Below are 57,671 nucleotides of genomic sequence, written 5' to 3' on the forward strand. Positions count from 1 at the left end.
CAGCCGAACAGCAGCCCGGCCACCAACGTCGACAACCGCAACCCACGAAGGGACTAGCGCCATGGCAGGCTTCTCCGTCCAGCGCTACGCCCCCAAGGAGCGCGGCGCCTTCGCCAAGCTGACGGCACGCGACTCGGTGCTGCGCAGACTCGACTGGCCGCTGCTGCTCTCGGCCCTCGCGCTGTGCCTGATCGGCTCGCTCCTCGTGTGGTCGGCGACCCGCAACCGCACCAGCATCAACCAGGGTGACCCGTACTTCTTCCTGATCCGGCACATCATGAACGCCGGCATCGGGCTCTGTTTGATGATCGGCACCATCTGGCTGGGCCACCGCACCCTGCGCGGCGCCGTGCCCATCCTGTACGGGCTGTCCATCCTGCTGCTGCTCGCGGTGCTCTCGCCGCTCGGCGCCACCGTCAACGGCGCGCACTCCTGGATCGTGCTCGGCGGCGGGTTCTCCCTCCAGCCCTCCGAGTTCGCCAAGATCGCGATCATCCTGTGCATGGCGATGCTGCTCGCGGCCCGGGTGGACGCGGGCGACCAACCGCACCCCGACCACCGCACGGTGATGAAGGCCCTCGGCCTCGCGCTGATCCCGATCGGCTGCATCATGCTGATGCCCGACCTCGGCTCGACCATGGTCATCGTGGTGCTCATCCTCGGCGTGCTGCTGGCCTCCGGGGCCTCCAACCGCTGGGTCTTCGGGCTGCTCGGCGCCGGTGTGGTCGGCTCGGTCCTGGTCGCCGCGCTCGGGATACTGGACAAGTACCAGATCAACCGCTTCGCCGCGTTCGCCAACCCCAACCTCGACCCGGCCGGCGTCGGCTACAACACCAGCCAGGCGAGGATCGCGATCGGCTCGGGCGGCCTGACCGGCACCGGGCTCTTCAAGGGCTCGCAGACCACCGGCCAGTTCGTCCCCGAACAGCAGACGGACTTCGTCTTCACGGTCGCCGGAGAGGAACTCGGCTTCGTCGGCGCGGGCCTGATCATCGTGCTGATCGGCGTCGTCCTGTGGCGCGCCTGCCGCATCGCCCGCGAGACCACGGAGCTGTACGGCACCATCGTCGCGGCCGGAATCATCGCCTGGTTCGCCTTCCAGTCCTTCGAGAACATCGGCATGACGCTCGGCATCATGCCGGTGGCGGGCATCCCGCTGCCCTTCGTCTCCTACGGAGGCTCGTCCATGTTCGCGGTGTGGGTCGCCATAGGGCTGCTCCAGTCGATCCGGGTGCAGCGGCCGATAACGGCCTAGCGGGCAGCGGCCCGGACCGGCCCCGCGAGGATGGCCGGTCCGTGGCCCTGCCGCCGCCCGCCGATCGCGTCTAGATTCTGGTCATGGCGGACACGAAGCGCGAGATCGAGCGGAAATTCGAGTTCACACCGTCCGACGGGGACCGGGCGCCCCTTCCGGACCTGACCCGGATCCCCGGCGTCGCCGACGTCGTCGACCAGGGAGTCGTCGACCTCGACGCCGTCTACTACGACACTGCTGACCTGCGCCTGGACGCCGACTCGCTCACCCTGCGCCGCAGAACGGGCGGTGCCGACGCCGGCTGGCACCTGAAGTTCCCGGTCGCCGCGGGCGTCCGCGACGAGGTGCGGGCCCCGCTCTCCGACCGTCTCCCGGCCTCGCTGTCCGCGCTGCTGCGCTCCCGCGTCCGCGACGGCGAGCTCCTTCCCGTCGTACGCCTGCTGTCCTCCCGCGACGTACGCCACCTGCTCGCCGACGACCGCACCCTGCTCGCCGAGCTCAGCATCGACACCGTCCGCGCCGAGGGGCTGCGCGACGGCTCCACGACGGCAGCCTGGACCGAGATCGAGGTCGAACTCGCCGACGGCGTCGACGACGAGAGCATCCTGGACAATGTGGAGAAACGGCTGCGCAAGGCGGGCATCCGGCCCTCGACGAGCCCGTCCAAGGTCGCAAGGGCGCTGCGCGAGACGGCCCCGAACCCGCCCGGCGAGACCGGGCGGACACCGCGGACCGGGCCCGCCGACGGCACCGCGGGCGCCCACGTCCTCGGCTACCTGCGCGCCCAGCGCGACGCGCTCGTGGCCCTCGACCCGGCCGTCCGCCGCGAGCTGCCCGACTCCGTCCACCAGATGAGGGTCGCCACCCGTCGCCTGCGCAGCGCGTTCAAGTCGTACGGCAAGGTCCTCGACCGGGGTGCCACCGACCCCGTCGGCGCCGAGCTCAAATGGCTCGCGGCCGAGCTCGGCGTCGACCGCGACCAGGAGGTGCTCGCCGAACGCCTGCGGGACCGCATCGCCGCCGTGCCCCGCACCCTGCTCCTCGGGCCGGTGCGCGGCCGGCTCCGCCTCTGGTCGGTGGCCCGCCGCGCGGGCTCCCGGCGCCGCACCGTCGCCGTGCTCGACAGCGAGCGCCACCTCGCCCTGCTCGGCTCCCTCGACGCGCTGCTCGCGGCCCCGCCGCTGCTCCCCGGCGCCGAGAAGCCCGTCGCCGACGTCCTGCCCAAGGCCGTCCTCAAGGACTACGACCGGCTCGCGGGCCGGGTCCGCACCGCGCTCGACCTGGCCCCCGGCCACCAGCGCGACCTCGCCATGCACGAGGCCCGCAAGGCAGCCAAGCGCGCCCGGTACGCCGCCGAGGCCGCCGCCCCCGCGCTCGGCAAGCCCGCCACCAAGTTCGCCAAGCGTATGAAGGCCGTGCAGAACGTGCTCGGCGACCACCAGGACAGCGTGGTCGCCCGCGACGCCCTGCGGCTCCTGGCCATCCAGGCCCACGCGGCCGGCGAGTCCGCGTTCACCTGGGGGCTCCTGTACGGCCAGGAGGAGGCCACCGCGGCGCTGCGGGAGAGCGAGCTGCCCGGCGTCTGGGCCCGCGCGAGCGCGCCGAAACTGCGCAGGCGCCTGACGGCCGGATGATCGCCGGGTGAGGGGGCGACCCGGCTCGCGTTACGCTAGAGAGTCGCCCCCTGCCAGCCCACGAAGGTCGAGATGTCTGCCGAGTCCGTCTTCCCACAGCTCGAAGCGCTGCTCCCGCATGTGCAGAAGCCGATCCAGTACGTCGGCGGTGAGCTCAACTCCACCGTCAAGGCCTGGGACGAGTGTGACGTCCGCTGGGCGCTCATGTACCCGGACGCGTACGAGGTCGGGCTGCCCAACCAGGGCGTCATGATCCTCTACGAGGTACTGAACGAGCGGCAGGGCGTCCTGGCCGAGCGCACGTACAGCGTGTGGCCGGACATGGAAGAGCTCATGCGCGAGCACGCGGTGCCCCAGTTCACGGTGGACTCGCACCGCCCGGTGCGCGCCTTCGACGTGTTCGGGCTCAGCTTCTCCACCGAGCTCGGCTACACCAACATGCTCACCGCCCTCGACCTCGCGGGCATCCCGCTGGAGTCCAAGGACCGCACGATCGACGACCCGATCGTCCTCGCGGGCGGCCACGCGGCCTTCAACCCGGAACCGATCGCGGACTTCATCGACTGCGCGGTCATCGGCGACGGCGAGCAGGCCGTCCTCGACATGACCGAGATCATCCGGGCGTGGAAGGCCGAGGGCCGCCCCGGCGGCCGCGAGGAGGTCCTGTTCCGCCTCGCGAGGACGGGCGGGGTCTACGTCCCGGGCTTCTACGACGTGGAGTACCTGCCGGACGGCCGCATCGCCCGGGTCGTGCCGAACCGGTCGGGCGTGCCGTGGCGGGTGTCCAAGCACACCGTCATGGACCTCGACGAGTGGCCCTACCCCAAGCAGCCCCTGGTCCCGCTCGCCGAGACCGTCCACGAGCGCATGTCCGTGGAGATCTTCCGCGGCTGCACCCGCGGCTGCCGCTTCTGCCAGGCCGGCATGATCACGCGCCCCGTGCGGGAGCGAAGCATCACCGGCATCGGCGAGATGGTGGAGAAGGGCCTCAAGGCGACCGGCTTCGAAGAGGTGGGCCTGCTCTCCCTCTCCTCCGCGGACCACACCGAGATCGGTGACATCGCCAAGGGCCTCGCGGACCGCTACACCGACGACAAGATCGGCCTCTCGCTGCCCTCGACCCGCGTGGACGCGTTCAACGTCGACCTCGCCAACGAGCTGACCCGCAACGGCCGCCGCTCGGGTCTGACGTTCGCCCCCGAGGGCGGCTCCGAGCGCATGCGCAAGGTCATCAACAAGATGGTCTCGGAAGAGGACCTCATCCGGACCGTCGCGACGGCCTACGGCAACGGCTGGCGTCAGGTGAAGCTGTACTTCATGTGCGGCCTGCCGACCGAGACCGACGAGGACGTCCTCCAGATCGGCGACATGGCGGTCAACGTGATCGCCAAGGGCCGCGAGGTCTCCGGCCAGAACGACATCCGCTGCACCGTGTCCATCGGCGGCTTCGTCCCCAAGCCGCACACCCCGTTCCAGTGGGCGCCGCAGCTCAGCGCCGAGGAGACGGACGCCCGCCTGGAGAAGCTCCGCGACAAGATCCGCGGCGACAAGAAGTACGGCCGCTCCATCGGCTTCCGCTACCACGACGGCAAGCCCGGCATCGTCGAGGGCCTGCTCTCGCGCGGCGACCGCCGCGTGGGCGCCGTCATCCGCGCCGTCTACGAGGACGGCGGCCGCTTCGACGGCTGGCGCGAGCACTTCAGCTACGACCGCTGGATGGCCTGCGCCGACAAGACGCTGCCCTCTTTCGGCGTCGACGTCGACTGGTACACCACCCGCGAGCGCACCTACGAGGAGGTCCTCCCCTGGGACCATCTCGACTCGGGCCTCGACAAGGACTGGCTCTGGGAGGACTGGCAGGACTCGCTCGACGAGACCGAGGTCGAGGACTGCCGCTGGACCCCGTGCTTCGACTGCGGCGTCTGCCCGCAGATGGACACGAGCATCCAGATCGGGCCGACGGGGAAGAAGCTGCTGCCGCTGACGGTCGTCAAGTAGCGCTGCGCGAAGAGGGAGGAGCTGCCGTGTCCATCTGTGCCCAGGTGGACACGGCAGCTTCGTGTTCCGGGGCCTAGGTACGGATACTCAGTCGATTTGAGTGATCGCGCAGGCAGTTTGAGAAACAGCTGTTTTATAGCGTGTGCGACAGCAAGGTCGAAGAGTGCACGGGCCGACCGGGGCGTCCCCGACGCGGGCCCCGGGGCCACGGGGGAGGAAGCTGCGCATGGCGTGGGACGAGTGGGAACAGCTCAAGGCCGATGCCGCGGCACGCGGTGGTGCAACCCGCATGCAGATCAACGGTGTTCCACCGGCCGGTCCGGACGCGCCGGCGGGGAGCGAAGTCACCGGGGGGCTCAAGACGACCAAGGCCGCGTGGGTGAAGGCCGGAGCCGGCGTGGGTGACCAGCGTGAAGGTCTCGGGAAGGGGCTGACGGCGCTGAGTGAGGGACAGAAGGGCCTCGGCTCGGCGGAGGGCTGTCTGACGGCCGTGGCGCAGGTCAGGGTGCACGCGTCGTGGGCGCGCTATGTGCGGGACCTCAGCGAGAAGTGTGGGGCGCTCCAAGGGGTTCTGGAGCAGACGGGTCACGATCTGCTGCGGACCGACAAGACGGTCACGGCCGCGTTGGAGCAAGTGCGGATCAAGTATCAGGACACGCCCGCTGTCGGCGGCGACCCGCGGAACCGGTGATCGGCGGCCATGGACCTGGCAACATTGCGCAAGCTCAAGCCGTCCGAATTCGTGGAGGCCGCGGAGGGGTACCGAGCCATCAGCGACCGGGCAGGCCCTTCCAAGGACGATTTGACCAATCGAGTCGTCCCCGGAATGCACAAGGCCCTTTTCGGTGCCGCCGCGACCGCAGCGATCGGTCAGATTCAGCAGTTGGTGGACAACTTTCAGTACACGCAGGTTGAATGCGGGCTGATCAGTGCGGCTCTGAATGGTTTTTCGCATGACATCGCGGCCGCGAAGAACAAGCTGGACGCCGCGATTGCCGATGCTGAAGCCAACAAACTCACAGTGAACCCGGACGGTTCCGTGAGCTACCCGGCCGGCGGCAGACCGGATGCCCTCACGCCTTCTCCCGGCGGCAGGACGACTGGACAGACAGACCCCACCGCCCAGGCGATCAGCCGCCAAGCGGCCCACTTCGATCCCAACCCCGGCTTCCGCCTCGCCCAGGAGTGCGCGGACCGTATTGCCGAGGCGTTGAAGGAGGCGACGGAAGCCGATGAGAAGTGGGCTCCGAAAGTCCAAGCGCTGGTGGCGGATGACGACTTGACGGTCTCCGCACGCGATTGGGCTGACGTCGAGTCCGACACGCGAGGGGTCGCCGAGGCCGCGGACGAGTACCTCCACTCCCTTGCTGCTCCGCCGCATCACGGGACGCCGAAACAGAACGCGGAGTGGTGGAAGTCCCTCAGCGCCGAGGAGCGCTCCGCTTATCTGTCGGTCCACCCCGACACGATCGGCGCCCTGAACGGGTTGCCCGCGGACGTTCGCGATGAGGCCAATCGCTCGATCTTCACGGAAAAGCGCGCTCAGGATCAGCTGGAGCTGGCTTCGATTCCCCCAGAGCCCACGAACAAGTACACCTACACGACGGCCGGTGGCTTCGCTGCGCGGGCTTATACCGATGAGTGGGTGGCGTGGAACAACAGGTACGGGGATCGTAGGGCCCAGTTGACCAGTGCCGTCGAGGCCATGGGGCAGATCCAGAGGCGATACGACAACTACAACGGGGACTCGACGACGCGTCCCTACCTGCTGGGCTTCGACGACAAGAAGCTGGGCCACGTCATCATGTCCATCGGCAATCCGGATACGGCTGACAACGTGACGACGTATGTCCCGGGCACGGGCGCGAAGCTCACGGAGATCGACGGAGCGATCCAGCACACCGAGAAGCTGCAGGCCCAGGCGGCGACCATCGACCCCACGCACACCACCGCGTCCATCGTGTGGCTCGGCTATGACGCTCCCCAGGACGTCATGGGCGACGCGAGGGACCCCAAGTTCGCCGACGCCGCGAAGGAGCCGCTGAGCGACTTCCTCATGGGGGTGGACGCCGCCCATGGGGGCCACGTGAACTCGACCGTCCTCGGCCACAGTTACGGCTCCCTCGTAGTGGGTGAGGCCTTGCGTGACCACCCCGGTATCCCGGTCGACAACGCGATCCTGGTGGGCAGCCCGGGCGCGGGGGTGAACCATGCGAAGGACCTGAACATCCCCGCCGACCACGTGTGGGCCGCCACCGCGAAGAACGACCTCATCAATCTCGCTCCGCCGCCTTCGGGCCCGCTGGCCCCGCTCAATCCGAAGGAGTACATGCGCCTCTTCGACGATCACTCCATCCTGTACGGCTACGACCCCACGTCCGACGCTTTCGGAGGGCAGACGTTCCATGTTGCGGACGGAAAACCCCCGGGATCGGATGGGTTCATGCCTGCCCACTCGCAGTACTGGGAGAACGAGTCCCTCGTGAACATGGCGACGATCGCGACCGGAGGGAAGCCGTGAGGCGTCGCCCGGCCGCCCTGACGGCCCTGTTCTTGATCATGGCGGTGGGGGGAGCGGCGTGCGGAAACGGAGACGGTGGCCGCAGCGGCCAGAGTGACAAGACCACACAGAAGCGGACCGCCACCATGGACGAGCAGCAAGCGACCCGACGGGCAGATGAGATCATCCGCCAAGCCACGGACGGGATGGTGCCCAAGCCGACCTTGAAGCGGGTCGGCCCCGCGCCCGTGGGCCCGTGCCTGGCTGATGACGACGCCTCGGCGAGCGGACGCATGCAGGTAGGTCTCACGTACCAGTTGACCGATGTGCCGGGAAGCGAAGCCAAGCGGTTGCTCCGTCATGTTCGCGACGCCTGGGTCAAGGAGGGGTACACGTTCACCTCTCCCGACGCCGACTGGAGCGTTCCGTTCCCCAAGTTCTTCATGCGCACGCCCACCGACGACTTCTGGATGAACGGCCTCATCGGCCCGACCAACAAGGAGACCGGCGAGGGCATCGCGGCGATTTCCGTCACGTCTCCCTGCTTCGTCGGCGGCGCAGGGACGCCGCCGGAGGCGAAACCGGCCGCTTACCGGACGCCACCTGCGACGTCGGACGCGGAGCGTCGCGTACTGCAGCACTCCAGCCGGATCTACGAAGCCATTCAGGTCCGTGATCAACCGCAAGCCGGCGACGGGGTGAGCCGCGTCGAGGATGGCGCGGACGTGCTGACGCATCACACATGGTCGACCGTGCCCCTTGGCCGGGAGGCGCTCAAGGACGCGCTTCGTCGCGGGCGCGACAGCCTTGGCGCGGCGGGGTGGACTGTGCGCTCCCTGCCTCTGGGCAACGACCAGGACATGATCGTGGCACGTCACCCCGCGGATGGCAGCCTCGCCCGCGTTGTGCCGTCGACCGATGGCACGGTACGAGTCGCCGTGACGACGGTCGATCATGAGGGCACCTGGTCCGCTTGACGCCGGGACGACGTCGAGGGCGGAGTGTCGAGGGGTGGAAGCGCCTGCCCGGCCCTTGTGGTGGGTGCGTCGTCAGCCGCTGAGCGCGGCGCTGGGTGCTTCGCCGCGACCCGGTGGCGACGGGCGTGCCGAAGGCGGGCACCGGGCCAGTGCAACGTCCGGTGGGCCTGCGCGCGTCCGCGTACACGTGGAGAACCGACCGGCCTCACAGGCCCCCGAAGGCTGTCTCACCGTCGCCGTCCGGCTGCCCGTGCGGGTTGTGGTGCTTGTTCTCGTCGTGCCCGTGCGGATGGTCTGGGGCCTTCTCGGGGGTGGCGCGAAGGCGCTGTGGCGGGTGTGGGGCGTGGTCCCGTTCGGGTGGTTGTGCGGACGGGTGCTGACGCCGCTCGGGCAGGCAACCGCCCGGCTGGCGCGGGTGGTTGGGCGCGGGGTGGCCCGGGTGTACCGGGTGGTGCTCACGCCGGTGGGGCGCGGGGGCGCGTGGCTCGCGTGGGCGGTGTTCGTGTGGCCGTGGGTCACGCTGTGGCGGTACGTCGCCGCTCCGGTGCTGCGGTACGGCCTCGTGGTGCCCGCCGTCCGGCTGTACCGGCACGTGCTCGTCGGGCTGGCGATGCTCGCGGTCCCGGCGGTGTGGTTCTGCCGCACCGTGCTCGGGCCGATCGGGCGGGCGGTTCTCGTCGTCCTGCGCGAGATCGGCGCCGCGTTCGGTCACGCCTGGCGGATCGCCGGGTTCCTTTCGCGCGCGGTCGGCCGGGGCCTCGGGTGGCTCGCCCGGAACCTCGCCGGGCGTCCCCTGCGCTGGACGTACGCGACTCTGCTCACGCCCGTGGGGCGCTGGGTGCGGGACGCCGTGCTGCGACCCGCGGCCCGAGCCGTGCGCGAGACCGTGCGATCGGCCGGGCGCGACGCGTGGCGGGCGCTGGTCGGGGGGCCGCCCCGGGAACGGGGTGAGCACCGGGCGCGTACTCTGGGTAGTACAACTACTGCCTCCGGCGCGGTGCCCGCCCCCGAGATCTCCCTCCGCGAGACGGAGGGATGAGCCGGGTGGCGGACGGGCCGTGACCGGAGGGACCCCCACAGGACGGTGGGCGGCGCTCACCGCGCCCGCCCCGCACCGAGGAGAAGAACCACTGGGCAAGCGACAGCCCGAAGGCCCGCCGCCCGCACCTGCGGTGCAGCGCATCCGACTGCGCTACACCAAGCGCGGCCGCCTCCGGTTCACCAGCCACCGCGACTTCCAGCGTGCCTTCGAGCGGGCCCTGCGCCGCGCCGAGGTACCCATGGCGTACTCGGCGGGCTTCACCCCGCACCCCAAGGTGTCGTACGCGAACGCCGCGCCCACCGGCGTCGGCTCCGAGGCCGAATACCTGGAGATCGCCCTCACCGCAGAGCGCGACCCCGAGAAACTGCGCGTTCTGCTCGACGAGTCGCTGCCCACCGGGCTCGATATCGTCGACGCCGTCGAGGTCCGCACCTCGGGCCTCGCCGACCGGCTGACCGCATCCGTATGGGAGCTGCGGCTCGACGGCGTCACCGTCGAGGCGGCCGAGAAGGCCGTCGCCGCGTTCCTGGCCGCCGAGACCGTCGAGGTCCAGCGCAAGACCAAGAACGGCATGCGCACCTTCGACACCCGGGGCGCGGTCGCCGAGCTCCAGGCGCTTCCTCCGCAGGCCGATAGGCCTCTCGGCGAGGCCTGTGCGATACTGCGGCTGGTAGTGCGGCACCTGACACCTGCCGTACGACCCGACGACGTCCTGTCCGGTCTCCGAGCTGTGGCCGACCTGGCGCCGCCGGTCCCCGCAGCGGTGACCAGGCTGGCGCAGGGGCTCTTCGACGAGGAGTCCGGCACGGTGACCGACCCGCTCGCGCCCGACCGCGAGGCAGCCCCGGCCGCTCCACAAACAGCCGCCGGGACCGTCTCAGCGACGGCGCCGGAAGGTCCCGCCGCGTAAGGGCGGTCGTTGTAGCGCAGCCCTGGCACTCGGGAGCCACCTGGGTCGGGCCGCGCACTGACCTAAAAGACTTTCGCCAGGCCGTGCGTACAGAGCGCAGGGAACCGGCGAGCCAGACATAACAGCTCCCGTGCGGCGCCCGCGCCCCGGACGGCGGCACCCGCGCACATCACGCGGTCGTGCCGCCGGACCGGAACAGGCGCGGCGCCCGGGAGCGTGACGGGAGCTACGCCCGCATGCTTGAGCAGAACGAACCCGGCACCGCCGGGGACAACAACGAACAGAACAGCCCCAGCGACACGCTGCCGCCGCGCCGCAGGCGCCGCGCGGCGTCGCGGCCCGCGGGTCCGCCGGTGGGCGCCCAGACCGCGGAGCCCACGGCGCAGACCGCCGAGCCGGTCACGCCGGTCGCCGCGGCCGAGGAGGCCGACGCCGCTCCGGCGCCGCGCACCCGTCGCCGCGCCACGCGCAAGGCGACGGCCCCCTCCGGTGCGCCGCAGAGCGCCGAGGCATCCGCCCCGGTCGACACGCCCGCCGAGGCTCCCGCCCTGGCAGAGGAGGCCGCCGAGGCTTCCGCGCCGCGTACGCGTCGTCGTGCGACGCGTAAGGCGACGGCTCCGGCTGGTGCGCCGCAGGTGGCGGAGGAGATCGTCGAGCCCGTCGCGGCTCCGGTCGACACGCCCGCCGAGGCTCCCGCCCCGGCAGAGGAAGTCGCCGAGGCTTCCGCGCCGCGTACTCGTCGTCGTGCGACGCGTAAGGCGACGGCTCCGGCTGGTGCGCCGCAGGTGGCGGAGGAGATCGTCGAGTCCGTCGCGGCTCCGGTCGACACGCCCGCCGAGGCCCCCGCCCCGGCCGAGGAGGCCGCCGAGGCTCCGGCGCCGCGTGCCCGTCGCCGCGCGACGCGTAAGGCGACCGCACCGCAGACCACCGTCGCGGCCCCGGAGATCGCCGAGGTCGTCGAGGACGAAGAGGCCGAAGACGCCGAGGAGACCGAGGAGCTCGCCGCCGCCGAGACCGCCCCGGTCGTGGCCGACGAGGCGCCGCGCGGCCGTACCCGCCGCCGGGCCACCCGTCAGGCGACCGCCCCCGCCGCCGAGGAGCCCGCCCGGGCCGAGGCCCCGGCCGCCGCCGAGGCCCCCGCGGCCGAGGACGAGGCACCCCGTGGTGGCCGCACCCGCCGCCGCGCCGCCCGGCCCGTGTCCACCCCGCAGTTCACCCCGGTCGAGCCGGAGCCGAAGGCCGAGACCCCGGCCGAGGAGCCCGCCACCGGACGGTCCCGCCGCCGCGCCACGCGTCCCGCCGTGGCCGTGTTCCAGGCGCCGGTCTTCACCGAGCCGATGTTCCAGACCCCGGAGACGGCCGCGGCCGCCGCCGCTGCCGCCCGCGTCGAGGAGCCGGAGTCCGCCGAGGCCGAGGAGACCGCTGACGAGGCGGCCGAGCCCGCCGCCGAGCCGCAGGGCCGCTCGCGCCGTCGCCGCCGCCGTGGCGAGCCCGCCGAGCCGGTCCTGGACAAGCCCGCCGACGAGCCGGTCGACGAGCACGCCGAGGAGCCCGCCGAGGCCGAGGCCGAGGCCGAAACCGAGGACACCGACGACGACCGGCCCTCGCGCCGCCGGCGCCGCGGTGGCCGTCGCCGCCGCCGCGGTGAGAGTGCCGAGTCCGAGGACGCCGCCGAGGAGCAGGCGTACGAGCCGGCCGAGCAGTCCGGCGAGAGCGCCGAGTCCGAGGAAGAGGACGAGGAGCACGAGGACGAGGACGCCGACGGCACCCCGTCCGCTGCCGGTACCAGCAGCAGCCGTCGCCGCCGCCGGCGCCGCCGTCGCTCCGGCGACGCGGGCCCCGAGAGCGAGCAGGGCTCCGACGACCCCGAGCGCACCGTCGTCAAGGTCCGCGAGCCGCGCCCGGCCCGCGAGCGCGCCGAGTCCCTCTCGTCGGGCTCCACCTCCTCCGACGAGGTCCAGTCCATCAAGGGCTCGACGCGTCTGGAGGCCAAGAAGCAGCGCCGCCGCGAGGGCCGCGAGCAGGGCCGCCGCCGCGTCCCGATCATCACCGAGGCCGAGTTCCTGGCCCGCCGCGAGGCCGTCGAGCGCGTCATGGTCGTCCGCCAGAGCGGCGAGCGCACCCAGATCGGCGTCCTGGAAGACAACGTGCTCGTCGAGCACTACGTCAACAAGGAGCAGGCCACCTCGTACGTCGGCAACGTCTACCTGGGCAAGGTCCAGAACGTGCTGCCGTCCATGGAGGCCGCGTTCGTCGACATCGGCAAGGGCCGCAACGCCGTCCTGTACGCCGGTGAGGTCAACTTCGAGTCGCTCGGCATGGGCAACGGCCCGCGCCGCATCGAGGCCGCCCTCAAGTCCGGGCAGTCGGTGCTCGTCCAGGTGACGAAGGACCCGATCGGCCACAAGGGCGCCCGCCTGACCAGCCAGGTCTCGTTGCCCGGCCGCTACCTGGTCTACGTGCCCGAGGGCTCGATGACCGGCATCAGCCGCAAGCTGCCCGACACCGAGCGCGCGCGCCTGAAGACCATCCTCAAGAAGATCGTCCCCGAGGACGCGGGCGTCATCGTGCGCACCGCCGCCGAGGGCGCGAGCGAGGACGAGCTGCGCCGCGACGTCGAGCGCCTCCAGGCGCAGTGGGCCGACATCCAGAAGAAGGCCAACCAGATCTCGACGTCCTCGCCGTCGCTGCTCTACGGCGAGCCGGACATGACCGTCCGGGTCGTCCGCGACATCTTCAACGAGGACTTCTCCAAGGTCATCGTCAGCGGTGACGAGGCCTGGGAGACCATCCACGGCTACGTCGCGCACGTCGCGCCGGACCTGACCGAGCGGCTCTCGCGCTGGACCAGCGAGGTCGACGTCTTCGCGACGTACCGGATCGACGAGCAGCTCGCCAAGGCCCTGGACCGCAAGGTCTGGCTGCCGTCCGGCGGCTCGCTGGTGATCGACAAGACCGAGGCGATGATCGTCGTCGACGTCAACACCGGCAAGTTCACCGGCCAGGGCGGCAACCTCGAAGAGACCGTCACGAGGAACAACCTCGAGGCGGCCGAGGAGATCGTGCGCCAGCTGCGCCTGCGCGACCTGGGCGGCATCGTCGTCATCGACTTCATCGACATGGTCCTGGAGTCCAACCGCGACCTGGTCCTGCGTCGCCTGCTCGAATGCCTGGGCCGGGACCGGACCAAGCACCAGGTGGCCGAGGTCACCTCGCTCGGCCTGGTGCAGATGACCCGCAAGCGGGTCGGCCAGGGCCTGTTGGAGTCGTTCTCCGAGACCTGCGTCCACTGCAACGGGCGCGGCGTGATCGTGCACATGGAGCAGCCGACCGCGGTCGGTGGCGGTGCGGGCAAGCGCGCGAAGAAGCGCGGCCGCGGCGGCGCCGAGCACGACCAGCACACCCACGAGCACGAGGCTCACGAGGCCGCGTACGTCGAGGCCGCCGAGTCCGTCGACGCCGTAGAGTCCGAGGCCGAGGTCGCCGCGGAGATCGCGGCACCGGTCGCGCTCGCCGAGCCCGAGTTCGTGCCCGACGAGGAGCTGTACAGCAGCGTCGCCGAGGCGGAGGCCGCGGCGCGCGGACGTTCGCGTCGCCGCGCCACCCGCAAGGCCTCGGCCCCGGCCGGCGCGCCCCGTACGGCCGCCGTCGAGGCGCCGGCCGTGCCGGTCGAGGAGCCGGAGGCCGCGCAGGCCCCCGCCGCGGTGACCGTCGCCTCGTTCATCGAGGACGACGCGCCGCGCGGCCGCACCCGTCGCCGCGCCACCCGCAAGGCGACCGCCCCGGCGGGCGCGCCGACGGCGTCCGTCGCCGAGCCGGTGGTGGTCGTCACGGAGTCCGAGCCGAAGGCCGCGGAGCCGGTTGCTGAACCGGCCGCCCCCGCCGCCGAGCCGGTCGTCGCGTCCGTGGCGGAGCCCGTCGCCGAGGAGGCGCCCGTCGCCGCCCCGCCGCGGGCCCGCCGCCGGGTGACCCGCAAGGCCACGGCCCCGGCCGGATCGCCCGCGGGCGCCGAGGAAGCCGCGGTCGTCGTGGTGGCCGCCACCCCGGCCGCCGAACCGACCGAGGCCGCCGAGCCCGCCGAGGAGGCCGCACCGGCCAAGAAGGCGGCGCGCAAGACGGCGAAGAAGGCCACGGCGAAGAAGGCCGCCACGAAGAAGACGGCGGCCAAGAAGACCGCGGCGAAGAAGACGACCGCCAAGAAGGCCACCGCCAAGAAGACGGCGGCGGCCGAGAAGCAGCAGTCCTCGGTCTCGGCGTCCACGGACAGCTGAGACCGGCCGGTCGACGGCCGACGGGTTCCGCCCGTCGGCCGACGGGCGGTGAGCGTCACGGGCCGACTGGAGCCCGCCCCGGGACCACCGGGGCGCGGGTCCGGTCGGCCGATGGACGAACGGCCCTCGGGCCCGGCTTTCCGGGCGCGGACCGGTGGTTTCGTTGCCGAGCGGTGCGGGTAACGACCCTGGTTTGACCCACCACGTCCGGCCCCGTAGCCTTGACCCTCGGCGTGTTTATATACGCGCCTGCCCCTGAGCACCTCACCTCCCGGTCCGCCGGGGGAGGCCCCCTGCTTTTCTGCGGGAGGGCTGGCTTCAAGGGTTCCGTATCGAGCGAGAGAGAGATCCGCGTGTACGCCATCGTGCGCAGCGGTGGTCGCCAGCACAAGGTTGCTGTCGGCGACATCGTTGAGGTTGACAAGATTTCCACTGCCAAGGTTGGCGACACGGTCGAGCTCTCGACCCTGCTCGTTGTCGACGGCGACGCTGTGACCAGCGACCCGTGGGTGCTGGCCGGTATCAAGGTCACCGCCGAGGTCGTGGACCACCACAAGGGTGCCAAGATCGACATCCTTCGGTACAAGAACAAGACCGGCTACCGCCGTCGCCAGGGCCACCGCCAGCAGTACACGGCGATCAAGGTCACCGGTATCCCCACGGCTGCGAAGTAAGGGACTGAGGAGACATGGCACACAAGAAGGGCGCATCGTCCACTCGGAACGGTCGCGACTCCAACGCTCAGCGGCTCGGTGTGAAGCGCTTCGGCGGTCAGACCGTGCTCGCCGGTGAGATCCTGGTCCGCCAGCGCGGCACCCACTTCCACCCGGGTGCGGGCGTCGGTCGCGGTGGCGACGACACCCTGTTCGCGCTGCAGGCCGGTGCGGTGCAGTTCGGCACCCACCGTGGCCGCAAGGTCGTGAACATCGTTCCGGTTGCCTGATCACTTAGGCACCCGTAGAGCGGTTTCAGCGGAGGCGGACCTCACTTCCCCCACGGGAAGCGGGTCCGCCTTTCGCGTGTTACTAGATAGACATTCCCGTACTCTCCCGACTTCCCGTCGGGGGGACCCCCAGGAGGCACACCCATGACCACCTTCGTGGACCGCGTCGAGCTGCACGTCGCCGCGGGTAACGGAGGCCACGGCTGCGCCTCCGTTCACCGTGAGAAGTTCAAGCCGCTCGGCGGCCCGGACGGCGGCAACGGCGGCCGTGGCGGCGACGTCACCCTGGTCGTCGACCAGTCCGTGACCACGCTGCTCGAATACCACCACTCGCCGCACCGCAAGGCCACCAACGGCCAGCCCGGCGCCGGTGACAACCGCTCCGGCAAGGACGGCCAGGACCTGATCCTGCCCGTGCCGGACGGCACCGTCGTGCTCGACAAGCAGGGCAACGTGCTGGCCGACCTGGTCGGCGAGGGCACCACCTACATCGCGGGCCAGGGCGGCCGCGGCGGCCTCGGCAACGCGGCGCTCGCCTCCGCCCGCCGCAAGGCGCCCGGCTTCGCGCTGCTCGGCGAGCCGGGCGAGGCCACGGACATCGTCCTGGAGCTCAAGACCGTCGCCGACGTGGCCCTGGTGGGCTACCCGAGCGCCGGAAAGTCCTCGCTGATCTCCGTCCTCTCGGCGGCCAAGCCGAAGATCGCGGACTACCCGTTCACGACGCTGGTCCCCAACCTCGGCGTGGTGACGGCCGGTTCGACCGTCTACACCATCGCGGACGTCCCCGGCCTGATCCCTGGCGCCAGCCAGGGCAAGGGGCTGGGCCTGGAGTTCCTGCGGCACGTCGAGCGCTGCTCGGTCCTCGTGCACGTCCTGGACACCGCGACGCTGGAGTCCGAGCGCGACCCGGTCTCCGACCTCGACATCATCGAGGAGGAGCTCAAGCAGTACGGCGGCCTCGACGACCGGCCCCGCATCGTCGTCCTCAACAAGATCGACATCCCGGACGGCAAGGACCTCGCGGACATGATCCGCCCCGAGCTCGAAGAGCGCGGCTACCAGGTCTTCGAGGCCTCCGCCGTCGCCCGTACGGGCCTGAAGGAGCTGTCCTTCGCGCTCGCCGGGATCGTCGCCGAGGCGCGTGCCGCCAAGCCCAAGGAGGAGGCGACCCGCATCGTCATCCGCCCGAAGGCCGTCGACGACGCGGGCTTCACCGTCGCCTTCGACGAGGCCAACGACGTCTACCGGGTGCGTGGCGAGAAGCCGGAGCGCTGGATCCGCCAGACCGACTTCAACAACGACGAGGCCGTCGGCTACCTCGCGGACCGCCTCAACCGCCTCGGCGTCGAGGAGGCCCTGATGAAGGCCGGTGCGCGCTCCGGCGACGGCGTGGCCATCGGGCCCGAGGAGAACGCGGTCGTCTTCGACTGGGAGCCGACGATGATGGCGGGCGCCGAGATGCTGGGCCGCCGTGGTGAGGACCACCGTCTCGAGGCGCCCCGGCCTGCCGCCCAGCGGCGCCGGGACCGGGACGCGGAGCGGGACGAGGCGGATCGCGAGTTCAAGGAGTTCGGCCCCTTCTGAGGCCCGCTCCCCAACCCGGCCCCGGCCGGGGCCCCGCCCCGGATGCCCCGGCTGCCGCCGCCGGGTACCGGTGGTTCGGTGGCTGCTCGCGCCCCTGGCAGGCTCAGTGCTGGCCAGCACGGGTGGGGCAGAGCCCCAGGGTCTCTGCGGACCGTGCTGGGTTGCTCGCGCAGTTCCTCGCGCCCCTTGGCGGCGTGGTGCTGGCCCGCATGGGCAACCTCAGCCCGTCCGGCGTTTGAGGGCGAGCGCCGTTCAGGCGCGATCCGGGGTCTGGGGCGGAGCCCCAGGGCCTCTGCGGACCGTGCTGGGTCGCTCGCGCAGTTCCCCGCGCCCCTGGCGGGGTCGTGCTGGCCCGCACGCATTCGTCGGGTGTGATCGGGACCCGGGGGGTCGGTCGTAGGATTCTCGGGTGAGTCAGAGTTCCGCCGTCCCGGACGGCCCCGCGGGCGTCAGCGTCGTCGTCATCGCCTACAACGACGCCGGGCTGGTCGCCGACGCCGTCCGGTCGGCCCTCGCACAGGGGCCGGCCGTCGCCGAGGTCGTGGCCGTCGACGACTGCTCCCAGGACGGCACCGCCGCCGTCCTGGACCAGCTGGCCACCACCGAACCCCGGCTGCGCGTGGTGCGCCGCACGGAGAACAGCGGGGGCTGCGGAACGCCCCGCAACGACGGAATCGCCGCCGCCACCTCCCCGTACGTCATGTTCCTCGACAGCGACGACGTGCTGCCCCCCGGAGCCGTCGCCGCCCTCCTGGCCGCGGCGGAGGAGCACGGCACCGAGGTCACCGTGGGCCGGGCCGTGCGCCGCGAGCTGCCCGCAGGCCGCGACGTGCGCTGGCAGCCCGGCCTGTACCGGGAAGCTGCCGTGCACGAGTCGCCCGAGGCCGAGCCGAAGCTGCTCCACGACACGCTCTGCGTCAACAAGCTCTACCGCCGCGACTTCCTGAATGAGCGTCAACTCCGGTTCCCCGACGGCAAGTTCGTCTACGAGGACTTCGTCTTCACGGCGCGCGTGTACGCCGCGGCGCCCCGCATCGCCGTCGTGCCCGAGCTCGTCTACGTCTGGCACGTGCGGCGCGCCGCCGCCCAGGTCTCCATCTCGCTGGCCCGCAAGGACGTCGGCAACTGGCAGGCGCGGATCGCCGCCCACACCCAGGCCGTCGAGGCGTTCCGGGCGGCCGACCGCAAGGCGCTCGCCGCCGCCTGCCGCACCAAGTTCCTCGACTACGACCTGTGCCTGTACCTGCGCGAGCTGCGCGTGCGCGACGCCGGGTACCAGGCCGACTGGTGGCGGCTGACCCGTACCCACCTCGCCGGGTTCGAGCCCGCCGAGGTGGCCGCGGCCGCCGCCCCGGCCCGCTGGCTCGCCCAGGTGGTGCTCGCCTGCGACACCCCCCGTGACCTGGACCGGCTCTCCCAGCTCGCCGCCGAGCACCCCCGCCTCACCCCGCCGTACGCCACCGCGGAGTTGGGCCCGGTGTGGGCGGACGACCTGACCGTGCCGCTGGACGGGCTCGACGCGCTGCCCGCCGACCGGCTGCCCCTCGCCGTGGACGCGACGCTGCTGGCCGGCCGGCGCGGCATCCTCAAGCTCCACGTGCACGAGCTGTACGGACGGCTCGCCGCGAGCGGTGCCCCGTCCGGCGCCGACGTCGAGTTCGTGTCCCGGGACGGCGGCGAGAGCGCCCTGACCGTCACCGCGCCGCTGCGCGCCACCGAGGGCGGCTGGAGCGGGCAGGTGCCCGTACCGCTGGCGCGCCTGGCTGCGGCGGGCGGCCGCGGCACCCAGATCTGGGACCTGCGGGTCCGGGTGAACACCGGCCGCGCGCCGGGCCCGTACACCACGCTGCGGGCCCGGGCGGCCGGGCTGCGGCGCACGGCGGTCCCCGGCAGCCGGTACGGTGTTCTGCTGGTGCAGCCGTACCGGACGTCGAGCGGGTCGCTCGCGGTGCGGCTCGCGCCGGGAGTGCAGGGGGCCCTCGGGGTGGTCGGCGGCAAGCTGCGCAGGCTGGCCCGGAAAGCCCGGTAGAACGCGATGACGACGAGGACGCGCATATGACTTTTCTGATCACTGGCGGCGCCGGATACATCGGTTCCCATGTCGTGCGGGCCATGACGGCGGCGGGGGAGCGCGTCGTCGTCCTCGACGACCTCTCCACCGGTGACGCGGCCCGTCTGCCGCAGGGTGTGCCTCTGGTGGTCGGCTCCGTCCTGGACCGCGCGCTCCTGGACCGCACCCTCGCCGAGCACGCGGTCACCGGGGTGGTGCACCTCGCGGGCAAGAAGCAGGTCGGCGAGTCCGTCGAGATCCCGCTGCACTACTACCGGGAGAACGTGTTCGGTCTGACCGTGCTCCTGGAGGCCGTCGCCGAGGCGGGCGTGCGCACCTTCCTGTTCTCCTCGTCCGCCTCCGTGTACGGCATGCCCGACGTCGACCTCGTCACCGAGGCCACCCCCTGCCTGCCGATGAGCCCGTACGGCGAGACCAAGCTGGCCGGCGAGTGGCTGGTCCGCGCGGCCGGCAAGGCCCACGGCATCGCCACCGGCTGCCTGCGCTACTTCAACGTGGCCGGCACCGCCACCCCCGAACTCGCCGACACCGGCGTCTTCAACCTCGTACCGATGGTGTTCGAGAAGCTGGAGGACGGCGAGCCGCCGCGCATCTTCGGCGACGACTACGAGACCCCCGACGGCACCTGTGTGCGCGACTACATCCACGTCGAGGACCTCGCGGACGCGCACCTGGTCGCCGCCCGCAAGCTCGCCGAGTCCGCGAAGGCGGGCGACTTCCGCGACCTGACCGTCAACATCGGCCGCGGCGAAGGCGTTTCGGTGCGCGAGATGGTCGACCTCATCAACGAGATCAGCGGCCGCGGCATCGCCCCCGAGGTCCACCCGCGCCGCGCGGGCGACCCGGCGCGCGTCGTCGCCTCCGCCGACCGCATCGCCGAGGAACTGGACTGGAAGGCCCACCACGACGTGCGCTCCATGATCTCCTCGGCGTGGGCGGGCTGGCGCCACCACCGCGACGCCGTCTGAGACCCCGACACGGAGAAGGGGCGCCCTGGATTTCCTCCGGGGCGCCCCTTCTTCCTGTCTACGTCACGGCTTGTGGATGCGGTCCACTCCGTAGAACTTCGAGGTGCACTGCGCGACCCAGTCGCGCTTGTAGTTCTTGGTGAAGAACGGCTCGGCGAGCGAACCGATGTACATCGGCTTGTACGCCACGTCCGTCTCGCCCTTGGCGATCTCCGAGCGGATCTTCGCGTTCTGCTTGTCCCAGGCGATGCTGCGGTACACCGTCGAGACGGCGAGCTTCTGCACCGACGGCACCAGCGCCGCGGTCGCCGACAGCGCGAACGCGCCGACCAGGACCGTCGCCACGATCGGCACCAGACGCGGCGCGCGGCGCTCGACGATGCGCCGGCCGGCCCAGTGGCCGAGCAGCACGCCGTACCCGCACAGCGCGATCACCAGCGGGATCATGAAGTTCATCCAGGTACGGGCGTACGTCCAGCCCGTCGGCCCGTAGCCGCTGCGCAGCGCGTACGCCACGAGCAGCGTGCACAGCGCCATCAGCGGCACCGGAAGCACCGCGATCACACGCAGCATCACGACCGGCGGACGGTGGGCGGCCGGGGCCTCGCGGCGCGGCGCCAGCAGGGCCACGGCGAGGCCGAGGAGCAGACCCGCGGCGACGGCACCCAGGTAGATCCACTGGTGCAGGATCGTGTCCCAGATGTGGAAGTAGTCCTTGAACACGTCGCCGACGCTCATCTTCGTCGGCGGGGTCTGCGCCCGGCGCCAGCGGGCACCCGGCGAGGTGTACAGGAAGGTGAGGCCGATCACGGCCGCCACGCAGTACACCGCGGACCAGGTGAACGGGTACCAGCTCTTGGCGACCTTCAGCCGCGGCAGGCACACCAGCGCGGCCGTGCCCACCAGCACGCAGCTGACCACCGTGAACGGCTCGCTGAGCGTGCCGATCGCGAAGCCCACCACCGCGGTCACCACCAGGGCGGTGTTGCGCAGCGCCTTGCGGCCGGTGCGGAACGCCCAGATGCCGAACAGGAGCGCCCACAGGGCGATGATGAACGGCATCGTGTGCGAGATCGTCGCCGGGGTCCACAGGAGCACCTGGTAGGAGCGGGTGCCCGCGAAGAACAGCAGCGCCTCCAGGACCATCGCCACCGCGACGAGCAGCAGCAGCGGCGCCCGGGTGCCGAACGCCCGCAGGATCTCACGGCCCAGCAGCACCAGGCCGACGCCCATGGTGACCACGAGGATCACCGGAAGCACCTTGATGCCGGCCAGGCCGTCCGAGTAGATGATCCCGCTCAGGAAGGCGTTGGTGACCCGCCCGTTCTGGGTGTTGTAGAAGTCGGAGGTGATCCCGAAGACGCCCATGTCCCGGGACTTCCAGGCGGCGCACCAGTCGTCGGACGTGGGGCGCACGTACAGGCCGAGGAAGGACCCGACGGACAGCAGGATGCCGGAGACGGCGGTGATTATGCCCGCGGTCCACAGCAGAGCTCTACGGGCCCCCGACCGCTCGGGGCGGTCCGCGGCGGCGCTCGGCGCCGGGGCCGCGCTGTCGTCGGCGGCCACAGTGGTCGATGAGTTCATGATTCCAGGGGGTCTCGGGGACGGTCAGCGCTGGAGCAGGTCGAAAAGCGACTCCCAGCGCCGGACGATCTCCTCGGTCCGGTAGCGCTGGATGTTCTCACGGGCCGCCTCGCCGAGGCGGTCGCGCAGCTCCTGGTCGGCCAGGAGGCTGCCGAGGCGGCGGGCGAAGACGTGCGTGTTGCCGGGCGGGGCGAGCAGACCGTCCTCACCGTCGCGGATGATCTCGTGGATGCCGGGCGCGACGTCGAAGGCGACACACGGCACGGCGGTCGCCATCGACTCCATCAGCGACAGCGGGAAGCCCTCGCCGCGCGAGGCGAGCGTGAAGACCGAGCCGTCGCGCAGCGCGCCCGCGGGGTCGTCGGTGCGGCCCATCCACTCCACCGAGCCGTCCAGGCCGAGCTCGGTGCACTGACGGCGCAGCGCCTCCTCGTCGGAGCCCGAGCCGTAGATCCGCAGCGTCCAATCAGGGTGCACCGGAGCCACCTCGGACCAGGCGTCCAGGAGCAGGTCGGTGCCCTTCTCCTCGTGCAGCCGGCCGATGCTGACCACGTGCTTCTCGGTGCGCGGCGAGGGCACCTCGGGGAAGAACGGCAGCGGGTTGGGCATGAAGCCCACGTTGTCCAGGCGCTGAAGCGCCCACAGGTCGGCGTCCTCGCGGGTCAGCGCGAGCATCCGGTCGACGTCCTTGTAGAACTTCTTGACCCGGCCGAAGCGCGAGGACTTGCGGCACGTCTCGTACGACTCGTGGGTCATGCCGATGACGGTCAGGCCCGAGGTGTCGGCGAGCGCCACCCACTCCATCGCCCACACCTGGGTGACGATCACGATGGCGCCGGGCCGGGCCTGCTGGAACAGCCGGGTCATCTTCGCGGCCTGGGCGTGCATGCCCGCGGTGCGGGCGGCGCGGCGCCGGTGCTCGGCGACGTTCAGCTTGCCCTTGATGCCGCGCGAGCGGCCGGCCGACGGCGGGTGCGCGTCGTACAGCGTCGTCGTCGCGTACGGCAGGTCGTCGTCCAGCTCGAACGGGACCGACGGCGGGGTGATGCCGATGACGTGGACCCGGTTGCCGCGCTCCACGAACAGGCGGGCCATCTGGTGCGACCAGGTGGTCACGCCGCCCAGCTCGTTGACGGCGTTGGAGACGAGGAAGATGTCACGGCCGCCGTCCGTGGCGGTCACTTCAGTCACTTACCGCTCCCGGGAGTGAAGAACTTGGAGACGATCTGCTGGGCCGCGGTGCCCTTGTCGTACTCGCCGAACTCGGTGGCGAACCGCTCGCGGGCCCCGGCGAAGTCGGTGTCCGCGGCCTTGAGGCCGTCCACCGTCGCGAACAGCTCGCTCTCGGTGGCCACGACCGGGCCGGGCGCCTTGTCCCGCAGATCGAAGTAGGTGCCGCGGGTCTCGTTCGCGTACTCCTCGTAGTCGTACGCGAAGAAGATCATGGGACGGTCGAGCAGAGCATAGTCGAACATCAGGGACGAATAGTCGGTGATGAGACCGTCGGCCAGGGCCAGCAGCGGCGTGATGTCGTGGCCCTGCGAGACGTCGATGACCTTGCCGCGCACCGAGGGCGGCAGGACCACCTGGTTCAGGTAGTGCGAGCGGATCAGAAGGGTGTACCGGTCGCCGAAGCGCTCCGCGAACTCCTCGACGTCAAAGGGCAGTTCGAACTTCTTGACGGCGCCCGACTCCGAGGCCCGGAACGTCGGCGCGTACAGCAGCACCGTCTTGTCGGCGGCGATGCCGAGCTGCTCGGCGATCGGGCCGCGCACCCGCTCGCCGCTCTCCCTCTCCTGCTCGCGCGCCGCCACCAGGGCGTCGTTGCGCGGGTAGCCGACGCGCAGCAGCACCTCGTCGCGCAGCCGGAAGCCGCTGGCCAGGGTGCGCACATCGTGCTCGGAGCGGATCAGGAAGTGGTCGAAGCGGTCCAGGACCTTCTGGTGGTGGGCCTGGCCCGCCCGGTTCAGCAGCTTCATCTGCGGCACGTCGAAGCCCATCCGCTTGAGCGCGCTGCCGTGCCAGGTCTGGATGTACGTGGTGCCGGGCCGCTTGGTCAGCTTCATCGGGAAGCCCTGGTTGTCGACCCAGAACTCGGCCTGCGCCAGCGCCCGCAGATACGGGTAGCTCCACCGCTTGACCAGGGTCGCGTCCTTGGGGAAGCCGGTCGGCTTGGCGCCGTCGTAGGACCACACCGCCTCGAACTGCACGCCCCGGCGGCGCATCTCCTCGTAGATCGCCTTCGGGCTGTCGCTGTACTGCTTGCCCATGTGGCTCTCGAAGACCACCAGACCCTTGCGGATCGGCAGCTTGGAGAACACCTCGTGGTAGACGCGGATCTTGGTTTCGCCCGAGTTGAGGTCCTTCTTGGCCTTGCGGGCCTTGCGCAGGCCCTTCTTGGCCAGCGAGGCGGCCTTGCTCTGGAGCGCCTCGCCGATCAGCTCCTGGGTGCGGACGGAGGCCTGGCCCTCGGCCGTCAGCAGGTAGGACAGGTTGCCCTTGGCGGAGATCTCCGGCACCAGGCGGTCGGCGACCAGACGGGTCAGCCGCGGCCGGATGCGCAGCGGGCGCGCGTTCTCCAGCTCGATGCGGCCGGCGCCGAGCCGCGTCGGCACGCTCTCGCCGTCGACGCTCAGGTTGACCCACACGTCCCAGACCACGTCGATGATGCCGAGCGGCCGCAGCTTGCGGGCCAGGTCGGCCTCGGCCGTCCAGTCGAGCGTCTGGCCCGCGTGCTTCAGCGACGACAGCGGGAACCTGAAGGACTGGAGACTGGCGCGGCGGGCCCGGAACTCCAGGGTGCCGCTCAGCTTGGCGTCGGGCCGGACGCGGCCCAGCGGATTGACGACCGAGCCGCCGAGCCGCACCTTGCCGCGCCCGTCGTCCGCGTACGAGGTCAGACGGTTGCCGAGCGCCAGCTGGGTCAGCGGGCGGGTGTGGTAGCCGAGCTCCGTCACGTCCAGGAACTTGCGGCCGTCGGCGGTGTCGAGGTGCTCGCCGCACCAGTAGATCCGGCCGTCGCGCTCGATCAGCGGCGACGTCACGGTGTTGCGGCGGATCAGCGCGTCCACGGCGGGCAGCAGGTTGGCCCAGTCGCCCCGCTGGAGCAGGTAGGAGCAGATCGCCTGGATGGGCAGCACGCTGTCGTACGCCTCGGGCGAGAGGTCCGCCAGGTACTCGCGCGACAGCTCGGCGAACTCCGCCCGGTACTCCTCGTCACGGTGCGGCAGGTCCCGCAGGTGCAGGACCAGGTCGTGCTTGAGGAACTTGACGTCCTTGGCGAGCCGCAGCCCGTGCAGGTCGTTGTCCTCCAGGAGCGCCTCGATCCGGCGGTGGATCTCCAGCCGGTGCTCGTAGTTGGTCATCTCGTGGCGCCGGTTGGTGACCGACTTCACGGCCGCCTTCTCGTGCACGTTCCAGAAGTAGACCTGGTTGGGGATGAGGGTGATGCGGTTCGCGGCGAGGTAGGCCTCGGCGATGAACATCAGGTCCTCGTAGAACATGCCCTTGGGGAAGCGCAGGTCGTTGTCGAGGAGGAAGTCGCGGCGGTAGCACTTGTTGGTGGAGAGGGTGTCCCACACGAACAGGTCGGGGAGCTCGGTGATCGAGTCCAGGGTGCGCGTGGTCCGGTAGAGCCACGGGTACCACTCGGTGCGCTTCGTGGTGCGGGTGCCCTGCGTGAGGCGTACACAAAGGCCGGAAACGATGTCTGCCTGCGTCTGTTCCGCGGCCTCGAGGAGGTTCCGGCAGGCGTTGTGCTCCAGCACGTCGTCGCTGTCCAGGAACATGATGTAGCGGCCCGTGGCGTGGCCGATGCCCACGTTGCGCGGCTCGCCGCCGGCGCCGCTGTTCTCGGGCAGCTGGAAGGCGCGCACCCGGCCGGCGTGGGAGGCTTCCAGGGCCCGTGCGACCTCGAAGGAGCTGTCGGTGCTGCAGTCGTCGACGATCAGGACCTCGACGCTGTTCAGCGTCTGGTCCAAGACCGATTGGACAGCCGTCGGCAGGCGATCTGCGTCGTTGTAGACGATGACGATCACGGAGACGTCAGGCACTGGCACCTCAATCCACTTGTTCTACTCGCAGGCGCTTCAACGCTACCTGGTATTCGTGACGTGCCGTGCAGCCGCCCGGCCGCGCCCGGCCGCCCGGCACATAGGGCATCGTCAGGGCCCTCGCGGTGTGTCACCCGAATGTGTGGCGCGAAGGCAACCCCCGCGAGGCCCCACCCCTCTATAGGGAGAAGCGTGGAGAACCGAACCGAACGCACCAGGGAGCCGGGGTGCTGAAGACCTTGCCCCGCCCGGCCCGCGACCCGGGCAGCGCGGAACCCCGCACCGCACGGGCCGCATCCCGCGCTGCCCGGGTCGCACCCGCCGCCGCCGCGCTCGCCGCGATGGGCGCGTACTGCCTGGCCACGGCGCTGCGCGGGACCTACCCCTTCGGCGGGCGCTCGCGGGCCGTCAACGACCTCGGCAACCAGTTCGTGCCCTTCCACGCCCACCTGTGGGACCTCCTGCACGGGCAGGGCGGCGGCGACCTCCTCTTCAACTGGGACAGCGGCTACGGCGTCCCTTTCCTCGCCGACTTCCTCACCTATCTGATGAACCCCTTCTCCTGGCTCGTCGCGCTCTTCCCCCGCGACGGCCTGGAGCTCGGCGTCTTCCTGGTCACGCTGCTCAGCATCGGCGCGGGCACCGCCCTGATGACGGTCTTCCTCGGCCGGCTGCGCCCCGGGCCGCCCTGGCCGCGGGCGATCCTCGCCGTCGGCTACGGGATGAGCGGCTGGGTGACGTTCGACGGCTGGTCCGACCCCATGTGGATGTGGGGCCTCCTCTCCTGCCCCCTCATCGGCATCGCCACCGACTGGGCGCTGCACCGGCGCCGCTGGGTGGCCGGCACCCTCCTGGTCACCGCCTGCTGGGCCGGAAACTTCTACACCGCCGCCATGGCCACCCTCGGCATGGGCCTGGTCCTGCTGGTACGGCTCCTCCTGGACGCGCGCCCGCCGCGCGAACGCGGCCGGGCCCTGCTGCGCGCCACCGGCATGATCGTCACCGGTGTCCTGCTCGCCGGACCCGTCGTCACCGTCCCCTACCTGGCCAGCCGCGCCACCCAGCCCTCACCCGACGCCGCCTGGGACGGGGCGCCCGACGCCCGCGACTACGTGGCCCACCTGCTGCCCGGCGGCTACTTCACGAGCGCGCCCCGGGCCTGCGTCGGCATCCTGGCCCTGCTCCTCGTGCTCACCTTCCCCTTCCTGCGCACGGTGGCCCGCCGCGAGCGCGCCGCCTGGTGCACGCTGGCCGTCCTCGTCGCCCTCTCCTACACCTGGCAGCCGACCGTCCTGGTCTGGCACGGCCTCGCCATGCCCAACGGCAGCCCCTTCCGCGCCGCCCTGGCGCTGACCGCGATCCTGATCGCCATCGCCTGGCTCGCCCTGGCGCACGGCCCGGGCCCCCGCGAGCTCCTGCTGGGCGCCGGCCTGCTGCTGGCCCTGCTCGCCACCGCGAGCACCAGCGCGTACATGTCCGCGGCCACCTGGATCCTCACCCTGGCCGGGCTCGCCGCGTCGGGCGCACTGCTGTGGCTGCTGCACCGCCGCGGACCGCGCACCCCGCTCCTGTGCGCGCTGGCCGCCGTCGTCCTGCTCGGAACGACGGGCGCCGCCTGGTCCACCAGCGACATCCGCGACCGGCAGAGCTTCTGGCAGCCCCGGACCACCCTGGACGCAGACGCGCTGGCCGCCCGCTCCGCCGTACGCGCCCACGACACCTGGCCCACCGGACGCAGCGACCCCGGCCGGCACGAGTTCGCCGACAACGACCCGATGCTCCTGGGCGGCCAGGGCGGCTCGTACTACAGCAGCTACGTGCCCGCCCGGACCGCGAGCACCCTGCACGACCTCGGCGCCGGCTGGGAGATCGGCGGGCGCCACCTGCTGTCCTTCACCGACCCCGTGGGCCGCGCGATCATGGGCATCGGCAGCCACCTGGAGAGCTCGGCCACCGCGCCGCACGGATTCGTCCAGGTCACCGAGCCCGCCCCGCCGCTGGTCACACTGCGCCCGCCCGGCACACCCCTGGACTCGGCGACCCCCGACGCCTCCCTGTTCGCCCGCCGCGACCGCGTGCTCGGCGCTCCCCTCTACACCACGCCACAGCTCACGCCCGGCACGGGCACCACCCTGCACCTGCCCGCCGGGACCAGCACCTTCACCGCCCGGTGCGCCCCCGGCAGCACGGCCCAGCTGTACGCGCCCTGGTACTCCGGCACCGTCCGCGCGCTCGGCGTCGCCCTGCGCCCCGAGCCCGTGCGCCCCATGGCCAACCCCGGCGTGCTCGCCCTGGCCGACGTCCCCGGCGGCGGCGCCTTCACGGTGACGTTCACCTCCGACCGGGCCCAGGACATTCCCCGCACCCCCATCGGCTGCTACCAGCGTGGGACACTCGACAAGGTGGTCGACGCACTGAAGGCCACCGGCCCGGCCCGCATCACGGCCGGCGGCCACTCCATCGAAGCGGACTTCCGCCCCGGCGCCACCGGCACGGCCGTCATCGCGGTTCCCGCCGTCGACGGCTGGCAGTGCCGGGCGGACGGCCGGGCGGCGCGAACCCCCGGTACGCTCGGTGGGCTGATCGCCGTGGAACTGGCCGGGAGTGGCTCCCGCGTCGCCTGCTCGTACCATACTCCCGGGCTGAAGTCCGGACTGGCGGTGAGCGGTCTGGCACTCGCCACCCTGCTCGCTGTCGCCATCGGTGGGGCGCTCCGCACCCGCACCTGCCGCTCCTCTACTGGAAAGCACTGATGATGAAGCTGTCGGTCGTCGTCCCCTGTTACAACGAAGAAGCGGTCATCGACCAATTCGACGCCAAGACCCGCAGCGTGCTCGACACCCTCGCGATCGAGTACGAGATCTGCTACGTGGACGACGGCAGCCGCGACAAGACGCTCGTGCACCTGCGGGCGCTCGCCGAGAAGTACCCCGACGCCACCCGCTACGTCTCCTTCAGCCGCAACTTCGGCAAGGAGGCCGGCATGCTCGCCGGGCTGCGCGAAGCCACCGGCGACGCCGTGGTCATCATGGACGCCGACCTCCAGCACCCGCCGGAGCTCATCGAGCGGATGCTCGACCTCTACCAGCTGGGCCACGACCAGATCATCGCCCGCCGCACCCGCGAAGGCGACAAGAAGGTCCGCTCCGCCCTGAGCCGCATCTACTACCGCGCGGTCAACAAGTGGGTCGACGTCGAACTCACCGACGGTGTCGGCGACTTCCGCATGCTGTCCCGGCCCGCCGTGGACGCGCTGCTCTCGCTCGGCGAGTACAACCGCTTCTCCAAGGGCCTGTTCTCCTGGATCGGCTTCGACACCGTCACCTTCGACTACCAGAACGCGCAGCGCGAGGCCGGCGAGACCAAGTGGAAGTTCGGCTCCCTGCTGAACTACGGCATGGACGGCCTGATCTCCTTCAACAACCGTCCGCTGCGCATCGCGATCTGGCTCGGCATGGTCCTGGCCGGGATCGGCGCCGCCTACGCGCTGTGGATCGTCATCGACGCCATCACCAACGGCCCCGGCCAGCCGGGCTACACCACCCTCGTCGCGATCATCGTCGGCCTCGGCGGCGTGCAGATGGTGATGCTGGGCCTGATCGGCGAGTACATCGGCCGCATCTACTACGAGACCAAGCGCCGCCCGCACTTCCTGGTCAAGGAGGCGCACGGCTTCCCCGGCGAGCGCGAGGGCGTCGAGCGCCGCGAGGTGCGGCGCAACGACCAGCCCCACAAGGTGGTCTGATGCCCAGTCAGCTCGGTCAGGTGATCCGCTTCGGCTTCGTCGGCGGCGTCAACACCTGCACCTTCTACGCCTTCTACTGGCCGCTGCTGCACCTCGCGCACCTGCCGTACTTCGTGGCGTACACCATCGCCTTCCTGCTCAGCATGGTCGGCTCGTTCTTCCTCAACACCTACTTCACCTACCGCACCAAACCGACCTGGAAGAAGTTCCTGCTCTTCCCGCTCACCAACGTCACCAACTTCGTGGTGCAGAGCGCGGGCCTGTTCGCCCTGGTGCACTGGGTCGGGATGAACAAGACGATCGCCCCCCTGGTCGCCGCCGTGGTGGCGATCCCGTTCACCTACGTGCTGTCCCGCAAGATCCTGGTGCCGGGACACCGGGAGGCGGGCGAGTCCGTCCCGGTCGCGCCGAAGATACCGGTCAAGTAGCGGGCACCCGCGCCGCGAGAACACGGAAGGGGCGGACACCATCGGTGTCCGCCCCTTCCGCATGCCCGCTAGACGCGGCTGCCCGCGCTCTCCTTCACCGCCGGCGCCCACTCGCCGAACCGGGCACCCGGCCTGGTCTGACGGGACGCGTACAACTGGCCGTCCGTGCCGATCACCGCGAGCACGGCCCGCCCCGAGGAGTCCTGCGCCGCGCCCGGTATCCCCACGAACTGCACCCCCGGGCTCTCCCAGCCCGCCGCCTGCTCCGACTCCTGCGACGACGGAACCACCCGGCCCCCGTCGTCCCGGGCCGCCAGCACCAGCGTGCCGCCGTTCCCGCTCAGCCGGTACGCCGCGACCCGGCCGTAGCCGCCCGCCGGAGTACGCCGCGCCACCGTCCACGCACCACCGGGACCACCCGGCGAGGCGACCGCCACCTGGGCCGTGCCCGCCTGCCGGTAGACGGCCGACGCGCCGCCCTTGCCGTCCGCGACCAGGCTCACCGCGCTGCCCGACGGCGTCAGACCCGTCGGCGCCGACAGCTTCGGCACCTCACCCGGCGACGGCGACACCCAGTGCAGCACCGTCTTGGCGACGGGAGCCGCCACATGCAGCCGGCCCGACGGGTCCACCAGCGCGTCGATCCCCTCCACCACCAGCGGATGCGGCGGCTGCTTGCCCGGCGGGTGGTCCAGGAGCTGCCACGGCCCCCAGTCCTTGCCGCCCCGGCCGCTGCGCAGCGCCACATCGCCCGCCCAGTTCCGCGCCAGCACGTGCACCGTGCCGTCGGGCGCCAGCGCGGTCGCCGGGAAACCCGTCTCCAGCGACTTGTCGGGCGCCGCGTCCGGAGTACCGAGCGAACTCCACGCGCCGAACCTCGGCACCCCGTCGGCGCCCATCCCGCTCTGCAGGACGCACACCAGCTCCTTGTGGTGCTTCTGCCCCTTGAACGGCAGGACCGTACGCGTCGCGAACAGCTGAAGCGTTCCGTCCGCGTGGCGCACCACCTCCACCTGCGGATCCAGCGGCGAACCCGCGCTGCCCACCACGTCGAACGGCCCCGCCCACGGACCCTTGCCCGCGGCCCGCTCCACCCAGCAGCGCACCGCGCCGTTCAGCACCGAGAACGCCGCCAGCCGCCCGTCCTTCAGCGGCGCGATCCAGCGCGAGGTCCCCGGCGTGCGGGTCCGCGTGCCACGCGCCCAGCCGGCCCCGCCCGCCTTCAGCCCGTTCGGGCCCACCTTCAGGTCGCCGCAGCCCGACGGGTCACCGCAGTCCCGGTGGTCCACCCAGCCGTACGCGTTCAGGAGCTGCGCGGTACGCCGGGTGGTCGCCGCGTCCAGGGACGGCGGCGTGTAGTTCGTCGGATAGCCGAAGTAGTTGGTCACCGACGCGGCACGGCCCTTGCCCGCGCCCCAGTACCGCTCCATCGCCGCCTGCATGAAACGGGCCGACGCGGTGTGGTCCTGGTGGTCCAGATAGCTCAGCCCGCGCAGTATCGTCGGCGCGCTCATCATCGCCACCGTCTCGCGCGGAGCGTGCAGGGGAGTCGGGTCGAGGGTCCGTATCACCGTGGGATTGACCCGCGCGATCGCGGCCACCAGCGCGTCCGTGAGCTGGTCACGCGTATAGGCGCGCGGCATCCGCACCGTGCTGCCCGTACCCGGCAGCGTCGGCAGCTGATCGATCGCGCCCAGCCACAGACCCCGCATGCTCACCGGACGCGGCACGCTCACATAGCGCGCCTCGCACAACCCCATGTAGATCAACTGGCAGTGCGGAGCCGCCTGCAAGTAGTGCAGCTCCGAGCGGAACCCCGGCAGCAGCTCCACCGGCTCCACCGACCACGGGCTGTTGTCGTCGCCCGTCGCCATCAGCGCGTGGGCGGCCCGCAGCCCGTTGATCCGGGCCCGCGCGAAGCCCGGCCGGTCCGTCGGCAACGACTTGAACTGCGGACTCTTGGGCGCCGCGTTGCGGCCGTCCGACTCGCCACTGGTCATGCACACCGTCACCGACAGGGCGCCGCTGCGGATCGACTGCTCCAGATCCGGATTCATGAAGTAGATGCCGTCGTCGGCATGCGCGATCACATGCAGATACGCCTGGTCGGACCCGGCGGACGCAGGCTTCCCCGTGGTCGTCCCGGCGGACGGCCCCTGCACCCCCGAACCGCCCCGCGGTGCCAGCCACTGCCATCCTCCGTAGGCAAGAGGCGCCGCCACAAGTCCGCCCCCGGCGGCTTGCAACAGACGTCTACGAGACGGCGACGACGGCATCCGGCACGCTCCTTGTTGCGTCCATGTGAGCCGAGCCCCGCCCCGCACCCACCATGGAGTTGTTCGACTGGTCATCAGAAGGGAGGGCCAAGCGGCTGCGGAGGTTTCACTTCAGACGCTAAATTTGCCCGGCTGGTACGAAACAGCAAGGTACGGACGTGTGGGCTTCAGCACCCCATCGAGCCATCACTTCCCCAGTTTTCGTACTTTGTCGAACTTAAAGGTTCTCTGCTCGGTCACGGTGAGGCTGTCCGCCGATTGGAACTTCCAAGCGCCCGACACCCGTCCTGACATAGATTTCACCGTGTGACAGTGGCAAGGCAGCAGGTGGCGCAGGCCCGCAGAATCGTAGTCAAAATCGGCTCCTCCTCACTCACCACCGCCTCCGGCGGCCTCGACGCCGACCGCGTCGACGCCCTCGTGGACGTGCTCGCCAAGGCGCGCAGCGGCGGCGAGAAGGAGATCGTCCTGGTGTCCTCCGGCGCCATCGCCGCCGGCCTCGCCCCACTCGGCCTGCGCCGCCGCCCCACAGACCTCGCCCGCCAGCAAGCCGCCGCCAGCGTCGGCCAAGGCCTCCTCGTCGCCCGCTACACCGCCTCCTTCGCCCGCTACGGCGTACGCGTCGGACAGGTCCTGCTCACCACCGACGACACCAGCCGCCGCGCCCACTACCGCAACGCCTACCGCACCCTCGACCAACTCCTGGCCATGGGCGCCCTCCCCGTCGTCAACGAGAACGACACCGTCGCCACCGACGAGATCCGCTTCGGCGACAACGACCGGCTCGCCGCCCTCGTCGCCCACCTCGTCCGCGCCGACCTCCTCGTCCTGCTCTCCGACGTCGACGGCCTCTACGACGGCGACCCCGCCAAACCCGGCACCTCACGCATCGACGAAGTCCGCGGCCCGGCCGACATCGCCCACGTACAGATCGGCAGCGCCGGCAAGGCCGGCGTCGGCACCGGCGGCATGGTCACCAAGGTCGAAGCCGCCCGCATCGCCGCCGCCGCCGGCATCCCCGTCGTCCTCACCTCCGCCAGCCAGGCCGCCGACGCCCTCGCCGGACGCGCCACCGGCACCCACTTCCACCGCACCGGCCGCCGCTCCGCCGACCGCCTCCTGTGGCTCGCCCACGCCTCCACCCCCCAAGGCGCCCTCGTCCTCGACGACGGAGCGGTACACGCCATCGTCGAAGGCCACAAATCCCTCCTCCCCGCCGGAATCGCCGCCGTCGAGGGCGAGTTCGCCGCCGGCGACCCCGTCGAACTGCGCGACCCCCAGGGCCGCGCCGTCGCCCGCGGCCTCGTCAACTTCGACGCCAAGGAGATCCCCCAGCTCCTCGGCCGCTCCACCCACGACCTCGCCAAGGAACTCGGCCCCGGCTACGAGCGCGAAGTCGTACACAGGGACGATCTGGTCGTCCTGCACCCCTGAAACGGCTGAAAGTCCAGCCATAAGACAGACACCTTCAGGAAAACCACCCCGCGCCCGGCCTCGGGCTGGTCAACTTTGAAGCGTGGGTACGCGCGGGACGGCAACCCGCGCAGTACCGCACCGCATCGCACACAGCAGCACAGGAGGCCGCCGGTGAGACGAGCGCGCCCGGGGGAGGCGCCCCGAGGGACGACGGCTGAGCGGACCCTGACCAGTGTGGGGACGGGGGCCGACGTCGAACGGAGAGAGGTACCCGAAAAGCCCGGGGACACCCCCAGGCTGTGGCACATCACGCTGAGCGTGTCCGGAGCCGAGGCCCCGCTGAAAGAGGTCCGCCGCGGGCTCGAACAGCTCGCCCACGACCACCCGTTCCTGCTGACCAGCAGGTACGCCAACGACCACGCCGAGATCCGCTACTGGGAAGAGGCCCGCGACCTGCACGACGCGGCCGCCGTCGCGCTGCGCCTGTGGGGCGAACACCGCTCCACCGCCAAACTGCCGCCCTGGGAGATCGTCGGCCTCGAAGTGATCGACCGCGGCACCTACCACCAGCGACTCGCCGAGGGATACGGCCCGCCACCGGCCGCCCCCGTCGGCGTCCACCCTTTCTGACCCCGCTCCCCGGCACCGTCTCGGGGAGCGGAACAGGGGCCGGACGGCCACCCGCCGCCCATTAGTCTGCGGACATGGTTTCGCTCTCCTCGCCCTCCCCGGCCACCCCGTCCGACGACATGTCCCCGGTCACCCGGACCGCCCACCGGGCCCGCGCCGCGGCCGCCGAGATCGCGCCACTTCCGCGCGCCGCCAAGGACGAGGCGCTGCTCGCCATCGCCGACGCCCTCGAAGCACGGACCGCCGAGATCGTCGAGGCCAACGCCGTGGACGTCGCCAAGGCCCGCGAAGCCGGAACCAGCGAGACCGTCATCGACCGGCTCACCCTCACCCCCGACCGGATCCGCGCCATCGCCTCCGACGTGCGCGACGTGGCCGCCCTGCCCGACCCCGTCGGCGAAGTCGTCCGCGGCTCCACCCTGCCCAACGGCATCGACCTCCGGCAGATCCGCGTCCCGCTCGGCGTCGTCGGCATCATCTACGAAGCCCGGCCCAACGTCACCGTGGACGCCGCCGCCCTCTGCCTCAAGTCCGGCAACGCCGTCCTGCTGCGCGGCTCCTCCTCCGCCTACGCCTCCAACACGGCGCTGGTGAACGTGGTGCGCGACGCCGTCGGCGCCGCGGGCCTGCCCGCCGACGCCGTCCAGCTCGTCCCCGGCGAATCCCGCGACTCGGTCCGCGAACTCATGCGCGCCCGCGGCCTCGTGGACGTCCTCATCCCGCGCGGCGGCGCCTCCCTCATCCGCACCGTCGTCGAGGAATCCACCGTCCCCGTCATCGAGACCGGCACCGGCAACTGCCACGTCTACGTCGACGCCCAGGCCGACCTCGACATGGCCGTCGACATCCTGATCAACTCCAAGGCGCAGCGCCCCTCGGTCTGCAACTCCGCCGAGACCCTCCTCGTCCACCAGGACATCGCGGACGCCTTCCTGCCCCGCGCCCTGGACGCGCTCGCCGAGGCCGGCGTCACCGTCCACGCCGACGAGCGGGTGCGCGCGTACGCCGACGCCGCCAAGGCCACCGTCGTCGAAGCCACCGCCGAGGACTGGGAGACCGAGTACCTCTCGTACGACATCGCCGCCGCCGTGGTCGAATCCCTCGACGCCGCCGTCGCCCACATCCGCCGGTGGACCTCCGGCCACACCGAGGCCATCGTCACCACCTCCCAGGCCGCGGCCCGCCGCTTCACCCAGCTGGTCGACTCCACCACCGTCGCCGTCAACGCCTCCACCCGGTTCACCGACGGCGGCCAGTTCGGATTCGGCGCCGAGATCGGCATCTCCACCCAGAAGCTGCACGCCCGCGGCCCCATGGGACTGCCCGAGCTGACCTCGACGAAGTACATCGTGACCGGCGACGGTCACATCCGGTAACCGCACGCAACTCCCCGTAGAAGGGGGCGAGTTCGGCCACTCCCTGCCCAAAACGACCGCCCCGGGCTACGCTGAACGCGTGCCGGACGACGTAGGGGGCGGGCCGTTCCCTGACGGCTGGGAGCCCGACGACGACCGCGGGGGCGCGGACGATGACTTCGCCTCCGTGGTGTTCGACGAGGACTTCGTACGAGCCGCCGAGATCCACGAGCCGAGCGCCGTCGAGCGCCTGCTCGCCGCCGCCCAGGCCCGCGCCGAGGCGGAGGCCGCCCGCGCCCGCGCGGGCGGCGGAGCCCCCGACGACGACCTCTACGACGACCACGATCCCTACCACCCCGGCCGCGACCCGGACGACCTCGGCGGCCCCCGCCTGCCCGGCGGAGCCGAAGCGGGCCCCTACGGCCGCCACGGCGGCGTCCTGCGCCCCTACCGCGGCCGCGCCCGCTGGCACCGCCCCGTCGCCTGGCTCCTCGCCGTCGTCATGGGGATCGGCATGATCGCCCTGGCCTTCTCGGCCGTCTACCGGGGCGCCACGTCCGACCACGAGGACAAGGCCCCGCCCCCCGCCACCAGCAACGTCGACAACCCCACCAACGCGGCAGGCCCCGGCACCGCCGCCGCTCCCGGCGGCTCCGGCGGCCTGGGCCCGCCCCTCGGGGCCGCCCCCGAAACCCCCGCCACCCCCTCCGCCTCGACCTCGGCCGACTACGACGCCCCACCGGTCCCGGCGGCACCACGGGTGCCTTAGGGGGCGGTCGGGTGGGGTGGTGGTCGGGGGTTTTGTGGGGGAGGGCGGGAGGGCTTGGGGGTGGGGTTGAAGCTTGCGGTCGACGGGGTGGGGGCTCCTCCCCCCCCGCCCCCACCCCACCCGCCCCGCCCCCCTGAACAGCATCTGTAGATCCCCGTAGGAACTCGTCAGAAGTTGTCGTGTACCAGCGCGTTTACCTTTCCCTCACCAGACCTACCCTGAAGGTATGGCAGGGCGCGGAGAGCCACCCGAGGGGACACCGGAGGGCCTCCCCGGCGGTGGTGACGACGAGTACCGGTCCGTCGTCTTCGACGAATCGTTCGTCCGTGCTGCCCGCCTCCAGGAGTTCTCCGCCCAGGAGCGCATGCGCGAGCACGCCCGGGCCGTACGGTCCCGTCCCAGCTGGTCCCTCAGGGCATCCTCCAAACCCGCCGTCGCGTTGGTCCTGCTGCTGCTCATAGCCTTCAGCACCGCCATCTACATGGGCATCCGGCACCCCTACGACCCGCCGCCCACCAGCCACCCCGAGCCGCTGCGGATGACCGTGATTCCGCTCGCTCCGCAGGGCCCGGTGCCGGGCGGCGACGCGGAGCAGCTCTTCTCGCACAGCCCGGCCGCCCAGTTCCGCACCGGGGGCTCCGGCATCAACCTGCCCTCGGTGACCAAGACCGCCCACTTCTCCGAGGCCCAGGTGATGAACGCCCTGTCCATCGCCAAGGACTACCTGGTCAAGTCGTCCCTGGACCCGGACGTGCTCTCCGGCGGCCCGGTCCACCAGATCCGGGTGCTGCTCGACCCCGATCTGATGGCCCAGTTCGACCAGAGCGTGGCCACCCCGGTCGACGACGGCCGGCACGCCGCGACCGGCTGGCTGGTGCGCTTCGATCCGACCAAGGTGGCCCTGGCCGATCCCCGGATCAGGGTCCAGGGCTCGATGAGCTACGCGGAGTCCGGACCTGACGCGCTCGACGTCGCCACCGACTACGTGTTCGTGTACGCCCTGCACCCGGTCGGGAACGGACCCCACACCACCGACGCCTCCCTGTTCACCGTCCGCCGTGAGCTGCACTTCCGGCTGGACCGCGAGGACCTGCGGCTCAACCGTACGGAACTGCAGGCCAGCACTGTCGAGGCCGGTCCGCAGGCCTGCTCGGCCGACGTGGCGGGCCTGCTGCGGCCGCTCCTGGCGGGTGAGCGGGCGAGCGCCCAGGGCCCGGCCGGCACCGACCCGTACGCGATCGGTCCCGCTCCGGAAGCCCTCTGCGGCACCCTGGCCGCGGGCGCCCAGCCTTCGACCACCCCCGGTTGATCCGGTCCGCCCTCCCCCTCCTCAGGCCTCTTCTCAGCCCTCCCCCTTGCCGTTCTGCTCCGGCTTGCCGTCGGTCGGCTCCGCGTCCGGGCCGGAGGCCTTGTCCGACGGGCGCGGGCCCGCGCCCGTGAACTTGTCGCGCAGCTTGCCGCCCAGGTCCGCCGTGCCGCCTGCGATGTCGCCGACCAGCTTCATGAGCGGGTCCTTGCTGCTCTTGACCGCGTCGGCGTACGAGGCCGCGGACTCCCGGAAGGAGTCGGTGACCGAGGTGTCCCCGTCCTCGTCGCGGCGCGGGTAGTGGCCGTCCATGATCCGCTGGTAGTCGCGGGTCTGCGCCCACTTCTTCAGCTCGGCCGCGCGCACCGTGGTGAACGGGTGGGAGCGGGGCAGCACGTTGAGGATCTTCAGCACGGAGTCGCGCAGGTCGCCTCCGGCCTCGTACTCCTCGGCCTGCTCCAGGAACGCGTCCACGTTCATCTCGTGCAGGTGGTTGCCACCGGCTATCTTCATCAGCCCCCGCATCGAGGCCTGCAGATCCTGGCCCACCAGCAGGCCCGCCCGGTCCGCGGACAGCTCCGACTTGCGGAACCACTCGCGCAGCGCCGTGACGATCGCCATGATCGCGACGTTGCCCAGCGGGATCCAGGCGACCTTCAGCGCGAGATTGGTGAGGAAGAGCAGGATCGTGCGGTACACGGAGTGGCCGGAGAGGGCGTGGCCCACCTCGTGGCCGACGACCGCGCGCATCTCCTCCTCGTCGAGCAGCTCGACCAGGCCCGTCGTCACCACGATGATCGGCTCGTCGAGCCCGATGCACATCGCGTTCGGCTGCGGGTTCTGCGTGACGTACATCGGGGGGACCTTCTCCAGGTCCAGGATGTAACAGGCGTCCCGCAGCATGTCGTTGAGGTGCGCGAACTGGGCGTCGCCCACCCGCACCGAGTCCGACAGGAAGAGCAGTCTGAGGCTGCGCTCGGGCAGCAGCCCGCTGAGGGCCTTGAAGACCGTGTCGAACCCCGACAGCTTGCGCAGCGCGACCAGCGCCGAGCGGTCCGCGGGGTGCTCGTAGGCCCGGGAGGAGATCCCGGGGAACCTGCGCCGTTGCCTGCTCGGCACGGTGTCGTTGATGTCCTCGGTCATGGGTGCCCCCTGTCGTTCGAGTCGTCGGCTCGTCCCCCTGACGACATCCACATTAGGTGGTGGCGATACCGTGGCCCGGGGGCCTGTGGATAACTTTCGAGGAGACCTGCCATGCCGGACGTCGTCACCGTTCTCGCTGCCGCTTCCGGCCAGGGGCCGGGCGCGCTGTTGCGGATCCTGCTGCTCGGCTCCATGGTCGGAGCGGCCCTGCTGGCCTGGTTCCTGCTGCGCGGATACCGCTCGAACGGCGGTGACGACAACAAGAACGACTGAGTCGGCGTGAGCGTGCCCGGACCGCCCGCATACGATGTGGGCGAAGTCTCCGCCCCGACTCCCGGATAGGTCCTGCCGAAGATGAGCCTCCACAGCACCGCCGCCAACCTGGTCTCGCTCGCCGAAGGCGCCGAGCACGGGGGCGGCAACCACGAAAGCCTGCAGCCCTGGATGACGGGCGGCGGCGCGCTGGTCGCCCTGCTCCTGCTGCTCTGGATCACCACCCGCTTCAACCGCGACCGCTGAGTCGGGGCCGCAAGCCGGGCCAGTAGGCTCTGCACGCATGGGAGAGCAGGAAGTGCCTACCGGTCCGGTGAAGCGACGCATCGGCGTGATGGGCGGAACGTTTGATCCGATCCATCACGGACACCTCGTGGCCGCCAGCGAGGTGGCCTCGCAGTTCCATCTGGACGAGGTCGTGTTCGTACCGACCGGGCAGCCGTGGCAGAAGAGCCACAAGCTGGTCTCACCGGCCGAGGACCGCTATCTCATGACGGTCATCGCCACCGCGTCCAACCCGCAGTTCTCCGTCAGCCGCATCGACATCGACCGCGGCGGCGCGACGTACACCATCGACACCCTGCGGGACCTGCGCGAGCGCAACAGCGACGCGGACCTCTTCTTCATCACCGGCGCCGACGCGCTCGGCCAGATCCTGACCTGGCGCGACGCCGAGGAACTGTTCTCGCTGGCCCACTTCATCGGCGTGACCCGGCCCGGTCACGTCCTGACCGACGACGGGCTGCCCGAGGGCGGGGTCTCGCTGGTCGAGGTGCCCGCTCTGGCGATCTCGTCGACGGACTGCCGGGCGAGGGTCGCGCAGGGGGACCCGGTCTGGTATCTGGTTCCCGACGGTGTGGTCCGCTACATCGACAAGCGCCAGCTGTATCGCGGCGAGTGAGACCAGCCGTACCGCCTGTACGTCGGCGAGTGAGAGAAGGCCATCGGTGAACGACCGCCAGTACGACCCGTACGCGCCCCAGGTGCAGCTGGTCGGGTACGACGAGTACGGCCGGCCGGTGTACCAGCAGGTCCAGCCGCAGCAGCAGGCCTACGACCCCTACGCCCAGCCCCAGGAACCCCAGCAGCAACAGCAGCAGGGGTACGGGTACGACCAGGCGTACGTGCCGCAGCAGTCGACGTACGACCCGTACGCGCAGCAGCCGCAGCAAGGGCCCCAACAGCCGCAGCAGACCCAGCAGTTCGCGCAGCAGGACTACGGGCACGACTACGGCGGCGCGCAGCAGCAGCCCGTCCAGGCGCCCCCGGAGCCGGCCCCCGTCGCGGAGCCGCAGGGCGCGCCCGTGCTGCCGCAGCAGCGCAGGGACGAGCACGCCGAGGGCGCCGAACGCGACTACCGCACCGAGCAGTTCTCGTTCATCGAGGAGCCCGACGAGGACTCCGAGGACGTCATCGACTGGCTCAAGTTCACCGAGAGCCGCAGCGAGCGCCGCGAGGAGGCCAAGCGGCGCGGCCGCAACCGCGTCGTCGCGCTCGTCGTGGCGCTCGCCGTGGTGGTGGCCGGCGGCGTGGGCTACCTCTGGTTCGCGGGCAAGCTGCCCGGGCTCTCGTCCTCCTCGGACGCGAAGAAGGGCGGCGCGACCGCGGTCGGTGCGCAGAAGCGCGACGTGATCGTGGTGCACCTGCACAACACCAAGGCGGGCGGCACCTCCACGGCGCTCCTCGTCAACAACGTGACCACGAAGCAGGGCACCACGGTGCTGCTGCCCAACACGCTGGCCCTGTCCAACGACGACGGCAGCCGCACCACCCTGGGCAAGTCGGTGGACACGGACGGCTCGCAGGGCACCCGCGAGTCGATCTCCACCCTCCTCGGCGCCAAGATCACCGGAACCTGGCGCCTGGACACCCCGTACCTGGAAAACCTCGTCGACCTCGTCGGGAACATCGACATCAGTACGGACACGGACGTCCCCGGCCCCAAGCAGGGCGGCGACCCGCTGGTCAAGCAGGGCGACGACCAGACGCTCTCCGGTCAGATGGCCGTCGCCTACGCCACCTACCGCGCCCCCGGCGAGCCCGAGGTCAAGCAGCTCCAGCGGTTCGGCGCGGTGATGTACGGCGTGCTGCGCAAGATCTCCGACGATCCGAAGGCGGCCACGATCACCGTCCAGACGCTCGCGCAGATCCTCGACCCGTCGCTGCCCGAGGGCGACCTCGGGGCCTCCCTGGCCAAGCTCGCCGAGCACGCCAAGATCGGCGCGTACAAGACGGCGGTCCTTCCCGTGCAGCCCGACGGCACGCTCAGCCAGCAGGCCACCGACAGCGTGGTCAAGGACGTCCTGGGCGGCCGGCTCGGCGGCGGAGGGGCCGACCAGGGGTCGGCGGTGCGGGTGGGCGTGAAGAACGCCACCGGCAACCCGAAGACGACCGAGGCCGTACGGGTCGCCCTGATCAACGGCGGCTACGCGTTCGTCGACGCCGGAAGCGGCGGTACGGAGGCCACCTCGCAGGTCCTGTACGCGGACGCGGCGCAGAAGGCGAAGGCGGTCGAGGTCGCCAAGACCCTCGGCCTGCCCGACAGCGCGGTCAAGCAGGGCAAGGCGGCCGCCAACGCCGACGTGTCGGTCGTCATCGGCAAGGACTACAAGGCGCCGCAGTGACGGCCCGGACGTAATCCTTTCGGGGCTGTCGGCGGTCCGTGAGATCCTGGAAATCGATCCGATTGGATCTGACCGCCGACGAAAGCCTGCTTGTGACCGCCACGGACCGTTCCATCGAGCTCATCACCGCCGCCGCCCAGGCGGCCGCCGACCGGCTCGCGCACGACATCATCGCGTACGACGTCAGCGACGTGCTGTCGATCACCGACGCCTTCCTGCTCGCCTCCGCGCCCAACGACCGCCAGGTCAAGTCGATCGTCGACGAGATCGAGGAGCGGCTGAACAAGGAGCTCGGCGCCAAGCCGGTGCGCCGCGAGGGCGACCGCGACGCCCGCTGGATCCTGCTGGACTACGTCGACATCGTCGTGCACGTCCAGCACAGCGAGGAGCGCGTCTTCTACGCCCTGGAGCGCCTGTGGAAGGACTGCCCCGAGCTCCCGCTGCCCGAGGACGCCATGAAGACCCGGGGCAAGGCGGCCGAGCACGCCGCGCTGACCGGGGCCGACGAAGCGGACGGTGAGCTGAGCTGAACGGAACCACCAAGGGCGGCCGGGGCCGCCGGATAGTCCTGTGGCGGCACGGCCAGACGGCCTGGAACCTGGAGCGCCGCTTCCAGGGCTCCACGGACATCGAGCTGACCGAGACCGGCATCGGGCAGGCGCACCGCGCCGCCCGCCTGCTGGCCGCACTGAAGCCCGACGCGATCGTCGCCTCCGACCTGCGGCGGGCCGCCGCCACCGCCGCCGAGCTGGCGGCCGTGACCGGCCTGCCGGTCGAGCACGACTCGGCCCTGCGCGAGACGTACGCGGGCGCCTGGCAGGGGCTCACGCACGAGGAGATCGTCGCCCGGTACGGCGAGCAGTACGCGGCGTGGAAGCGCGGCGAGGCCGTGCGCCGGGGCGGCGGCGAGCTGGAGACCGAGGTCGCCGACCGGGCCGCTCCCGTCGTGCTGCGCCACGCCGACAAGCTGCCCGACGGCGGCACCCTCGTCGTCGTCAGCCACGGCGGCACCATCCGCACCACCATCGGCCGTCTGCTCGGCCTGGAGGCGCACCACTGGGAGGGCCTTGGCGGGCTCACCAACTGCTGCTGGTCCGTCCTCGGTGAGGGCGCGCGCGGCTGGCGCCTGCTCGAGCACAACGCCGGAACGCTCCCCGAGCCGGTCCTCGGAGACGACGACTAACCCCTGCTCAGGGGCGGTGGCAGCCGGATTTCACTTTCCGGCAGGTCACAGGCTAGAGTTCTTCTTGTTCGCAGCGCGGGACCGCCGAAGAAGCGGAAACGAAGCGAACAGCGGGGCTATAGCTCAGTTGGTAGAGCGCCTGCATGGCATGCAGGAGGTCAGGAGTTCAATTCTCCTTAGCTCCACAATCGGATCCCGTCCCCTCGTGGGGGCGGGATCTTCTTGTTGTGCGCCGCGTGCGGCGGCCCGGCGTGGCCGGTCTCCTACGGTGACAGCACTGACCCCCTTGCGAGGACATGGCAGAATCGGGACGGCCGGAGGGGGACGACGGACCGAACGGGAGGGAGTGCGCGATGCCCGCGAGTCGCGAAGAATTCCCGGAACCGCCCGGCGGGCCCGAAGCCGTCTCGTCCGGCGCCCGCCTGAGCTGTCCCTCCTGCGGATCGGCGCACGTCGCCCAGATGCTCGGTGACAACGGCGGCGTGTCCTACGTGTGTACGGCCTGCGGCCACAGCTGGAGCTGAACATGGGTGCACACAGGCGGAAATGTGACTGGTGCGGCAGCGGTACGCCCATCGTCAGGGACATGGATCCGGTCAACACCGACTACCAGTACTGGTGCGAGGAATGCGCCAGGGCACTGGTCATAAAGGGCGACCCGATCGAGACGTATCGGGAACTCGAAGGAGAGCCCATCTACGGCCGCCTCCTGGAGGCGCACTGCACGCTGAAGCGGTTCTACTCCTTCGCCACGGCCTGACCGCCGCCAGCACCAGGAACACCGCGCCGGCCAGCGGATAGAGCGCCGAGAGCGCCATCTGTCCGCCGCTCTGGGCGAGTTCGGGCCGGTGGGTGCCGTGCGGAACCCACCACAGCGCGTACGAGCAGAAGACCGCGCCCAGCAGCGCCCAGCGCGAGCGTTCCGCGGCCAGCAGCACCACCACCGGGACACACCACACCCAGTGGTGCGACCAGGAGACGGGGCTCACCAGGAGCGCGGTCACCGCGCAGGCCGCCACCGCCCACGCCCGCAGGCCGCGCAGTTCGGCGCGTACGGCGACGGCGAGGCCCAGCGCCGCGGTCACGGCCGCCACCACCGCCCACCAGGGGCCGGGGTCGCCGGTGTGCAGCAGCCGGGCCAGCACTCCGCGCAGCGACTGGTTGGCGGTGTCCTCGGCGTGGCCCACCCGGCCCGCCTCGAACACCATCGACGTCCAGAAGCGCCACGAGTCGTGAGGCAGGGCGACCGCGGCCGCGGCCGTGGCGGCGCAGAACACCGCGACGGCCCGCAGAGCCATGCCGAGCGCGGGGCCGCCGCCGTTCCTCGCCCGTACGACAGCGGTGATCAGCAGGAACAGCGCGAACAGGGCGGGGGTGAGTTTCAGCGCGGCGGCGAGCCCGACGCCGGTGCCCGCCCAGCGGTGGCCCGGCCGGCGGGTGAAGTCCCAGAGCACCGCGACGGCGAGCAGGAGGTTGATCTGGCCGTAGCGCAAGGTGGTCCACACCGGCTCGCACCACACGGCGAGCGCGGCGATCCACAGCGCCGCGCCGGGGCGCGGCCGGCCCGCGAGCCGCAGCGACAGCTCGGCCAGGGCGATCAGCAGCCCCAGGTTGATGGCGGTCGCCAGGGCCCGCAGCACCGGAACGCCGGGCAGGGTGAGCGGGGTGAACAGCAGCGCCGCGAACGGCGGGTAGGTGGTGGCCAGCCCGGCCCCGGTCGCGCGCATCGCGTAGAGGTCCGCCCCGGCCCGTACGGTCTGGCCCTCCGCCCGGTAGACCAGCAGGTCGATCATCGAGACCCCGGCGGCCCGCTGAGCGGCCCAGAACACGGCGAAGGAGAGCAGGCAGACGAGGGCGGCGGGCGGGACGGGGCGGCGGGCAGCGGTGTGCGCGAGCACCTTCACGGTCACGAAGGTGGACGTTACCGTCCTTCTTCGTACAGAACGGAAACCGATTTGGTGAACCACCGGGGTGACCGTGTAATGTTCTCGATGTCGCCGCGGGAAACCGGGCGGCGGGAAAACAAGGGGCTATAGCTCAGTTGGTAGAGCGCCTGCATGGCATGCAGGAGGTCAGGAGTTCAATTCTCCTTAGCTCCACAGTGAAGAAGGCGGGCCATCCGATTCGGATGGCCCGCCTTCTTGTCGTGGCTCCCCTCTAAGGCCTGCGCCTCGTCCCTGGGGCGCCGTTACGGTCGGAAACGGTCAACTGCGGCCACTGTCCAGGGCCTTGCGGGTGATCTGGGGGAGTGCGGCCGGGGCCTGCTCGATCCGGAGCGCCAGTGCGGGACAGCGGCGCACGGCTCGCTGCGCGCGCCCCCGCAGATGCATCGGCACCGTGGCGTCCGCGACGAGCGGATAGCCGTCCGGGCCGAGGCCGATCAGCTCCGGCACGATGTCCGCGCAGAGCCCGTGGCCCTCGCACAGCGTCCAGTCGACCACCACCTTCTCGCCGCTCGGAACGCCCTCCTCCTGGTAGCCGGGCCCGGGCAGCGGCAGCACGCCCGCCGTCGGCCGGCCGCAGCCCCCGGCCAGCACGTGCGCCGCAAGATCGTCCGTGAACGCCGCCAGCGTCGAGGCGAGGAACCGCGCCGAGCCGTCCGGATGCTTGCAGGCGCCGCGGCCCTTCACGGCCTGCGTCACCTCGCGCAGCGCTTCCAGGGCGGCCGGGCCCCCGCCGTGCAGCAGGTCGGCAAGGCCGCCCGCCGCCGCCGGCAGACCCAGCCTGCACGGGCCGCACTGGCCCGCCGTCTCGGCCGCCAGCCAGTTGGCGACCCTGAGCGCTTCCCCGAGTGCGCAGGTCCCCGGCCCGATCGGCAGGATCGCGCCCGCCCCCAGAGCGCCGCCGAGCGCCGAGAGCGAGGCCCGCGAGACGGCCGCGTCATGAGCGGCCACGGAATTCAGCCAGCTGCCGTGATAGCCGCCGGTCAGCACGCCCTGGGGCAGTGACGGCGCCCCGGCCAGCTGCAGGACGTAGCGCAGCGGCACCCCGGTGGGAACCTCGACGACCATCGGGCGCTCGACCGCCCCGGACAGGGTGAGCAGGACGGTGCCCGGCTCGGCCGGCTCGCCGGTGTTGCAGAAGCGGCGCGGGCCCAGCCGGGCGGCCACGGCGAGCTGGGCGAAGGTCTCGGCGTTGGAGAGCAGCGTCGGGGCGCCGCCGACCCCCGACTCTGCGGCCCGCTCGCGGCGCCCCGGCGGCAGGGCGGGGCCGCCGTCGATCGCCCGGATCACCGCGGAGGCCTCGCCGGACACCATCCGCTCGGGGGTGCGCACCACCCGGGCGCGCAGCGGGGAGCTCCGTTTGTCGGTGAGGCCGCGCTCGGCGAAGGCGGCCCGTACGGACGCCTGAGTGGAATCACGCGTCACGGCGACGACCAGGGTGCGCGCGCCGAGCGCCTCGGCGGCCAGCAGCGCGCCGTCCAGGACGAGATGGGGGGCCCGGCACACCAGGACGGTGTCCTTGCGGCAGGCGGGCTCGCCCTCGCTCGCGTTGACCACGACGACCGGGCGTATCCCGCGCCGGATCGCCGCGGAGGCGACCGCGCGGAGTTTGCGGCCGAAGGGGAAACCCGCGCCGCCGCGGCCCGTGAGGGCGATGTCGTCGCAGAGCTGGGCCAGGCGTTCGCCGTCGACCGGCTTGAGGGGGCCGTGCACCTTGAGGTGCATCGGCAGGGCCAGCCGCTCGACGAGGTCGAAGCCGGCGGTCAGTTGGGGCAGGCCGACGACGCGGACCTCAGGGACGTCGGGGAGGGGCGTGTTCATGGTCGTACTCCTGCTGTCGCGGGCACCGTCACGGGCGTTCTCCAAAGGCGGAGCCCGGCTGGGAGGGCCAGGGCTCGCCCGCGGCCGGCGGCTGGTAGGGAGCGGTCGGCGCGGGGGCCGGCAGAGGCTCGGGCGGGCGCGGCGAGGGCGCGGGCCACCGGGGGGCCGGGGGCGCGGGCGGGGCCAGCGATACCGCGCGGTAGGCCGCCGAGATGCCCGCGTCGCCACGGACCTCCCGCTCGGGGGCGGGGCGGTAGCGGGGCAGTGCCTCGTGCGGGGGCTCGTACAGGGCGTGGCTCTCCGGGAACTGCCGCGCCGCGTCGGGGAGTTCGGGCGAGGCCTCATGAGAGGGCGGCGCCTCGTACGCCGCGTAGGAGGGCGGCTCGGCCGGGCGCGGCGGCACGGCCGGTTCGGCGGGCTCGTTCTGCGGGCCGGGCCGCAGCGCCGCGAACCGGTCGGTGATCCTGCGCTTCACCGGCCGGGGCAGCGCGCGTACGGCCAGCGCGCTCGCCACTCCCGCCAGGCTCAGGGCGTACATCGCGACCACCCACCCGGCCGGCGGCCGCCCCGCGTACAGGCCGTGGACCAGGGCCGAGCACCAGGCCGGATAGGCGAGCATGTGCACCGCCCGCCAGCGGGCCGCGACCCGCCCCGGGGTGGCGAACGCGCTGCGCATCGCGCCCGTGACGGCCGTCAGGACCATCAGGATCCCGGCGAGCGAGCCGAAGCCGATCAGGCCGGACGCGCCGGTGATGCCGAGCCCGAACGGGACCACCGCGCCGAGCAGGCCGACATGGCCGAGCGCGATCTTGACGGTGACGTGCAGCAGGAGGAACCCGATCGAGGCGATGGCGGTCGCGCGGTGCACGGCCTGCGCCATCAGACGGTGACGCGGGGTGAGGAACAGCCGGTCGGTGGCGAGCAGGCCCCAGGCCACGGACGCGGTGAGCGAGACCAGCGACAGGACGCCGGCGGTGAAGTCGAGCGCGGCGCGCAGTCCTGCGGGGGAGAGGAGCGCCAGCGGCGGTATGAGCAGGGCGACGACGCCCAGTGCGGCCGCGGAGAGCCCGCCCTTGCGGGCCGGGCGGCCCCGCGCCGGAGCCCGGCGCGGGCGGTGCGGGGTGAACGGATGGCGAGGTTTCATGGTGGGGCGACTCCGAGTGGTTCGGCAAAGCGGTCCCGTGGCGGCATGCTAGGTCGCCCCATACCGGCCGGTACGGGGTTTGAGCGGTTGCCCCAGAAGAGGGCGGTACGCGGAGTAACCTCGCCCCCGGCACCCCCGGGGGGTAGGCCGAGCCGCCCCGGTGGGCAGTCGGTGCGGGCCTTGCGGGGCCTGCGGTACCCTGACGCCATGCGTGCCGTACGCCTTCTGCTTAGCGAGCCGCGCTGAACACTCCCGACCGATGAAGAGATCCGGTCGGACTCGGCGCGGCGCCCCCTCCTGTGCGAGGGGTTTTTTCGTTTGGCGATTCGATGACGGATCGACGGGCGAACGCTCGAACCCGCTGGCAGAGACGATCGATGGAGCTTTGAGGACATGAGCGAGACGAACACCGCTGCCGCCGCAGAGACGGCCGCGCCGCACCGCTACACGGCGGCCATGGCCGCCGACATCGAGGCACGCTGGCAGGACTTCTGGGACGCCGAGGGCACCTACGCGGCGCCGAACCCGGCAGGTGACCTGGCCGGTGACCCGGCGGTCGTCGCCCGGCCCAAGAAGTTCATCATGGACATGTTCCCGTACCCGTCGGGCTCGGGTCTGCACGTCGGGCACCCGCTGGGCTACATCGCCACCGACGTCTACGCCCGCCACCAGCGCATGACCGGCCACAACGTGCTGCACACGCTGGGCTTCGACGCGTTCGGCCTGCCCGCAGAGCAGCACGCGGTCGCCACCGGCACGCACCCCCGGGTGTCGACCGAGGCCGCCATGGACAACATGAAGCGGCAGCTGCGCCGCCTGGGTCTGGGCCACGACAAACGCCGCTCGATCGCGACGATCGACCCCGCGTACTACAAGTGGACCCAGTGGATCTTCCTGCAGATCTTCAACTCCTGGTACGACACCGAGGCCCAGAAGGCCCGCCCGATCGCCGAGCTGGTCGCCGCCTTCGAGGACGGCACCCGCGAGGTCCCGGGCGGCCGTGACTGGGCCGCGCTGAGCGCCGCCGAGCGCGCCGAGGTCCTGGGCGAGTACCGCCTGGCGTACGCCTCCGCCGCGCCCGTCAACTGGTGCCCCGGCCTGGGCACCGTCCTGGCCAACGAGGAGGTCACCGCCGACGGCCGCTCCGAGCGCGGCAACTTCCCGGTCTTCAAGTCCAAGCTGCGCCAGTGGAACATGCGCATCACCGCCTACGCGGACCGCCTGCTGGACGACCTGGACGCGCTGGACTGGCCGGACGCCATCAAGCTGCAGCAGCGCAACTGGATCGGCCGCTCCGAGGGCGCCCGCGTCGACTTCAAGGTCGGCGAGTCGGACGCCATCACCGTCTTCACCACCCGCCAGGACACCCTGTTCGGCGCCACCTACATGGTGCTGGCGCCCGAGCACGAGCTGGTCGACTCCATCGTCCCGGCCGCCTGGCCCGAGGGCACCCACGAGGTGTGGACCGGCGGCCACGCGACCCCGGCCGAGGCCGTCGCCAAGTACCGCGCGTTCGCGGCCTCCAAGTCGGACGTGGAGCGCCAGGCCGACGCCAAGGAGAAGACCGGCGTCTTCACCGGCGCGTTCGCCGTCAACCCCGTCAGCGGCGAAAAGGTTCCCGTCTTCATCGCCGACTACGTGCTGATGGGCTACGGCACTGGCGCGATCATGGCCGTACCGGCGCACGACACCCGTGACTTCGCCTTCGCGCGCGCCTTCGAGCTGCCCATGCGCTGCGTCGTGGAGCCCTCCGACGGCCGCGGCACGGACGCCTCGACGTGGGACGACGCGTTCGCCTCCTACGAGGCGAAGCTGGTCAACTCCGCCAACAGCGAGATCTCCCTGGACGGCCTGGGCGTCACCGAGGCCAAGGCGAAGATGACCGAGTGGCTGACCGAGCGCGGCATCGGCGAGGGCACCGTCAACTTCCGGCTGCGCGACTGGCTGTTCAGCCGCCAGCGCTACTGGGGCGAGCCCTTCCCGATCGTCTACGACGAGGACGGCATCGCCCACCCGCTGCCCGCCTCGATGCTGCCGCTGGAGCTGCCGGAGGTCGACGACTACTCGCCGCGCACCTTCGACCCGGACGACGCCAACACCTCGCCGGAGACCCCGCTGTCCCGCAACGAGGACTGGGTCAACGTCGAGCTGGACCTGGGCGACGGCGTCAAGAAGTACCGCCGCGAGACCAACACCATGCCCAACTGGGCCGGTTCCTGCTGGTACGAGCTGCGCTACCTGGACCCGCACAACAGCGAGCAGCTGGTCGACCCGGCCATCGAGCAGTACTGGATGGGCCCGCGCGAGGGCATGCCGACCGGCGGCGTGGACCTGTACGTCGGCGGCGCCGAGCACGCCGTGCTGCACCTGCTGTACGCGCGCTTCTGGTCCAAGGTGCTGTTCGACCTGGGCCACATCTCCTCGGCCGAGCCGTTCCACAAGCTGTACAACCAGGGCATGATCCAGGCGTACGTCTACCGGGACAGCCGCGGCTTCCCGGTGCCGGCCGCCGAGGTCGAGGAGCGCGACGGCAAGTTCTTCTTCGCGGGCGAGCCGGTCAAGCGCGAGCTGGGCAAGATGGGCAAGTCCCTGAAGAACGCGGTCACTCCGGACGAGATCTGCGCCGAGTACGGTGCCGACACCCTGCGCCTGTACGAGATGGCGATGGGCCCGCTGGACGTCTCGCGCCCCTGGGACACCCGCGCGGTGGTCGGCCAGTACCGGCTGCTGCAGCGGCTGTGGCGCAACATCGTCGACGAGGCGACCGGCGAGGTCACCGTCACCGACGCCGAGCCCGACGAGGCGACGCTGCGCGCGCTGCACAAGGCGATCGACGGCGCCGGCGGCGACCTGGCGGGGCTGCGCTTCAACACCGCCATCGCCAAGATCACCGAGCTGAACAACCACCTGACCAAGGTGGGCGGCCCGCTGGCCCGACCCGTCGCTGAGCAGCTGGTGCTGCTGATCGCACCGCTGGCCCCCCACATCGCCGAGGAGCTGTGGCGCAAGCTCGGCCACACCGACTCCGTGGTGCACCACGACTTCCCGGTCGCCGACCCGGCCTACGTCGTGGACGAGGCCGTGACCTGCGTCGTGCAGGTCAAGGGCAAGGTCAAGGCGCGTCTGGAGGTGCCGCCGGCCATCTCCGACGACGAGCTGGAGAAGCTGGCGCTGGCTGACGAGGCCGTCGTCGCGGCGCTGGACGGCGCGGGCATCCGCAAGGTCATCGTGCGGGCGCCGAAGCTGGTGAACATCGTCCCCGCATAAGGCGGAAAAGGTACTGGGGGCTTTCCCCTACGGGCAGGTTGGGGGTTCCGAGGGAACCCACGGCCTGCCCGTTCCGTTTACGGTGGAGGGGACGATGCCGACCGACCGAGGGGACGTTCATGGAAGCCGCGATCCTGATCATGGCGCTGCTGTTCGTCGCCTTCGTGGCGCTCGGTGTGTACGTGACGGTCAAGGTGGTCGGCGCCGCCAAGCGCGGAGTGGAGCGTACGGTCACGCAGGCCCGCAGGACCGTCGAGGACACCACGCTGCGCGCCAAGAGCGTGGGCCAGCCGGGCGTCGCGGGCCAGCTCGCCCAGCTGCGCCTTTCGCTGCGCACCTCGATGCGGGCCACGCAGGACGCGCTGCACGCGGGCGTCGCCGAGGACGAGTCGTTGAAGGAGTCCCTCGCCCTGTTCGAGCGGCTCAGCGGGCACGGCCACGAACTGGACGACGAGTTGAGGCGCCTGGAGCGGGAGCCCGACAAGCGCAAGATCGCCGACCGGATGCCGGAGCTGCGCGAGCGCACCGAGCGCATCACGCACTCCGCGGACTCGCTGCGCTGGGCGGCGCGGGACCGCGCCCGCCAGTTCGCCGACGACGAGCTCGCCTCGCTCAGCGAGCAGATCGAGATGGAGTCCGGCGCCCTGAGGGACTGGGCGACGAAGGGGCCGACGACGGGCGAGCCCGCGTCCTGGGACGACCTTCCGGACGGCCCGGCGTCCACGCGGAAGCCCTCGGCGCCGGAGCAGAGCGCGCGGACCCGGCCCGAGCCGCCCGCACAGGCATCCCGGGCGATAGGCCCCGCCGAGTCGCCGGTGACCTACCCCTGGCAGAAGACGCCGCGCCCCGAAGCGACGAGCTGAGCCGGCGAACACCAGGTCAAAGCGGTGGAACAGGGCGCCCACGGCTGACCCGAACTGATCATTCCACCAGGGCCGGACTGCCGCCCGGCGGCCTCGGCGGGTAACCTCCCGCTCATGTCCCGCCATGTCGCGATCGTCACCGATTCAACGGCCTATCTGCCGCCGCAGACGATGGAGCGGCACAGCATCACCGCAGTGCCGCTGACCGTCGTCCTGGGAGACCAGGCGCTGGAGGAGGGCACGGAGATCTCGGCCCGCTCGCTGGCGCTGGCCCTGCAGAAGCGACGCCCCGTCACCACTTCCCGGCCCAGCCCCGAGGTATTCGCGGCCGCCTACCGGAAGGTCGCGGAAGCGGGGGCGGACGGAATCGTCTCGCTGCACCTGTCGGCCGAGTTCTCCGGCACCTACGACGCCGCCGTGCTCGCCGCCAAGGACGCCCCGGTGCCGGTGCGCGTCGTCGACACCGGGATGGTCGCGATGGCGCTCGGCTTCTGCGCGCTGGCCGCGGCCCAGGTCGCCGACGCCGGCGGCACGCTGGACGAGGCGGTGGCCGCCGCGGAGAAGCGTGCCGGTGAGACCTCCGCCTTCTTCTACGTCGACACCCTGGACTATCTGCGCCGCGGCGGCCGGATCGGCGCCGCGCAGGCGCTGCTCGGCTCCGCCCTGGCCGTCAAGCCCCTGCTCCAGCTCGACGGGGGCCGCATCGACATGCTGGAGAAGGTGCGCACCGCCTCCCGGGCCATCGCCCGGCTGGAGGAGATCGTGGCCGACCGGGCGGGAAGCAGCCCGGTCGACATCGCGGTCCACCATCTCGCCGCGCCGGAACGCGCCGCCGCCCTCGCCGACCGGCTGCGGGACCGGGTGCCGGGCCTGGTCGACCTGTACACCAGCGAGGTCGGAGCGGTGATCGGCGCCCACACGGGGCCGGGGCTGCTGGGAGCCATCGTTTCCCCGCGCTGAGGAGTCGGGGGAGGGGCGACGGTACGGGGCCACCGCGTCGGCGTGCGCCGGGCCCGGCCCGTCGGAGGATCCGGAAGTCCCCCTTGTACGCGGCCGCGTGGTGACCTCGGCCCCGGGAACCGCCCGTCGAACCCCTCATATGGGTGACGGAGTTTTCCACAACTGCCGCGCTTTCCACGGGAATTGATGGCGCTCAGCGAGATCGGGCGAGGGTGCCTAACGTCTCGTGACATGGCAATCCGATCACGACGCACCCCCACGAGCGGACCGGGCCGGGCCCCCGGCTCGGACGGCCGGACCCGGCCGGGCCGCGCCCGCCGCGACCAGATCCCCGCCTCCGGCCCGACCGTACGCAGACGCGGGGACGCGCTGTTCCTCCCGCCGCCACCGGGCACGGCGGCCCCACCGCATGAACCCGCGGCCGCGACGGCGCGTGCTCTCGGGCAGTCGGCACTGGCGCCACCTGGGGGCCTTGAGCGTGCCGCCCGGGCGACCCTGGCCGCACCGAAGGGGTCCCTCGGCTCCACCGCTGCCGCCCCACGAGCCACGTTCGCCAGCCCGACCGCTTCCGCCGGGCCCGGTGTTCTCCCCGCAGAGCCGAGCCCCGTGGGCACGGTGGATGCGAACCCCTTGGACCGAGCCGGGTCGGGTGCGACCGCGTCGGCCGGACCCGGTGATCCCGCCGCCGAGCCGAGCCCCGTGGACCGGGCGGGGCCGGGGGTTCGGGAGCGGACCTGGGCGGCGGTGCGCGAGCGGTTGCCGTTGTGGGCGCAGACGAGGTTCGGCCTCGCGCCGCGCAGCCTGGCCGCGTTGTGTGTGGTCCTGGTGGTCGCGGCGGGATTCGCCGTGCACCACTTCTGGGCGGGGCGCCCCCAATCCGTACGCGCCCCGGAGCTGGTCGACGGACCAGCGCCGCCGTTCCCCAGCGCGACGGGCGCGAAGGGCACGGGCCATGGCCCGGGGCGCGGCGGGCGTGGCGAGCCCACGCCCCAGCCGGTGGCGAACGCGGCGCCGTCGCCGACGGGAGTGCTCGTGGTGGACGTCGGCGGCAAGGTGCGGCGGCCCGGGGTCTACCGGCTGCCCGCCGGATCACGGGTGGCCGACGCCCTGACCGCGGCGGGCGGGGTGCGCGACGGCGCGGACCTGACGGGCCTCAACCGGGCGCGGCTACTCACGGACGGAGAGCAGGTGCTGGCCGGAGTGGCGGCCGCCGCGCCCGCGGGGCCCGGCGCGGGCGGTGGTGCCGGGGGCACGCCGAGCGGTCCCGTCAGCCTCAACTCCGCCTCGGTGGAGCAACTGGACGGGCTGCCCGGAGTCGGGCCGGTGCTCGCACAGCACATCGTGGACTACCGCACTCAGCATGGCGGCTTCCGCTCGGTCGACGAACTGCGCGAGGTCAACGGGATCGGCGAGCGCAGGTTCAACGACCTGCAACCGCTGGTGCGGCCGTGAACCGCCTGGAGGTCCATGCCGAGTCGGGCCACCGGCTCGGCGCGGCCAACCCGCACCGGGAAGGCCCCACGGACCTGCGTCTGATCGGCCCGGCACTGGGTGCCTGGGGTGGTACGGCACTCGCGGTGAACTGGTCCGGGGTTACAGCGAGTTGGAGTGCGTCGGCCTGCCTCGCCGTGGCGGCGGTGCTGGTGGCGCCCGTCGTTCGGCGGGCCCTGCGGCGCAGGGGAGCGGCAACCCGGCGCCCCGTCGTGGGAGGCGGGGGTGATGATGCGGAGACGCTGGGAGCTGCTCGTGTCGGTGGTGTCTGGAGGTATCGGGGTGCTGTCGCGGGCGTGCTGGTCTGTGCGGCGGCCGGGATCGTCGCCGGGGGGCTGCATGCCGCCGAGGTCAGAAGAGGGCCGCTACCGGATCTGGCAAGGGAGTTCGGGCAGGCCACCGTGGAGCTGGAGGTCCGCTCCGACCCGCGCCCCACCCGGTCCGCCGGCTGGGGCGGCGCCTCGGTCGTGGTCGAGGCCGAGGTTGCGCGGGTGTTCGGGCCGGAGGGCCGGGTCGAGCAGGTCCGCACGCCGGTCCTGGTGATCGCACCAGCGAACTGGCTGCAGTTGCTGCCGTCCACCCGGGTGCGGATGACCGCGCGGCTCATGCCGGGCGACGGAAGGATCGCCGCCGTACTGAAGGCGCCGAACGGCCCGCCTCGCATCGTCGAGCCGCCAACGCGCGTGCAGCGCCTGGCCGGTGGGCTGCGGGACGGGCTGCGCACGGCGAGCGAAGGACTCGCGCCGGACGCACGGGCGCTGCTGCCCGGCCTGGTCGTCGGCGACACGTCCCGCGTTACTCCCGAGCTGCGCGCCGCCTTCCAGGCGACGGACCTCACCCATCTCATGGCGGTGTCCGGAAGCAACCTCGCGATCATCCTCGCGCTGCTGATCGGACCGCCGGGCCGGGCCCTGCTGGCCGAGCGGGGCGGCCTCGCACCGAGGCTCGGGATCTCCCTGCGGGCGACCGCGGTGCTGGGCGGGGCACTCACCCTCGCCTTCGTCGTGGTGTGCCGGCCGGAACCCAGTGTGCTGCGAGCCGCCGCCTGCGGCCTGGTCACCCTGCTGGCCATCGGCACCGGGCGGCGCAGATCGCTGATCCCGGCGCTGGCGGCCGCCGTACTGCTCCTGGTCCTGTACGCGCCCGAACTGGCCCGCAGCTACGGCTTTCTGCTCTCGGTGCTCGCCACCGGGGCGCTGCTCACGATCGCGCCGGGCTGGGGCGCGGCACTGCGACGGCGCGGTGTGCCGCCCCGGCTCGCCGAGGTGCTGGCGGCGGCCGCGGCGGCGCAGGCGGTGTGCGCGCCGGTGGTCGCGGTGTTCGCGGCGCGGGTCAGCCTGGTGGCCGTGCCCTGCAACCTGCTGGCCGAGCCCGCGGTCGCGCTGGCGACGGTCGGAGGCTTCGCCACGCTGGCCGTCGCGCCGGTCGCGATGCCGGTCGCCGAACTCCTTGCCCGGTGCGCGGGTTGGCCCACCGGCTGGATCGCCTGGGTGGCCCGGACCGGAGCGGGCCTGCCCGGGGCGGAGTCGGGATGGCCGGGCGGCTGGCGCGGGGGAGCCCTGCTCGCCGTCGCCACCGCGGTGGCCGTGCTCGTGGCGAGGAGGCTGCCCCGTTCCCCCTGGCCGGCCGCCGCGCTGGGGCTCCTGCTGTTCCTCGCGGTGGTGCGGCCCGCCCCGCTGACCCGGGTCGTCACCGGTTGGCCGCCGCCGGGATGGTCGTACGCCATGTGCGATGTGGGGCAGGGCGATGCCACGGTGCTGGCCGCCGGGCCGGGGACGGCGGTGGTCGTCGACGCCGGGCCCGAGCCTCTGCCCGTCGACCGCTGTCTGCACGAACTCGGGGTGAACCGCGTCCCGTTGCTGCTGCTCACCCACTTCCACGCCGACCACGTGGGCGGTCTCGCCGGTGTGCTGCGGGGGCGGTCGGTCGGCGCGATCGAGACGACCGGGTTCGCCGAGCCGCCCGACCAGGCCGCGTTCGTCCGGCGTACCGCGGCCGCCGAAGGGGTGCCGGTGGTGGGGGCCGGGTACGGCGAACGGCGGGCGCTGGGCGCGCTGTCGTGGGAGGTGCTGTGGCCACCGCCGCTCCCCGGAGCGGTGCCGGACGGGCCGAACGACGCGAGCGTCACCCTGCTCGTCCACACCGCCGAAGGGCTGACCCTGCTGCTGCCCGGCGACCTCGAACCACCGGCACAGCGCGGCCTGTTGAGGCAGAACCCCGGGCTCGCGCGAGTGGACGTCCTCAAGGTCGCCCACCACGGTTCGGCGCACCAGGACCCGGCGCTGCTCAGAGCCGTACGCCCGAGACTGGCCCTGATCTCGGTCGGCCGGGGCAACCGGTACGGGCATCCCGCTCCCGGCACCGTCGCCGTGCTGCGCGCGTGGGGCGCGGCGGTGCTCCGTACGGACACGGACGGGGCGATCGCGGTGACCGGGACGGGCGGCGCCCTGCGGGCGGTTCCCCGGGGGCGGGACCCGTGACGCAGACCGTCCCGGCCGACGCGCGTCCCGGCCGGAGACGTCAGACGAGCCAGGCTCCCTCGCGCATCAGGTCGCGGTCGGCGATTTCGTTGGCCTCGCGCCAGGCCCGGACGCGCTGGGGGACGACCCGGAAGTACGTGTACGCGGGGCCGCTGTCGCGCGGGTCCCAGACGACCTTGGCGGCGAACGCGTCCGCCGAGGCCGTGGGGAGTTCGGCGGTCGGGATGACAGTGGCGGTGCCGGTGATGTGCACGACGTCCCGGGTGGGGCCGAGCGTTACCTGGACCGGGCGGCCGCCCGATCGCAGGTTGCGCAGAGTGGGGTTGGTCCGGCGGGTGCACATCAGGAGCGTCCCGTCCTCCCAGACGAAGGAGAGCGGCATGAGGTGGGGTTCACCGGAGGGGGAAGCGGTCGCGACCCAGGCGTCCTCGTCCTTTTCGAGGCGGGCCAGGACGTCCCGCTTGCGCTGTTCGCGGCTGCGCGGCGGCTCGTGTGTCGTCATGTCCCGTTACGCTAGCGGCGGTTGGGGCCCGACCGCCTCGGGCGCCGGACCTAGGTCGCACGAGGTGGGGCACGGCACGGCGGGGGTGGGGCCAGGCCCGTTCGCACAGGGCAAGCGGAATGACCAATTCGGGCCTCTGGTGACAGGTGCCTCAACAGCGCACACGCGCCGCGTTTGCCTCGAACGGCACAACAGTGATCGAATGCGTCTTCGTCAAGGGGCCGCAGACCTGCTGTGGCGAGGACGGACGAGGATGTCTG

General features: G+C 71.9%; 44 protein-coding genes, 2 tRNA genes and 1 pseudogene (1 of these 47 cut by a window edge). 38 read left to right on the plus strand and 9 right to left on the minus strand.

All coding sequences use genetic code 11. The features are described 5' to 3' along the window. The 15 genes from mrdA to galE all read left to right on the plus strand — a co-directional run. On the plus strand, window positions 1-57 hold the 3' portion of the coding sequence (gene mrdA / locus AC07F3_RS06750) for a penicillin-binding protein 2 (protein ID WP_479111156.1). 2,160 nt of this gene lie to the left of the window's left edge; the window shows 57 of its 2,217 coding nt (coding positions 2,161-2,217); the start codon falls outside the window, past its left edge; it ends in the stop codon at window positions 55-57. A 4-nt stretch (window positions 58-61) separates the two neighbouring features. Next, on the plus strand, window positions 62-1,255 hold the full coding sequence (gene rodA / locus AC07F3_RS06755; RefSeq protein ID WP_479111158.1) for a rod shape-determining protein RodA: 1,194 nt from the start codon (window positions 62-64) through the stop codon (window positions 1,253-1,255). Window positions 1,256-1,338: 83 nt separating this feature from the next. Then, entirely contained in the window at window positions 1,339-2,889 is a 1,551-nt protein-coding gene (locus AC07F3_RS06760; RefSeq protein WP_479111160.1) for a CYTH and CHAD domain-containing protein, read from the plus strand. Between the two features lie 72 nt (window positions 2,890-2,961). Further along, window positions 2,962-4,887 (plus strand): TIGR03960 family B12-binding radical SAM protein, encoded by a 1,926-nt coding sequence (locus tag AC07F3_RS06765; protein WP_114036858.1) that lies wholly within the window; start codon window positions 2,962-2,964, stop codon window positions 4,885-4,887. 226 nt (window positions 4,888-5,113) lie between these two features. Continuing rightward, window positions 5,114-5,578, plus strand: a complete 465-nt coding sequence (locus AC07F3_RS06770) for a hypothetical protein (RefSeq protein WP_479111162.1) — start codon at window positions 5,114-5,116, stop codon at window positions 5,576-5,578. A gap of 9 nt (window positions 5,579-5,587) precedes the next feature. Next, window positions 5,588-7,408, plus strand: coding sequence for an alpha/beta hydrolase (locus AC07F3_RS06775; protein WP_479111164.1), 1,821 nt, complete (start codon window positions 5,588-5,590; stop codon window positions 7,406-7,408). Window positions 7,409-7,533: 125 nt separating this feature from the next. Then, complete coding sequence (locus AC07F3_RS06780) at window positions 7,534-8,364, plus strand: hypothetical protein (RefSeq protein WP_479111166.1); 831 nt, start codon at window positions 7,534-7,536, stop codon at window positions 8,362-8,364. A gap of 259 nt (window positions 8,365-8,623) precedes the next feature. Further along, window positions 8,624-9,403, plus strand: coding sequence for a hypothetical protein (locus tag AC07F3_RS06785; RefSeq protein ID WP_479111168.1), 780 nt, complete (start codon window positions 8,624-8,626; stop codon window positions 9,401-9,403). A gap of 133 nt (window positions 9,404-9,536) precedes the next feature. Further along, on the plus strand, window positions 9,537-10,316 hold the full coding sequence (locus AC07F3_RS06790; RefSeq protein WP_479111907.1) for a TIGR03936 family radical SAM-associated protein: 780 nt from the start codon (window positions 9,537-9,539) through the stop codon (window positions 10,314-10,316). A 236-nt stretch (window positions 10,317-10,552) separates the two neighbouring features. Next, window positions 10,553-14,587 (plus strand): Rne/Rng family ribonuclease, encoded by a 4,035-nt coding sequence (locus AC07F3_RS06795; RefSeq protein WP_479111170.1) that lies wholly within the window; start codon window positions 10,553-10,555, stop codon window positions 14,585-14,587. Window positions 14,588-14,940: 353 nt separating this feature from the next. After that, window positions 14,941-15,261 (plus strand): 50S ribosomal protein L21, encoded by a 321-nt coding sequence (gene rplU / locus AC07F3_RS06800; RefSeq protein WP_114036861.1) that lies wholly within the window; start codon window positions 14,941-14,943, stop codon window positions 15,259-15,261. Window positions 15,262-15,275: 14 nt separating this feature from the next. Then, on the plus strand, window positions 15,276-15,530 hold the full coding sequence (rpmA, locus tag AC07F3_RS06805; protein WP_114036862.1) for a 50S ribosomal protein L27: 255 nt from the start codon (window positions 15,276-15,278) through the stop codon (window positions 15,528-15,530). A gap of 144 nt (window positions 15,531-15,674) precedes the next feature. Continuing rightward, entirely contained in the window at window positions 15,675-17,114 is a 1,440-nt protein-coding gene (gene obgE / locus AC07F3_RS06810) for a GTPase ObgE (protein WP_479111172.1), read from the plus strand. 409 nt (window positions 17,115-17,523) lie between these two features. After that, on the plus strand, window positions 17,524-19,143 hold the full coding sequence (locus AC07F3_RS06815; protein WP_479111173.1) for a glycosyltransferase family 2 protein: 1,620 nt from the start codon (window positions 17,524-17,526) through the stop codon (window positions 19,141-19,143). Window positions 19,144-19,169: 26 nt separating this feature from the next. Then, window positions 19,170-20,153, plus strand: coding sequence for a UDP-glucose 4-epimerase GalE (gene galE / locus AC07F3_RS06820; RefSeq protein WP_479111174.1), 984 nt, complete (start codon window positions 19,170-19,172; stop codon window positions 20,151-20,153). Between the two features lie 63 nt (window positions 20,154-20,216). On the opposite strand, the gene AC07F3_RS06825 is transcribed toward galE, so the two are convergent. The 3 genes from AC07F3_RS06825 to AC07F3_RS06835 are packed head-to-tail and all read right to left on the minus strand — an operon-like array spanning window position 20,217 to window position 25,798. Further along, window positions 20,217-21,740 (minus strand): DUF6056 family protein, encoded by a 1,524-nt coding sequence (locus tag AC07F3_RS06825; protein ID WP_479111176.1) that lies wholly within the window; start codon window positions 21,738-21,740, stop codon window positions 20,217-20,219. 24 nt (window positions 21,741-21,764) lie between these two features. Then, complete coding sequence (locus AC07F3_RS06830) at window positions 21,765-22,931, minus strand: glycosyltransferase (protein ID WP_479111178.1); 1,167 nt, start codon at window positions 22,929-22,931, stop codon at window positions 21,765-21,767. After that, entirely contained in the window at window positions 22,928-25,798 is a 2,871-nt protein-coding gene (locus AC07F3_RS06835) for a bifunctional glycosyltransferase/CDP-glycerol:glycerophosphate glycerophosphotransferase (RefSeq protein WP_479111180.1), read from the minus strand. Before AC07F3_RS06835 ends, AC07F3_RS06830 begins: the two co-directional genes overlap by 4 nt. 221 nt (window positions 25,799-26,019) lie before the next feature. On the opposite strand from AC07F3_RS06835, the gene AC07F3_RS06840 reads away from it, so the two are divergent. Genes AC07F3_RS06840 through AC07F3_RS06850 form a run of 3 tightly spaced genes read left to right on the plus strand, consistent with a single transcriptional unit; the run spans window position 26,020 to window position 29,965 of the window. Continuing rightward, window positions 26,020-28,545, plus strand: coding sequence for a YfhO family protein (locus AC07F3_RS06840; RefSeq protein ID WP_479111182.1), 2,526 nt, complete (start codon window positions 26,020-26,022; stop codon window positions 28,543-28,545). A gap of 2 nt (window positions 28,546-28,547) precedes the next feature. Next, window positions 28,548-29,537, plus strand: coding sequence for a glycosyltransferase family 2 protein (locus tag AC07F3_RS06845; protein WP_479111909.1), 990 nt, complete (start codon window positions 28,548-28,550; stop codon window positions 29,535-29,537). Next, on the plus strand, window positions 29,537-29,965 hold the full coding sequence (locus AC07F3_RS06850; protein WP_479111184.1) for a GtrA family protein: 429 nt from the start codon (window positions 29,537-29,539) through the stop codon (window positions 29,963-29,965). Before AC07F3_RS06845 ends, AC07F3_RS06850 begins: the two co-directional genes overlap by 1 nt. A 68-nt stretch (window positions 29,966-30,033) precedes the next feature. Here the strand turns inward: AC07F3_RS06850 and AC07F3_RS06855 are convergent, their stop codons facing one another. Beyond that, window positions 30,034-32,055 (minus strand): PIG-L family deacetylase, encoded by a 2,022-nt coding sequence (locus tag AC07F3_RS06855; RefSeq protein ID WP_479111186.1) that lies wholly within the window; start codon window positions 32,053-32,055, stop codon window positions 30,034-30,036. Between the two features lie 492 nt (window positions 32,056-32,547). On the opposite strand from AC07F3_RS06855, the gene proB reads away from it, so the two are divergent. The 5 genes from proB (at window position 32,548) to AC07F3_RS06880 (ending at window position 37,720) form a co-directional block, all read left to right on the plus strand. Beyond that, a complete protein-coding gene (gene proB, locus AC07F3_RS06860) occupies window positions 32,548-33,675 on the plus strand; it encodes a glutamate 5-kinase (RefSeq protein ID WP_479111188.1) in 1,128 nt (375 codons plus the stop codon). Between the two features lie 153 nt (window positions 33,676-33,828). Further along, the gene (locus AC07F3_RS06865; RefSeq protein WP_479111190.1) at window positions 33,829-34,287 is read left to right on the plus strand and encodes a hypothetical protein; all 459 of its coding nucleotides are present in this window, start codon (window positions 33,829-33,831) and stop codon (window positions 34,285-34,287) included. 74 nt (window positions 34,288-34,361) lie between these two features. Beyond that, on the plus strand, window positions 34,362-35,663 hold the full coding sequence (locus AC07F3_RS06870; protein ID WP_479111192.1) for a glutamate-5-semialdehyde dehydrogenase: 1,302 nt from the start codon (window positions 34,362-34,364) through the stop codon (window positions 35,661-35,663). A 79-nt stretch (window positions 35,664-35,742) separates the two neighbouring features. After that, complete coding sequence (locus tag AC07F3_RS06875; RefSeq protein WP_479111194.1) at window positions 35,743-36,411, plus strand: SCO2584 family spore wall biosynthesis protein; 669 nt, start codon at window positions 35,743-35,745, stop codon at window positions 36,409-36,411. A gap of 226 nt (window positions 36,412-36,637) precedes the next feature. Next, a complete protein-coding gene (locus AC07F3_RS06880; protein WP_479111196.1) occupies window positions 36,638-37,720 on the plus strand; it encodes an SCO2583 family membrane protein in 1,083 nt (360 codons plus the stop codon). Between the two features lie 33 nt (window positions 37,721-37,753). Here AC07F3_RS06880 and AC07F3_RS06885 read toward each other — a convergent pair whose 3' ends face one another. Continuing rightward, window positions 37,754-38,860 carry a M48 family metallopeptidase gene (locus AC07F3_RS06885; protein WP_479111198.1) on the minus strand — a complete coding sequence of 369 codons (1,107 nt, stop codon included), beginning with the start codon at window positions 38,858-38,860 and terminating at the stop codon, window positions 37,754-37,756. A gap of 111 nt (window positions 38,861-38,971) precedes the next feature. On the opposite strand from AC07F3_RS06885, the gene AC07F3_RS06890 reads away from it, so the two are divergent. From AC07F3_RS06890 to AC07F3_RS06930, 9 genes are all read left to right on the plus strand, one after another. Beyond that, a complete protein-coding gene (locus AC07F3_RS06890; RefSeq protein WP_479111200.1) occupies window positions 38,972-39,133 on the plus strand; it encodes a hypothetical protein in 162 nt (53 codons plus the stop codon). Window positions 39,134-39,214: 81 nt separating this feature from the next. Continuing rightward, window positions 39,215-39,379: a hypothetical protein gene (locus AC07F3_RS06895; RefSeq protein ID WP_189389484.1), complete on the plus strand. Its 165-nt coding sequence runs from the start codon at window positions 39,215-39,217 to the stop codon at window positions 39,377-39,379. A 37-nt stretch (window positions 39,380-39,416) separates the two neighbouring features. After that, a complete protein-coding gene (gene nadD, locus AC07F3_RS06900) occupies window positions 39,417-40,034 on the plus strand; it encodes a nicotinate-nucleotide adenylyltransferase (RefSeq protein ID WP_100578252.1) in 618 nt (205 codons plus the stop codon). 46 nt (window positions 40,035-40,080) lie between these two features. Beyond that, window positions 40,081-41,757, plus strand: coding sequence for an LCP family protein (locus AC07F3_RS06905; protein WP_479111202.1), 1,677 nt, complete (start codon window positions 40,081-40,083; stop codon window positions 41,755-41,757). Window positions 41,758-41,849: 92 nt separating this feature from the next. Further along, complete coding sequence (gene rsfS, locus AC07F3_RS06910; protein ID WP_479111204.1) at window positions 41,850-42,287, plus strand: ribosome silencing factor; 438 nt, start codon at window positions 41,850-41,852, stop codon at window positions 42,285-42,287. Beyond that, entirely contained in the window at window positions 42,284-42,940 is a 657-nt protein-coding gene (locus AC07F3_RS06915) for a histidine phosphatase family protein (RefSeq protein WP_479111911.1), read from the plus strand. Before rsfS ends, AC07F3_RS06915 begins: the two co-directional genes overlap by 4 nt. Before the next feature lie 112 nt (window positions 42,941-43,052). Continuing rightward, window positions 43,053-43,125 (plus strand) — tRNA-Ala (locus AC07F3_RS06920). Between the two features lie 168 nt (window positions 43,126-43,293). Then, window positions 43,294-43,464 carry a hypothetical protein gene (locus AC07F3_RS06925; RefSeq protein ID WP_479111206.1) on the plus strand — a complete coding sequence of 57 codons (171 nt, stop codon included), beginning with the start codon at window positions 43,294-43,296 and terminating at the stop codon, window positions 43,462-43,464. Window positions 43,465-43,466: 2 nt separating this feature from the next. Then, a complete protein-coding gene (locus tag AC07F3_RS06930; protein WP_114036878.1) occupies window positions 43,467-43,700 on the plus strand; it encodes a hypothetical protein in 234 nt (77 codons plus the stop codon). On the opposite strand, the pseudogene AC07F3_RS06935 reads toward AC07F3_RS06930, so the two are convergent. After that, window positions 43,672-44,850 (minus strand): annotated as a pseudogene (locus AC07F3_RS06935) (glycosyltransferase 87 family protein); the annotation flags it as partial. The gene AC07F3_RS06930 and the pseudogene AC07F3_RS06935 overlap by 29 nt on opposite strands. Before the next feature lie 116 nt (window positions 44,851-44,966). Here AC07F3_RS06935 and AC07F3_RS06940 point away from each other — a divergent pair. Further along, a tRNA-Ala gene (locus tag AC07F3_RS06940) sits at window positions 44,967-45,039 on the plus strand. A 105-nt stretch (window positions 45,040-45,144) separates the two neighbouring features. On the opposite strand, the gene AC07F3_RS06945 is transcribed toward AC07F3_RS06940, so the two are convergent. Then, window positions 45,145-46,704, minus strand: a complete 1,560-nt coding sequence (locus tag AC07F3_RS06945) for an NADH-ubiquinone oxidoreductase-F iron-sulfur binding region domain-containing protein (RefSeq protein ID WP_479111208.1) — start codon at window positions 46,702-46,704, stop codon at window positions 45,145-45,147. 28 nt (window positions 46,705-46,732) lie between these two features. Further along, window positions 46,733-47,848 (minus strand): ferric reductase-like transmembrane domain-containing protein, encoded by a 1,116-nt coding sequence (locus AC07F3_RS06950; RefSeq protein WP_479111210.1) that lies wholly within the window; start codon window positions 47,846-47,848, stop codon window positions 46,733-46,735. 393 nt (window positions 47,849-48,241) lie between these two features. Here AC07F3_RS06950 and leuS point away from each other — a divergent pair, with 393 nt between their 5' ends. From leuS to AC07F3_RS06975, 5 genes are all read left to right on the plus strand, one after another. Further along, the gene (gene leuS, locus AC07F3_RS06955; RefSeq protein ID WP_479111212.1) at window positions 48,242-51,115 is read left to right on the plus strand and encodes a leucine--tRNA ligase; all 2,874 of its coding nucleotides are present in this window, start codon (window positions 48,242-48,244) and stop codon (window positions 51,113-51,115) included. 119 nt (window positions 51,116-51,234) lie between these two features. Further along, window positions 51,235-51,978 carry a hypothetical protein gene (locus tag AC07F3_RS06960; RefSeq protein WP_479111214.1) on the plus strand — a complete coding sequence of 248 codons (744 nt, stop codon included), beginning with the start codon at window positions 51,235-51,237 and terminating at the stop codon, window positions 51,976-51,978. A 114-nt stretch (window positions 51,979-52,092) separates the two neighbouring features. Then, on the plus strand, window positions 52,093-52,938 hold the full coding sequence (locus AC07F3_RS06965; RefSeq protein ID WP_479111216.1) for a DegV family protein: 846 nt from the start codon (window positions 52,093-52,095) through the stop codon (window positions 52,936-52,938). A gap of 630 nt (window positions 52,939-53,568) precedes the next feature. Further along, a complete protein-coding gene (locus AC07F3_RS06970) occupies window positions 53,569-54,390 on the plus strand; it encodes a ComEA family DNA-binding protein (protein WP_479111218.1) in 822 nt (273 codons plus the stop codon). Continuing rightward, entirely contained in the window at window positions 54,387-56,909 is a 2,523-nt protein-coding gene (locus AC07F3_RS06975) for a ComEC/Rec2 family competence protein (RefSeq protein WP_479111220.1), read from the plus strand. Before AC07F3_RS06970 ends, AC07F3_RS06975 begins: the two co-directional genes overlap by 4 nt. Window positions 56,910-56,949: 40 nt before the next feature. On the opposite strand, the gene AC07F3_RS06980 is transcribed toward AC07F3_RS06975, so the two are convergent. Further along, window positions 56,950-57,411 (minus strand): pyridoxamine 5'-phosphate oxidase family protein, encoded by a 462-nt coding sequence (locus AC07F3_RS06980; protein ID WP_479111222.1) that lies wholly within the window; start codon window positions 57,409-57,411, stop codon window positions 56,950-56,952. Window positions 57,412-57,671: the final 260 nt, after the last annotated feature.

The sequence above is a fragment of the Streptomyces sp. NPDC045846 genome (assembly GCF_056431605.1).

Coding starts and splice junctions, on each gene's coding strand:
- AC07F3_RS06770 (WP_479111162.1), top strand. CDS start 5,114: ATGGCGTGGGACGAGTGGGAACAGCTCAAGGCCGATGCCGCGGCACGC.
- AC07F3_RS06795 (WP_479111170.1), top strand. CDS start 10,553: ATGCTTGAGCAGAACGAACCCGGCACCGCCGGGGACAACAACGAACAG.
- AC07F3_RS06825 (WP_479111176.1), bottom strand. CDS start 21,740: ATGAACTCATCGACCACTGTGGCCGCCGACGACAGCGCGGCCCCGGCG.
- rodA (WP_479111158.1), top strand. CDS start 62: ATGGCAGGCTTCTCCGTCCAGCGCTACGCCCCCAAGGAGCGCGGCGCC.
- AC07F3_RS06945 (WP_479111208.1), bottom strand. CDS start 46,704: ATGAACACGCCCCTCCCCGACGTCCCTGAGGTCCGCGTCGTCGGCCTG.
- AC07F3_RS06760 (WP_479111160.1), top strand. CDS start 1,339: ATGGCGGACACGAAGCGCGAGATCGAGCGGAAATTCGAGTTCACACCG.
- AC07F3_RS06775 (WP_479111164.1), top strand. CDS start 5,588: ATGGACCTGGCAACATTGCGCAAGCTCAAGCCGTCCGAATTCGTGGAG.
- AC07F3_RS06765 (WP_114036858.1), top strand. CDS start 2,962: ATGTCTGCCGAGTCCGTCTTCCCACAGCTCGAAGCGCTGCTCCCGCAT.
- AC07F3_RS06950 (WP_479111210.1), bottom strand. CDS start 47,848: ATGAAACCTCGCCATCCGTTCACCCCGCACCGCCCGCGCCGGGCTCCG.
- AC07F3_RS06870 (WP_479111192.1), top strand. CDS start 34,362: ATGGTTTCGCTCTCCTCGCCCTCCCCGGCCACCCCGTCCGACGACATG.
- AC07F3_RS06890 (WP_479111200.1), top strand. CDS start 38,972: ATGCCGGACGTCGTCACCGTTCTCGCTGCCGCTTCCGGCCAGGGGCCG.
- AC07F3_RS06965 (WP_479111216.1), top strand. CDS start 52,093: ATGTCCCGCCATGTCGCGATCGTCACCGATTCAACGGCCTATCTGCCG.
- AC07F3_RS06880 (WP_479111196.1), top strand. CDS start 36,638: ATGGCAGGGCGCGGAGAGCCACCCGAGGGGACACCGGAGGGCCTCCCC.
- AC07F3_RS06845 (WP_479111909.1), top strand. CDS start 28,548: ATGAAGCTGTCGGTCGTCGTCCCCTGTTACAACGAAGAAGCGGTCATC.
- leuS (WP_479111212.1), top strand. CDS start 48,242: ATGAGCGAGACGAACACCGCTGCCGCCGCAGAGACGGCCGCGCCGCAC.
- nadD (WP_100578252.1), top strand. CDS start 39,417: ATGGGAGAGCAGGAAGTGCCTACCGGTCCGGTGAAGCGACGCATCGGC.
- AC07F3_RS06850 (WP_479111184.1), top strand. CDS start 29,537: ATGCCCAGTCAGCTCGGTCAGGTGATCCGCTTCGGCTTCGTCGGCGGC.
- AC07F3_RS06895 (WP_189389484.1), top strand. CDS start 39,215: ATGAGCCTCCACAGCACCGCCGCCAACCTGGTCTCGCTCGCCGAAGGC.
- AC07F3_RS06960 (WP_479111214.1), top strand. CDS start 51,235: ATGGAAGCCGCGATCCTGATCATGGCGCTGCTGTTCGTCGCCTTCGTG.
- obgE (WP_479111172.1), top strand. CDS start 15,675: ATGACCACCTTCGTGGACCGCGTCGAGCTGCACGTCGCCGCGGGTAAC.
- AC07F3_RS06925 (WP_479111206.1), top strand. CDS start 43,294: ATGCCCGCGAGTCGCGAAGAATTCCCGGAACCGCCCGGCGGGCCCGAA.
- AC07F3_RS06930 (WP_114036878.1), top strand. CDS start 43,467: ATGGGTGCACACAGGCGGAAATGTGACTGGTGCGGCAGCGGTACGCCC.
- AC07F3_RS06885 (WP_479111198.1), bottom strand. CDS start 38,860: ATGACCGAGGACATCAACGACACCGTGCCGAGCAGGCAACGGCGCAGG.
- rpmA (WP_114036862.1), top strand. CDS start 15,276: ATGGCACACAAGAAGGGCGCATCGTCCACTCGGAACGGTCGCGACTCC.
- AC07F3_RS06780 (WP_479111166.1), top strand. CDS start 7,534: ATGGACGAGCAGCAAGCGACCCGACGGGCAGATGAGATCATCCGCCAA.
- galE (WP_479111174.1), top strand. CDS start 19,170: ATGACTTTTCTGATCACTGGCGGCGCCGGATACATCGGTTCCCATGTC.
- AC07F3_RS06980 (WP_479111222.1), bottom strand. CDS start 57,411: ATGACGACACACGAGCCGCCGCGCAGCCGCGAACAGCGCAAGCGGGAC.